This is a genomic window from Consotaella aegiceratis (assembly GCF_036541425.1).
GTDB lineage: Bacteria > Pseudomonadota > Alphaproteobacteria > Rhizobiales > Rhizobiaceae > Consotaella > Consotaella aegiceratis.
Map to the genome: position 1 here is coordinate 55,498 of NZ_JAZHFT010000012.1, position 56,514 is coordinate 112,011.

Genomic DNA, 56,514 nt, shown 5'->3' on the forward strand with positions numbered 1-56,514 from the left:
CCGGACGGCAAGTCGGGCGCAGTCGGCCGGCGCCACATTGTCATGGGCGCGTCGCAGCACCTTCATCGACAAGACTTAACGTTTGCCTGCGCCTCGCCGCCGTCCGGTCGAGCGAGGATCCATCTCAACAGGGAACATTGTCGATGACGTTCACGCGCGCAATCGCGGTCCTCGCCTTCGTCGGAAGCGCAACCGCCACTGCTCCGGCACTCGCCGGGGACGAACCGCCCCGGATGCAATCGGAGACGCTCGCAACCTATGTCATTCCCGAGGCCAACCAGGCCGTGGGGGTCGATGCCGACCACTTCTATGCGATCGACAACCGCACGATCGCCAAATACGATAAGACGACGCAAGAGCTGGTCGCCACGTTCGACCGGCCCAAGGGCGGCGAGGCCATCCATTTCGACAGCGCGGCGGTGATCGACGGCAAGATCTATATCGCCCACTCCAACTATCACGACTACCCGATGACCAGCTCCCTGGAGATCTTCGACGCAGAGACGCTGGAGCACCTCGACAGCCACTCCTTCGGCATCCAGATCGGATCCTTCACCTGGGTTGATCGCAATCCGGCCGATGGCACCTGGTGGGGCGGCTTTGCCAATTACGACCGGCTGTTCGACAAGAGCTCCGTCTCCTACGGCAACAAGTACAACACCCAGATCGTCCGCTTCGACGACAACTGGCAGCCGGTGGCGGGCTACATCATCCCCGACGCCATCGTGGAGAAGTTCGAGGACATGTCGAACTCGGGCGGCTCCTGGGGTCCCGACGGCAAGCTCTATCTGACAGGGCACGATCCCGCAGAGGCCTATGTGATGGAAATCCCGGAATTCGGCTCCATGCTGAAATGGGTCGCCACAGTGCCGCTCGCCAATCGCGGCCAAGGCATCGCCTGGGACCGCTCGCAGCCCGACGTCCTCTACGCCATCATCCGTGGCGAGGGAGACGAGGAGAACAAGGTGACGGTCAACCGGGTGGTCCTCAACGACGGAGAGAAGCGGGCGGAAGCCGACAAGGCGCAGTAACCGTTGATTTTCAGCACCATGCCGGTCGGCTCGAGAACCGACCGGCGAAGGAGTCGAACCCGCCCTCTCGACTACTCCGCCTTGCGACGCGTCATCCGTTCGACGGCCGGCATCAGATCGTTGTTATCCTCGATTCTCAACATCCGGATGTCTCGCACCGACGGCGCGAACCAATCAAACTCCACCGTCATATCCTGGATCGCCAGCACGCAGGTCACGGCATCGACAGTATCGTCGCCGAAGTATGTGCTACCTTGCTGCCAGTCGAAGCCGCGCTTCTTCAGAAAACTGCGAACGTCGTTGTAGGCGTTATTCCACGACGGGCCGCCGTAAACCTCCTTGAGGCTGTTTGTATCAAGGTCGAAGACGATGGCGAACATGGACCCTGCGCCCCTGCTGTTGTGTCCGATGGAAGGCATGGCGCACCTCCTTTTGAACAGAAGATCAGCTTGCGGGCGCCAAAGATCAATACACCCGCTTCTTCGGCTTGATGTACTCGATCTCGTTGGACATCGTGAAGTTGTGCACGGGCCGGTCCTCCAGCGTCACGGTCTTGGCGGCCGTGTCGCAGAAGGCCAGCGTGTGCTTCATCCAGTTGACGTCGTCGCGATCCGGATAGTCCTCGCGGGCATGGGCGCCACGGGATTCGGTGCGCGCCTGGGCCGAATCCATCGTCACCACCGCCTGGGCGATCAGATTGTCGTATTCCAGGCTTTCTACCAGGTCGGTGTTCCAGATGAGCGAGCGATCGGTAACGCGAATGTCGTCAGCCGCCGCCCAGGCCTCATGGATCAGCTTGTGCCCCTCGTCCAGGACTTCGCCGGTGCGAAACACTGCGCAGTTGGACTGCATGGTCTTCTGCATCTGAGAGCGCAGCTTGGCCGTCGGCGTGCCGCCCGACGCATAGCGCGTCTTGTCGAGGCGCGAGACCGCGAGTTCGCCGGCGCCGGCCGGCAAGGGCGGCTGTTCCTCGCCCGGCGTGATGATCTCGGCGCAGCGCAGGCCGGCCGCACGGCCGAACACCACCAGGTCGATCAGCGAGTTGGAGCCGAGACGGTTGGCGCCGTGCACCGACACGCAGGCTGCCTCGCCCACCGCCATCAGGCCCGGCACGACGGTGTCGGCGTTGCCGTTCTTCTTGGTCAGCACCTCGCCCAGATAGTTCGTCGGGATACCGCCCATGTTGTAATGAACGGTCGGCAGCACCGGGATCGGCTCCTTGGTGACGTCGACACCGGCGAAGATCTTGGCCGATTCGGAGATGCCCGGCAGGCGCTCGGCGAGGATCGCCGGATCAAGGTGGTCCAGATGCAGGAAGATGTGATCCTTGTCCTTGCCGACGCCGCGGCCTTCCCGGATCTCCATCGTCATCGAGCGGGACACGACGTCGCGTGAGGCGAGATCCTTTGCCGACGGCGCATAGCGCTCCATGAAGCGCTCGCCCTCGGAGTTCGTGAGGTAACCGCCCTCGCCGCGCGAGCCTTCGGTGATCAGGCATCCGGCGCCGTAGATGCCGGTCGGGTGGAACTGCACGAATTCCATGTCCTGCAGCGGCAGCCCGGCCCGAAGCACCATGGCGTTGCCGTCGCCGGTGCAGGTGTGCGCCGAGGTCGCCGAGAAATAGGCGCGGCCATAGCCGCCGGTCGCCAGGATGGTCATCTTGGAGGCGAAACGATGCAGCGTGCCGTCTTCGAGGCAGAGCGCGACGACGCCGCGGCAGGCGCCCTCTTCGTCCATGATCAGGTCGATGGCGAAATATTCGACGAAGAACTCGGTCGAATGGCGCAGCGACTGGCCATAGAGCGTGTGCAGCATGGCATGGCCGGTGCGGTCGGCGGCCGCGCAGGTGCGCTGGGCCGGCGGCCCCTCGCCGAATTCGGTGGTCATGCCGCCGAACGGGCGCTGATAGATCCGCCCGTCCTCGGTGCGCGAGAACGGCAGCCCGAAATGCTCCAATTCGTAGACCGCGGCCGGCGCATTGCGCACCAGATATTCGATCGCGTCCTGATCGCCCAGCCAGTCCGACCCCTTGACGGTGTCGTACATGTGCCAGCGCCAGTCGTCCTTGCCCATGTTGCCGAGCGAGGCGGCGATGCCGCCCTGCGCTGCGACCGTGTGCGAGCGGGTCGGAAACACCTTGGTGACGCAGGCGGTTCGCAGGCCCGCCTGGGCCGCGCCGAGCGTGGCGCGCAGACCGGCGCCGCCGGCGCCGACCACCACCACGTCGAACGTGTGGTCGACAAAGGGATAGGCCCGGCCGTTCACCGACGGCGCCGCGCCGTTCGAGGAAATCGAATCAGCCATCGGTCAGCCTCCAATGCTCATCTTGACGATGGCGAACAGGCTGACGGCAGCCACTGCGAAGCAGAACATCACGTTGGCCAGCGAGACCCCGACTTTCCACCTCTTTGGGACGTATTCCATGATGATTTCCTGAGCGCCGATATACATGTGATAGACGAAGGAGACGATGGTCAGCGCCATCCAGGCGGCGATCAAGGGATTGGCGAAGGCGGCGCGGACGTCCACGTAGGTTCCCTCGTGCAGTCCGACGAGAAGGATCAGCAGGCCGACCGCAAGGACCAGGCTGGTGACGGACGTGACTCGCTGATGCCAGAATTCGCCGACGCCGTGACCGGCTGCGCCCATGCCGCGGGCGCGCCCCATGGGAGTGCGAATGCTCATGATGATCCCCCTAGACGATGAGAACGATGATCCAAAGGAGGATCGTCAGCGCAACCGAGGCGACGATGGTGGCCAGCGCCCACTGCTGCGTGGCCTGCTTGGTCAGGCCGATCCGCAAGTCCCAGGCGAAATGGCGGATGCCGCCGATCGCATGATGGATCAGCGCCCACGATAGTCCGAACAGGACCAGAAAACCGATGAACGAGCCGAAAAACCAGGATGCCCAGGAAAAGGCCTTGGGGCCGGACGCGGCCGCAACCAGCCACCAGGCGAGAAACGCGATGCCGAAATAAAGCACGATGCCGGTGACCCGGTGGAAGCCCGACATCAGGAATGTCAATCGCATCCGATAGATGAAGAGATGCGGCGAAAGCGGCCGCTCCGTCTTGGTTTGTGACATTTCGTCTCCCGTCACTCCACTGGCCACCGATCCCGGCGAGCCGACACCGGCTAGAGAATCCGGTCTCCGTCGAAGCTCCCGTTAAGGCCTATCGCCGCCATCGGTGCAAGACTTAGAATCGATTGAAACAACACGGCGCAACACAAATACCAGACAGGCGGCCAGAAAAAAGGCGACGCAGCGTCCCACCGGCTCAGCCGGGTTCTTTCTCCAGGAAGCGAATGACGTAGGTCGACCACTCCGCCGGCTCGGCCACTCGCGAAAAGAGGTTGCGGGCGATACCGGGGTTGCGCGGCGCCCTGAGGACGAGCCGCGACCATCCGCGCCGATCCGCCTCCTCGGCGAGGAGGTCGATCATCGCCTTGGCGATTCCCATCCGGCGATGCGGCTGGTCGACGAAGATGTGCTCCGCCAGGCCAGAGCGCATGCCGGTCCAGGGATCGGGGAGGTCATAGAAGAGCAGGAAGGCGACGAGCTTGCCGTCCAGGCGGGCACCGAGAACCTCGGCCGCCTTGTCCTGAAGGAGCGTCTCGGCATAGTAGCTGTCGGGCGCCGACGGAGGCCCACGAAACAACGCCTGATTGTAGGCCGAAATCAGCGGCGCCAGTTCCCTGGCGTTTTCCAGATGCAGCTGAGCGATTTCGATATCGGGTGCCGGCGGCCGTTCCATGTCTCGCATTTCTCGCGGTTTTGCCTTCGCGTCAAGCCGTAGTGCGGCGCTTGTCGCCTGCGCCCGGTCAGCGCCCGCGACGGCAACGTGAAGGGCCGGACGATGGCACCGGAATATAGCGCCGCATCGCAGAAAGACACGGGCCGAACCCGTGTATCGGTGCGGACGGGACATGAGGCAAACGGCCGCTGGGATCGACCGGTGAGCATCGGCGCGCGCAAGAAGAGGCAGCAGCGGCGGCACTAAGCCGCAGAGTCGGATCTCGCGGGGACGACGCCCCGCCGCTCGCCCTATCCGTTGCTCGCCACGAGCTTCAACTTCGGCGCCAGCCGCCGGTCGCGGAAGGTCACGCGCACTTCGTCCTGCGAGACGTCTTCGACGGCGGCGACGTGATAGCCGAGTTTCAGTCCAAGGGTGCGAGCCTGCTCGATGGTCGAAGCGCTGATCTGGCGAGCGAACTCGGGTTGCTGCAGCGCCATCAGCGTCGCCAGCATACCGATCTCCACGCCGGTATCGAACGACGCGTCCTGACCGGGAAACCGGATCTTCAGATTGTCCTCCAGATAAATTGCCCGCACGATCGACCTCCGAATGTGTACCGCCTCACATTGGCCCAGCTTGGTAAATGAAGGGTGAAGCGGCCCCGCTCGAGGCGCATCGAAAGTGTGTTTTTCGGCAGCCGGTGCGCCCCGCCGTCCTCGCCCCTCCTGTCACCGCAAACTGTCGAATCGTGTCGATATAAGAGGAACTTACGTCTGCAACCATCGTTGAAGAGATCATCGACAGGAGGCCTTCGATGTCTTCACCGGATGGACCGTCTGATCGGCCAACGTCTGACGGCGGCACGATCCAGGTTGTCGAAGAACATGCGGTTGCCTCGAAGCGAAGATCGGTGACGGGGCGCGTTCGTGTCAGGACCGTCACCGAAGCAGTGCAGCAGCCCGTGGGCGTGACCATCGCCACGGACGAAGTGCACGTCGAGCGGGTGGCCATCGGCCGGATCGTCGATGCCATGCCAACGCCGCGCACCGAGAATGGCGTGATGATAGTGCCGGTCGTCGAAGAGAGGATCGTCGTCGAAAAACGCCTCTTCTTAAAGGAGGAGGTTCATATCCGGCGACACTCCCGCGACGAGCAGATGACCATACCAGTCCCGGTCAGGAAGCAGCGTGTCGTTGTCGAACGGCTGCCGACCGATGTTACCCATCCATCCAGGAGTGACACCATGTCCTACTCGAGCAGCACGGACACCCATATCCTCACAGCCTTCTTCGACAGTCGTTCCGACGCCGAACGGGCGGTCGAACGCATCGTCGCCGAAGGCATACCACAGGATGCCATCACCCTTGTCGAAGGCGCCGACCCTTCCGGTGCCGGCTATGACGACACCCGCGAAAAAAGCTTCTTTGAATCGCTCGGCGACTTTTTCCTGCCGGACGAAGATCGCCACATTTATGCCGAGGGGTTGCGTCGGGGCGGCTATCTTCTGACGGTCCCGACGACAGCCTACAACCGCGACCGTATTCTCGACATCCTCGACGACGAGGGAACCGTCGATATGGACGAGCGCGAAGACTCATGGCGCACGGAAGGCTGGACCGGCTACAGCGCGTCGACGGAGACCGGGACGAGCGACCGGGCGTCGACGGAGACGTGGTCCGACAGCCTGACCGACCGCGAGGCGAGCACCGAGCGGACCTTGGCGTCGGACGAATGGCAGGATAGCGCGCGGGGCCTGGGCACCGCCGACGCGCTGGACGATTCCGGCACGATCGATGTCGTCGAAGAGACGTTGCGCGTCGGCAAGCGCGACGTCAGCCATGGCCGCGTGCGCGTGCGCTCCTACGTCGTCGAAGAACAGGTCAGCGAGGACGTCAGCTTGCGCGACGAGCGCGTGACCGTCGACCGCCGCACGGTCGATCGGCCGGTTACGGATGTCGACGCAGCGTTCCGGGATCGCACCTTCGATCTCGAAGAGACCTCGGAGGAAGCCGTGGTGGCGAAGGAAGCCCGCGTCGTCGAAGAGATCAGCCTTGGCAAGGAAACCACGCACCACACCGAGACGGTCACTGATACCGTGCGCCATACGGAGGTCGACATCGAGGATGAGCGCGTCGAGCCCGACGTGCGCGACACCGGTTCGGTCTAGAAACCGACGCTCCACACCTTACGTCGGCAGCGACCAAGCCGCCGTCGACGCAAGTGCCACGGCGTTTCAGTCGCCGTCGAACCCATTGGCCTGGTGCATCGCGATTGCCGATGCGCCAGGCAGTTGCTATTTTAGTGGGCATGACAGCGTTGCGAAAATCGAAGGCGCGCCGACGCCTGCCGACCAGCGAGGGCTTCGCCCCCGTGTCGGATCATGCGCGCCTGCCCGGACGGTTCTTCTATCGGTTCTGCGCCGCCGACGGCCGATAGAACGCGTAAAGTCGCCGTCTTCCGGCGGCCCGTCTTAGCCTTAACGACCCATTCGCTTCGCCCAGCCGGTCCCGTCGGCGGGCAGGGATACCGAACATGACAGACGCCAAACCGCGCACCCTCTACGACAAGATCTGGGACGACCATCTGGTCTCCAGCGAGGAAGGCGGCCCTTCGCTGCTCTATATCGACCGCCACCTGGTGCACGAGGTGACCAGCCCGCAGGCTTTCGAGGGTCTGCGCCTGTCCGGCCGCCAAGTGCGCCAGCCCACTCGCACGCTGGCCGTCGTCGACCACAACGTGCCCACCGACCCGTCGCGCATCTTCGGCATCAAGAACGAGGAAAGCCGCATCCAGGTCGAGGCGCTGGCCAGGAACGCCGCCGATTTCGGCATCGAGTATTACAACGAAGCCGATCGCCGGCAGGGCATCGTCCACATCATCGGCCCTGAGCAAGGGTTCACCCTGCCCGGCATGACGATCGTCTGCGGCGACAGCCATACCTCCACCCACGGCGCCTTCGGCGCGTTGGCGCACGGCATCGGCACGTCGGAGGTCGAGCATGTGCTCGCCACCCAGACGCTGATCCAGGCCAAGGCCAAGAACATGCTGGTCCAGGTCGACGGCCGGTTGCCCGAGGGCGTCACCGCCAAGGACATCATCCTGGCCATCATCGGCGAGATCGGCACGGCCGGCGGCACCGGCCACGTCATCGAATACGCCGGCGAGGCGATCCGCTCGCTGTCGATGGAAGGCCGGATGACGATCTGCAACATGTCGATCGAAGGCGGTGCGCGAGCCGGGCTGATCGCGCCTGACGAGACCACCTTCGAGTACATCAAGGGGCGCCCCCGCGCCCCGCAGGGCAAGGCCTGGGACATGGCGCTGGCCTATTGGAAGACGCTGAGGAGCGACGAGGGCGCGCATTACGACAAGGTCGTCCGGCTGGAGGCCGCCAGCCTGCCGCCGATCGTCTCCTGGGGTTCGAGCCCCGAAGACGTCGTGTCGGTGACCGGCACCGTTCCCGATCCGGAAGCGATCGAGGACGAAAACAAGCGCGCCTCCAAGCGCCGCGCCCTCGACTATATGGGCCTGACGCCCGGTACCCGGATGACCGACATCGAGATCGACCGCGTGTTCATCGGCTCGTGCACGAACGGCCGTATCGAGGATCTGCGGGCGGTCGCCAAGATCGTGGACGGCCGCAAGATCGCATCCCGGGTCTCGGCGATGATCGTGCCCGGATCGGGGCTCGTGAAGGCCCAGGCGGAAGAGGAAGGCTTGGACAAGATCTTCATCGAGGCCGGCTTCGATTGGCGCGAGCCCGGTTGCTCGATGTGCCTCGGCATGAACGAGGACCGTCTCTCCCCCTATGAGCGCTGCGCTTCGACGTCCAACCGAAACTTCGAAGGTCGCCAGGGCTTCAAGGGCCGCACCCACCTCGTCTCGCCCGCCATGGCGGCGGCCGCGGCGGTCACCGGCCGCTTCGTCGACATCCGCGAATGGCGATAGAAGCTCGCTCGGCGATTTGAGACTGACGCAGAAAAAAGCCCGGAAAGCGGCGCTTTCCGGGCTTTTTTATCGGATTGCCGATGTCGGGAGGTTACGACAGGCCTTCCTTCTTGGCTTCGTCCTTGGCGGCGTCGGTCGCGGCTTTCGCTACGTCGGCGACCTTTTCGGCCACGGTGCCACCTTCGCTTGACGGTTTCAGGCCCTGCTTGTCGGCCTCGTCGCTCGCGGCCTTGTAGGCCTCTTCGGCGACATGCTGAGCGCGATGGGCCGCATCCTTGGCATAGTCGTAGGCTTCGTCACGCAGATGGTCGCGGGTTTCGCCCAGCCATTCGTCTTCCTGGCGTGTCGAAGGCAGCGCAGCACCGATGGCCGCACCCACAGCAACGGCGACGGCACCGAGCACCAACGGCTCTTCGTAGAAAGTGTCGATCACGCTGCGCCGTGCCCGGCCGCCCCAACCATAAGCCGCGTTTCCGGCTCGTTGAGCGCCCCGATAAGCGTAGTCACCGGCACGATAGGCCGCGTCCGACGCATCATGCGCCGATTGCCTGGCGGAATCGGCCATCGCCGAAGCGCTCTCTCCGACCCGATGCGCCGCATCGGAGGCCGATGACGCGACGCCGTGCGCGCCGGACGATATGGCGCTGGCAGCGCCCGATGCCGCGTCGCGAGCACCGGAAGCCGCACTCCGCGCGGAATCGGCCATCGAGGATGCAGCCTCGCCAACGGCGTGTCCGCCGCTCGCCATGCGCTGCTTCAGATCGCCGGTCGAGCTCGTATCGCGACCGCCGGGTTTGCTCGACGGCCCGGGGTATCCGACAGGATAAGGGGCCGGCCGTCCAGGGCTGCGCGGCACTGCAGGCGAAGCCACATAAGGGCCGCTGCCGGCGGTTTCGTCGTCATCGCCGCGCCAGTCGTCAAGGCGACGGCGCAGCCGATCGCCTTCGTGCCGTGCCGGTTCGCCAAAGACCAGCCAGGCGATCCCGGCCCCGATGAGGCCCAGCGCCAACGGATTCTCACGCACCTGACGCGACAGGTTGCCGACCATTTCGGCCCCCTGCCCTTCTCGGGCGTAGGTGGTCAGTTGATCGACGACCTGCCCGACCGAAAAGCGGTCGCGCAACTGGTTCAGCGTGTCGTCAACCTGAGCCCGGCGACTCTCGGCTTCCCGTTCCAGCTTGTCAGTGTCGCTCATCGAACTTGCTCCTTCGCAAGACGGGTGTCCTCGCGCAACTGCCGCGCGGTGCGGGAAGGCGTCAGGCTCGCCGGGTCGAGGTCGCGGCGGCCCTTGTAGAGAAGCGCCATGCCGATCGCCGCGATGACGAGGCCGACGATCAAGGCTGCCCAGCCCGGATGCATGAATTCCGCCAGAGCCGTGACCAGCGCCATAGCAAGCACGATCAACGCCACCAGCAGGCAGATCGCGCCCGCGACCAGAGACCCGCCGGCCAGTTCGACCTGCCGGATCTTGTCCGATATCTCGGCGCGAATGAGTTGGCCCTCTGTACGGAACAGATCCGTCGTCTCACGAAGCAATTCCGCGATCAGCTCCGGGATCGACTTGACCGCCTTCGGCCCGCCGACCGTCGTCTCGTTGGGTTCAACAGCCATGATCAATCTCCCTTTCGCGACGTGTCGCCGGGACTGGCCGGACGGCTCGTCGTCGCGGGAGCGGACGTGAAGCTGCTCGGCCCGGTCGTTCCGCCGACGCTGGACGAAGCGCTCGACGTAAAGGTGCTCGACGCACCGCCGCCAGCCGCCGGCGACATCCCGCTGCCCGCAGCAGGTGATTTCGGATAGGCACCGTAAGGCGGACCGCCTGCGGAAACCCGGCTTTCATCCGGGCGCTCATGCTCCGACGAAGCACGTGCGAAGCGCCCGAGAGCCACGCCGGCCAGGGTGGCACCGAGCAGGAAGGCGCCGGGCTGGCGCCGCGCGAATCCCGACACCGCGCGCATGATTTCGTCGACGTTGCGTCCTTTGATTTCGCGCGATGCGCTCTCGAGGCCCTGGGCGGCCTGGCGAAGCAGACCGGCGGCCATCGACTGGTCGCGCTCGCCCAGTTCGTCCGACGCCTTGCGGATAGCCGCGGCGAAATCGTCGGCATTGCTCGCCCCAAAGGCCTTGCCGGTTTCGGCACCTTCATAGGCCTGCTGCTTGGCACGCTCGCCGGCCTGGGCCGCCAGATTGGACGCTCCCGTCCGGGCCGTGGCGACACCCTCCTGCAGCTTTTCCTTGGCCGATTGCGCCTCGCGCTCGGCCGCGTCCTTGACGCGCCCAGCGTCGCGCTCTGCCTGCTCGGAAGCAGACGGCTTGAATTGGTCGGAAGTCATCGTTCCGTCCTCAGCTCAGCCCAAAGAACGACAGAATAGCCAGGACGACAACGATCAGTCCGATGAGATAAATGATGCTATTCACTGAAACACTCCTTCCGGATTCGCCGCTTGGTCGATCGCTCATCGCTCACGGGATCGCGAGCGAGCGGTTTGCCTTGTAAGCGTTCGAAGGCTTGATCAGTTCCGGCGATGATTTGCCAGGCATGTATCTTGCCCGCGCCCCCGGTCCGAAAGCGGGCAGGCCGGATGCGCAAAGCCTGTCTCACCGCCTTGCGGGCCCGCTAAGCCGTTCATATATAGCCGCCAGCCTGTCGACTCGGTTTCATGTCCGGGCAGACGGCGGATGATCTTCATCGGGAATGATTGGGGGCTACCCACGAGGAATGCCTCGACGAGGGTCCTAGGTGGCTCGCTAGAAAGGAGAAAGAATTATGGCGAAGGTGATCGGTATCGACCTTGGCACGACGAATTCCTGCGTCGCCGTTATGGACGGCAAGAACGCGAAAGTCATTGAGAATGCCGAGGGCGCGCGTACGACCCCTTCCATGGTCGCGTTCACCGACGACAGCGAGCGCCTTGTCGGCCAGCCGGCCAAGCGCCAGGCGGTGACCAACCCGGAAAACACGCTGTTCGCCGTCAAGCGCCTGATCGGCCGGCGCTACGACGATCCGACCGTGGCCAAGGACAAGGACCTCGTGTCCTACAAGATCGTTCGCGCTGAGAATGGCGACGCATGGGTTTCGGCCCATGACGAGAAATACTCGCCCTCGCAGATCTCCGCCTTCATCCTGCAGAAGATGAAGGAAACGGCCGAATCCTATCTCGGCGAGACCGTCGAAAAGGCGGTCATCACCGTTCCCGCCTACTTCAACGACGCCCAGCGCCAGGCCACCAAGGACGCCGGCAAGATCGCCGGCCTGGAAGTCCTGCGCATCATCAACGAGCCGACGGCCGCCGCTCTCGCCTACGGGCTCGACAAGAACGACGGCAAGACCATCGCGGTCTACGACCTGGGTGGCGGCACCTTCGATATCTCGATCCTGGAGATCGGCGACGGCGTGTTTGAGGTAAAGTCGACGAACGGCGACACCTTCCTCGGCGGCGAGGACTTCGACATGCGGCTCGTCGACTACCTGGCGAGCGAATTCAAGAAGGATCAGGGCATCGACCTGAAGGGCGACAAGCTGGCCCTGCAGCGCCTCAAGGAGGCCGCCGAGAAGGCCAAGATCGAGCTGTCCTCTGCCAGCCAGACCGAAATCAACCTGCCCTTCATCACCGCCGACCAGAGCGGTCCGAAGCATCTGACGATGAAGCTGACCCGCTCGAAGTTCGAGGCGCTGGTCGACGATCTCGTGCAGCGCACCGTCAACCCCTGCAAGGCGGCCCTCAAGGACGCCGGCCTGACGGCCTCCGACATCGACGAGGTCGTGCTCGTCGGCGGCATGACGCGCATGCCGAAGGTCCAGGAGACGGTGAAGATCCTGTTCGGCAAGGAGCCGCACAAGGGCGTCAACCCGGACGAGGTGGTCGCCATGGGCGCGGCCATTCAGGCCGGCGTGCTGCAGGGCGACGTCAAGGACGTCCTGCTGCTCGACGTGACCCCGCTGTCGCTGGGCATCGAGACGCTGGGCGGCGTGTTCACCCGGCTGATCGACCGCAACACCACGATCCCGACCAAGAAGAGCCAGATCTTCTCCACCGCCGAGGACAGCCAGAACGCGGTGACGATCCAGGTCTATCAGGGCGAACGCGAGATGGCGGCCGACAACAAGCTGCTCGGCCGCTTCAACCTCGAGGGCATTCCGCCGGCACCGCGCGGCATCCCGCAGATCGAGGTGACGTTCGACATCGACGCCAACGGCATCGTCAATGTCTCGGCGAAGGACAAAGGGACCAACAAGGAGCAGCGGATCACCATCCAGGCTTCCGGCGGTCTCTCCGATTCCGACATCGAGCAGATGGTGAAGGACGCCGAGAGCCACGCCGAGGAGGACAAGAAGCGCCGGGCCGCCGTCGAGGCGCGCAACCAGGCGGAGTCGCTCGTCCATTCGGCCGAGAAGTCTCTGTCCGAATACGGCGACAAGGTCTCCGAGGCCGATCGTCAGGCGATCCAGGACGCCATCGCCGCCCTCAAGGCGGAGCTGGAGAACCCCGACGCCGACGCCGACGCGATCAAGGCCAAGAGCGATGCTCTCGCCGAAGCCTCGATGAAGCTCGGCCAGGCCATGTACGAGGCCGCACAGGCCGAGGCCGGGGCTTCCGGTGAAGGCGCCTCGGCCGAAGGCTCGGCTTCGCACGACGACGTCGTCGACGCCGACTTCGAGGAAGTCGACGAGGACGAAAAGAAGAGCGCCTGACGCTCTGCCTCTTCGCAACCCAACCAAGCCCCCGGCGAGCGATCGCCGGGGGCTTTTTTGATGTGCCTTCCTACCGCCGCCATCGATATGCGGCGTCCCTCGATCGAAAGCGGGCCGGCTAGCTCGTGTCTTCCACGCGAAATTTGGCACCACCTATATTCCGGCCTTTCAAAGGTTGACACATCAACTTTCCATCAAGTATGAGTTGATACATCAACAATAGACCGATCGTGATGCCATTATCTCTCTCCAGCGCCACCGTGCTGATCACGGGCGGCAGTACCGGTATCGGACTGGCTCTCGCCCTCCACTTCCAGAAAGCCGGGGGCACCGTCATCGTTACCGGGCGGTCCCGAGCGCGTCTCAACGACGTGGTGAAAGCCCATCCCGGCCTCGTTCCCATGGTCAGCGATGTGGGCAAGCCAAAAGAGCGCGAGGCGTTGGCGGCGACCCTGCGGCACGAGCACCCGCGCTTGAACGTCGTAATCAACAATGCCGGTATCCAGCGTCGGATCGCGTTGGCCGAGGACGCGGCTCCCTGGCCCGAGCGGCAGAGGGAGATCGATGTGCTCCTGTCCGGCCCCATCCACCTGAATCATCTGCTGGTGCCTCCTCTGCTCGCGCAAGGCCAGCCTGCACTGATAGCCAACGTGACCTCCGGCGGCGCTTACGTTCCGCAGCCCTTCGCGCCGGTCTACAGCGCCTGCAAGGCCGCCCTCCACAGCTACACCGTCACCCTGCAGCATGCGCTTGAGGGGACGCCTTGCCGAGTGGTCGAAATCGTCCCGCCTGCCGTCCAGACCGGCTTGGCCGGACCGGATGCCTCCCACGGCGCTCCACTGGACGACTTTGCCGCTGCGGTGTTCCAAAAGCTGGCGCAAACCGAAGACGACACCATCGGCTTCGGCATGACCGATACGGATGCGTTTCACGTCGCTGCTGCGCCGCTCGCAGCTATGTTTGAAGCTCTCGCAAACCGCTTTCCGGTGAAGACTTATGGCTGAGCCGGGCACGACGCCGCTTTCGCCTGAGGAACGCGCGCTCTGGCACGCGCTCAAGACGCTGGGCGACGATGCCTGCCAGGCGGTGGGGCGCGACATCACTGCCAGAACGAATCTTTCAGGCGCAGATTTCGCAATCCTGTCGCGGCTTGAGGATCTGGGCGACGGACGCCTGGCCCAGCGGGATCTTCTCGCCTCGCTTGGTTGGGACAAGAGCCGCCTGTCGCATCAGCTGCGACGTATGGAGGAACGCGGTCTGATCGCCCGCGGCACCGATTCCGGAACAGCCTGCGCGGCGTCGACACAGACCGGCAGTGAGGCCCTCGCCACCGCGCGCCCCATTCATGCCGCCGCCATCCGCGAACGCGCCCTGCGGCACGTCAGCCCCGAAGAACGGGCCGCGTTGATCGCTGTTGCCGAACGCATTGCCCAAGCCACCCGAGACGGATGAAAGCCGGGTTCGATGATCCCCGTCAAAGCACCCATTGATATCGCCCAGGACGTCCTCGACGACATGACCGCCCGCATCCGCGCCACGCGGTGGCCAGACGATCCGGACAACGAGGATTGGTCCTACGGCGTCGAGGCCGGGTATCTGAAAGGCCTTGCTCGCGACTGGGCCGAGACTTTCGACTGGCGCGCGGTCGAGGCGCGGATCAATTCCTGGGACAACTGGCGTGTCGAGATCGACGGCATCCCGATCCATTTCCTGCGTGCGCCGGGCAAGGGCCCCGCGCCGAAGCCCCTGATCTTGACCCATGGCTGGCCTTGGTCTTTCTGGGACATGGAGCGGGTGATCGGCCCCTTGAGCAATCCTGCCGCCCACGGCGGCCACGCGGATGATGCCTTCGAAGTCATCGTGCCGTCCCTGCCGGGCTACGGCTTTTCGGGACCGGTGCCGCGCGCGGGTCTCTGCTTCTGGCAGGTCGCCGATCTCTGGCATCGACTGATGACCGAAAGGCTAGGGTTCGACCGCTACATGGCGAGTGGCGGCGACTGGGGTGCGTTGATCACCTCCCAGCTCGGCCACAAATACGCGGATCACCTCGCCGGCGTTCACCTCATGCATCCGATGCTGCTCGACCAGTTCGGCACCGCCATGCCCTGGAACGTCGCGGCGCGTGCCTGGGATACGGGCGCAAAAGTGTCTCCCACCGTCACCAAGTTCGCCGCGCATTTCGCCGTGCACGTGCTCGACCCGCAGACCCTGGCCTACGCGCTGACCGACTCGCCCGTCGGCCTCCTGGCTTGGCTGCTCGAACGCTGGCGGGCCTGGGGCGATAGCCGGGACGAGACCGGCCGCCCGACAGGCGACCCCGAGCGCGTGTTCGACCGAGAGCACATGCTGGCGAACGCGACGATCTATTGGGCCACGGGCACGGCCGGCTCCTCCATGCGCGCTTATGCCGATGCCGCGCGCTATCCATGGTTGCCCTCGCACGATCGAAAGCCTGTCGTCGAGGCGCCGGTCGGTATCACGTTCCTCGGCGGTGAGAACCCTCCGGGCGTTGCAACGGCGGATCGCATTGAGCTATTCGAGGGCGGTCCCCGCGCATCGTTTTTCAACATCGTCTATGCGAACGCCCATGAACGCGGCGGACACTTCGGCTATTTCGAGAACCCGGAGGCAGTGGTGCACGACCTTCGAGCCCTGGTCCGCGTGGAGACCGATCGCAAGACGCAACGCTGAGGTCGGGCGGCCATCCCTTGAACATGCCGCGCCGTTTTCGTATTTTCACACTCGTCGAACAGGTCCATCCACAAACACGGCAGACCGATGCGCATCCAGATGAACGCCACCCTCCCCCACACGGCTCATCTGGAAATCGCTCGCCATGTCTTCCGCTATTGTCTGCAAGGACCTGTCCTGGTCGACGCCTGACGGCCATCGCCTTTTCGATCATTTGAATCTCTCCGTCGGCGAGGGCCGCACCGGCCTCGTCGGACGCAACGGCGTCGGCAAATCCACCCTTTTGCGGCTGCTCGCCGGGCAATTGGCGCCGGGGTCCGGCTCCGTTGCGCGAACCGGCCGCCCCGCGATGCTGCGCCAGGCCGTGCAGATCGACGCGGATGAAACGCTGGCGGATGCCTTCGCCATCGGCGGCCAACTCGCGCTTCTGGAGCGGATCGAGCGCGGCGAGGCGTCGCCCGACGAGATCGCCGACGCTGACTGGACGCTTGAGGCCCGCTTTCAGTCCGCCTTGGCCGACGTCGGTCTGGACGGCGCTTCGCCCGAGGATCGGCTGAGCCGGTTCAGCGGCGGCCAGCAGACGCGCATCCTGCTCGCGGCGCTCGTCTTCCAGGAGCCCGACATCATTCTGCTCGACGAACCGACCAACAACATGGATCGAGCCGGGCGCCATGCGGTTGCCGATCTCCTTGCCGCCTGGCGGCGTTGCGCGGTGGTCGTCTCGCACGACCGCGAACTGCTCGGCCACATGGATGCCATCGTCGAACTGACCTCCCTCGGCGCCAGGACCTATGGCGGCAACTGGGAGCATTATCGCGAGCAGAAGACGGTCGAGCTGGCCGCCGCCGAACACCGGCTGGAAACCGCCGAACGCGCGGTCGAGGACGTCGGCCGCAAGGTGCAGGTGCAGAAGGAGCGCAAGGCGCGCAAGGACGCCGCCGGTCGCCGCAAGCGCACCAAGGGCGACCAGCCGAAGATTCTGCTCAACGCCATGAAGAACCGCGCCGAACAGACAGGCGGTTCGAGCGCGCGGCTCGCCACCCGCATGATGGAGGCGGCTGCCGCCGAGCGCGACGAGGCCCAGGCCGGGGTCGAAAGGCTCGCGACGCTGTCGGCCTCGATCGGCTCGACCGGCCTGGCACAGGGCAAGACGATCGTCGACGTCCGCGACCTGAGCGGCGGATACGATCCGGCGGCGCCGACCGTTCGCAACCTCGGCTTCGCCATGGTGGGACCGGAGCATCTGGCGGTGACGGGCGCCAACGGCTCGGGCAAGACCACACTGTTCAAACTGCTCACCGGGGTGCTGCCGCCCTTTGCCGGCGAGGCGCGCATTCTGGGGCCGCATGCCGTTCTCGATCAGGCCATGAGCCTGCTCGATCCGGCCCTGTCGATCCGCGACAATTTCAGGCGGCTCAATCCGCAGGCCGACGAAAACGCCTGCCGCGCAGCGCTGGCCCGCTTTCTCTTCCGGGCCGATGCGGCGCTGCAGACCACCGGCAGTCTCAGCGGCGGCGAAATGCTGCGCGCCGGCCTCGCGGCGGTGCTCGGCGGCAACCGCCCCCCTCAATTGCTGCTCCTCGACGAGCCGACCAACCATCTCGATCTCGTCTCGATCGAAGCGCTGGAAGCCGGCCTGCAAGCCTATGACGGCGCGCTCCTGGTGATCAGCCACGACGAGACGTTCCTGAAGGCATTGCGCATCACGCGGCGCATCCATCTGCTTGGAGACGGCGGCGCCGAGATTTCGGAGGAATAAGCGGGCCGGCGCCTCGTCACGATGCGTCGTCGGCGATGATCTCGCTGTTGGGCTCGCCGCGTCACCAGCGGCATTGAACCGTAACCGGCCTCTTTCGAGCCCATTTTTCCGGGCCGGCGAAAGCACAAGCATTAACCTTTTGTTCATGCAATGAGGCCGCGTTAACCCACGCCACGCTCCGGAGCGCTATCTTTTCGAGCATAGAAACGAAGCCTCCTTCGAGAGCGCGAACGGCTTCGCCGGTCGCAGCAACCGCCAGCAAGGGTAAAAAGTGTACTTTCGGATCTTTGACTGCTGGCGGCTCACCGCCGCCATGCTGGTCATGAGCTATCACTTTCTCTTCTATGCACCGGCCGGCGGCGAGGCGGGCATCGCCTTTCTGCACCGGCTGCTGCCGCTGCTCGACATGTTCTTCATGATCTCGGGCTTCTTCATCACGACCCTTTATCGCCACCGGCTGAAAGGCCCGGGCGACTATCTGACGTTCCTGCGCAAGCGTGTTGCACGGCTCTACCCGCTGCACCTGCTGACGCTTTCGTTTTTCGTCGCGATCGCCGTCGGCATGGTGATCACCGGGTTTTCGAGTGGCGAGCCGCGGCGCTGGGATCTGGCGCTTCTGCCCTTTCACCTGCTGGCCGTGCATGCCTGGGGCACCACCGACTACCTCGCCTTCAACTATGTCTCCTGGTCCGTCAGCGCCGAGTTCTTCTGTTACATCCTGTTTCCGCTGATCGTCGTGCTGGTCCAGCGCAAAGGTCTGGGCGCTTTGGCCGCCTTCTCGGCGCTGTGGATCGCCGGCCTGGAGATCGCCAGCGCTGCGGGCGTCTTTCCCCATGGGCATTGGACGACGGCGGACAATCTGGGCGCCTATCGCGCGTTCGCCGATTTCCAGATCGGGGCGATGGTCGCGATCCTGGTCGAGCGCCGCGTGTTCGACATCCGGTCGCATTGGCCTGGCCTCGCCTTCCTGGGGGTCGCCGGCGCCGCGATGATCCTCGAATGGAACGTCTACCTGGTACTTGCGGGATTTGCCGGTGCCATGCTCTGCACCGCCCTCGCCGAGACCGCCCGGCCGCACTCCACCGATTGGCTCGGCTTCCTGATGCCGATCACCCGCGTATCCTTCGGCATCTATCTTTGGCATCCGGTCATGGAAATGCTCTTTCTCGGCCTGCTCTGGAAGCACGTGCTGGCGCCAGCCGGCTTCACCGGTTTCTACGTCTTCTGGCTGCTGCCGATGCTGGCGACCATAGCGGTCGCCCTCGCCTCGGAACGGTTCTTCGAAAGGCGGGTGGCGCGTTGGCTGTCCGGCGGCACGCCGCGCCGCGCCTCGGTCACCTCGCTGGCGGCATAGCAGGGCTGTCGAGTGCTTTATCTGCGCTCCTTATGGTGCGACGGTATGGCGACGTGCTAGAATCGTTCCTACATTCCACCGAGTCGCGCATTCCGGCCGGCGGCTGACGTCGCCGGGCCGAGTTGCCTGTTCTTGCGAAAACCGATGGATTTTTATCGATGAAGGCCGATTACTACGAGACGCTCGGCGTCTCGCGAGGGTGTGACGAGAAAGCCCTCAAATCCGCGTTCCGCAAGCTCGCGATGCAATACCATCCGGATCGCAACCCCGACGACTCCAGCGCGGAAGTCAAGTTCAAGGAAATCAACGAGGCCTACGAGGTCCTGAAGGACCCGCAGAAGCGGGCGGCCTACGACCGGTTCGGCCATGCCGCCTTCCAGAACGGCGGCGGTGCCGGCGGCTTCCGCGCCGACTTCTCCTCTTCCATGGCCGATATCTTCGACGACATCTTCGGCGAGATGATGGGCCAGCGGCGCGGTGGCCGCGCATCCGGAACGGCGGGGCGCGAGCGCGGCTCGGATCTGCGCTACAACATGGAGATTTCGCTGGAAGAGGCCTACGCCGGCAAGACCGCTGAAATCGGCGTGCCGACGACGATCCAGTGCGACGAGTGTTCCGGCACCGGCGCCAAGCCCGGCACCTCTCCGCGCGCCTGCCCGACCTGCGGTGGTGTCGGTCGCGTGCGCGCTGCGCAAGGGTTCTTCTCGATCGAGCGCACCTGCCCCACCTGCCAGGGCCGCGGCGACGTCATCGCCGATCCCTGCACCAAGTGCGGCGGCAAGGGGCGCCTGCCGGAAGAACGAACGCTGTCGGTCAACATCCCGGCCGGCATCGAGGACGGCACGCGCATCCGTCTGGCTGGCGAGGGCGAGGCCGGCCTGCGCGGTGGCCCGGCCGGCGATCTTTACATCTTCCTGTCGGTCAAGCCGCACGAACTGTTCCAGCGCGACGGCGCCGATCTGTTCTGCAAGATCCCCATTTCGATGACGACCGCCGCCTTGGGCGGCGCCTTCGAGGTCAACACGCTCGACGGCACCACGACGCGCGTGAAGGTGCCCGAGGGCACGCAGACCGGCAAGCAGTTCCGCGTTCGCGGCAAGGGCATGCCCGTCCTGCGCTCGAACCAGACCGGCGACCTCTTCATTCAGGTCACCGTCGAAACGCCGCAGAACCTGTCACGCCGCCAGCGCGAGCTTCTCGAGGAATTCGAGGAGATTTCCTTTTCCGAAAATTCGCCCCAATCGAACGGCTTCTTCGCCCGCATGAAGGAGTTCTTCGAAGGCCTCAGCGAAGGCTGACCCCCACCGCCCGCCTCGGCCCGGACCGCATCGATCGACCGGCGGCCGATGCGGCAAATCACGGCTTTGTCGGGAACCCCTTAGGCACTGACCATATTCCAAACGTCATGAAACTATGACATTCCGCAGGCATGTGTTTTTCGAGTGCCGCGTCCCGAGTCGAGATGAGCGGGCCAAGGGGGACCCACCGCTGATGAGGCAGACCGAACCCGACCTCAAGGATCCCCTCGCGCGCATCATTCCGCGCCTGAAGAGCGAGGAGATGCGCGCCAAGATGGCGGACGAGGCCCGCTTCTTTCGCGGATGGCTGCAGAAGCCCCTGCAGATCGGCGCGGTATCGCCCTCGTCGCGAACCCTCGGCCGCGCCATGGCCGCCTATGTTCCGCTCGACAAGGTCGCCAAGGGGCATTTCGTCCTCGAGCTCGGTCCCGGCACCGGGGTCGTCACCAGTTGCCTGATCGAGCGGGGTATCTCCGAAGATCGCCTGGTCCTGATCGAATATTCGCGCGAGTTCTGCGTCCTGTTGCGGTCGCGCTTTCCGAAGGCCCACGTGATCGAGGGCGACGCCTATCGGCCGGGTCCGGCCCTCGAACGTGCCATCGGCGACGGCCAGCTGGCGGCCGTGGTCTCCAGCCTGCCGCTGTTCACGCGGCCGGAAAAACAGCGCGAGGCGCTGCTCGATGCCACCCTTCATCGGATGCAGGCCGGACTGCCCTTCATCCAGTTTTCCTATGCCTTCACCGTACCGGTCAAGCCGGCGCGGATCGACGCCAGCCTAGCCACCAGTTCCTGGATCAAGCGCAACCTGCCGCCGGCGCGGGTGCTCGTTTATCGCCGCTGATCGGGCTCCTCCGACCCTTCGACGAACCGAATTTCAAACAGGAATGACATGGCCAGCCCGCAAAAGACGACCTCGGCAGACGGTGGCGACTGGGCAAAGTTCTTCGGAACCTGGGTGCGCCATCCGCTCAAGATGGGAGCGGTCGCGCCGTCGTCCCGAAGCTACTGCTCGATGATGGTCGACAACGCCACGACCGAGGTCAACGGACCCATCCTGGAGCTGGGCCCCGGTCTCGGAGTGGTCACACGGGTGCTTCTCGACAAAGGCATCGCGCCGGAGCGGATCACCTCGATCGAGTACGACCCGGATTTTGCCGACGTGCTCAAGCGGCGCTTCCCGTCGGTCAACGTGATCCAGGGCGACGGCTTCGATCTTGGCAAGACGCTCGCCGACCGCCCGACCGAGAAGTTCGCGGCGATCCTTTTTGCCATCCCGATCCTGAACTTCCCCCAGGAACGACGGCAGGCGCTGTTCAAGGCCTATTTCTCCCGACTTGTGCCGGGCGGAAACCTGACTCAGCTCTCCTATTCGTGGACGCCGCCGGTCAAGCCTGTTCCCGGCGTTTTTTCCGTCTCGTCCTCGCCCATCGTGTGGGATAACATTCCGCCGGCGCGGGTCTGGATCTATTCACAGGATCCGCCACAACGCGCCGCTATTGCTGGAACGGCTTGAGGCGAACCCACGGTGAGCGCCAGGATCCTCGTCCTTCCCGGATCGAACCGCCTGGACTCCAACAGCAGGAAACTGGCGGCGGAGGCCGCTCGTCTGCTCTCCCTCACCGAGGCCACCATCACCTTCGTCAATCTCTCCGACTATCCGCTGCCGATCTATGACGGGGATCTCGACGAGCACGGCACCCTCCCGGAAAACGCCGCCCTGTTGGCCCATAGGATCGCCGCACAGGACGGTCTTCTCGTGGTCAGCCCGGAATACAACGCCTCGATGCCAGCGCTTCTGAAGAACGTGCTCGATTGGGTGAGCCGGGTGAGAAAGGTGCACGGCCGGCCGGTGCAGCCGTTTGCCAGGCTCGTGGTGGGGCTCGCCTCCACCTCGTCGGGGCCTTACGGGGGCATGCGCGCACTGGCCGCGCTGAGGCCGGTCATGATGACGCTCGGCGCCGAGGTGCTGACCACCCAGTGCATGGTGGCCAACGCCCGCGAGGGCTTCGACGACGCCGGCCGCCTCGTCGATGACGGAGCGCGCATGGCCCTCGACGGCCTGATCGCCTCACTTCTCGACCATACCCGCGCCGTCGGCCGTCACGATTGATCGTTGCGTCCGGCACGCCCCGGACCGCTCGATTCCATTTCTCTACCGGCCGGTGGAACCGTGGCTCGCAGCCTCCGTTTGCGCGAGAGAACATGATGCGAGTCTGGAGTATCTCATGTCCCTGTCCGCCTCACCCGACGAGGTCGCTACTGCCTCGATCCTGAGCCGTCATCTCGGCGCACACCGAAAATTCTATATTTTTCAGGGCGCCCTGTTGGCCGTGGTTGGCTTTCTGGCGCTACTGGCGCCTTTTGCCGCGACGCTTGCCTCCACCATCTTCTTCGGCTGGCTGCTGATCGTCGGCGGCGCGATCGGCATCGTCAGCGCATTCCGCGCCCGCAAGGCGCCGGGCTTCTGGGCCAACCTGCTGCTGGCCGTCCTGGCGGCAATCCTCGGCCTGGTGATGATCGTCGATCCGCTGGCGGGCAGCATCACGCTCACCTGGCTGCTTGCGGTGTTTCTGCTGTTGTCCGGCCTCTTCAACATCGCCGTGGCGCGCGCGGTGCGCGGCTACACCACCCGGTTCTGGCTGCTTGTTGCTTCCGGCATCATCGACATCGTCTTGGCAATGGTGCTCATTCTCGGCCTGCCAGGCACCGCCATCTGGGCCGTGGGGCTGTTCCTCGGCCTGTCGTTCCTCACCTCCGGGCTGGCGCTTCTGTTCGCGGCGATCGAGGCGCCCAAACCCGCCTCCAGCCTCTAGAAGGAAACGATGTCGAAAAGGGACAAGGCCGCCGAGCTTCTGGAGCGTTTCGGCACCCCGTTCAGCTGGGATCTGGGCATCGATCTGGCCCAGAACACGCCGGAGCCGTTGTTCCGCTGGCTGAACGCCTGCGTGTTGTTTTCCGCACGAATCTCCGCCGACCTGGCCTTGCAGGCCGCCAAGGCGCTCGGCGATGCCGGCTTGACGGGCGCCGACAAGATCGCCGCGTCGAGCTGGGAAGATCGCGTTCGCGTGCTGAACAGGAACGGCTATGCCCGATACGACGAATCGACATCGCGCTACCTGGGCGAGGATGCGGCCCTGTGCCTCGAGCGCTACGATGGCGACCTTCGCAAGCTGCGCGACGCCGCGGACCGCGATCCGGACGAAGAGCGCAAGCTCCTGAAGGAATTCAAGGGCATCGGCGACGTCGGTGTCGACATCTTCTTCCGCGAGGCGCAGGTCGCCTGGGACGAGCTTTACCCCTTTGCCGACAAGCGGTCGCTGCAAGCCGCGGCTAAGCTTGGCCTGGGCGAGGACGCGAAGACACTCGCCGGCCTAGTGAATAGGGATGAATTGCCGGCACTGCTGACCGCGCTGGTCAAGGCTGATCTCGCCAAGGAACTGGACGAGATTAGCAAAACCTGACAGCGCACGTTCTAGACGTGCTGGCCGCCGTTGATGTGGATCTCGGCCCCGTTGAGATAGGATGCCTGCTCCGAGCAGAGGAAAAAGATCGTGTTGGCGACCTCGTCGGTCTTGCCGAGCCGGCGTAAAGGAATGTCGACGATCATGTCCTCGGTGCCGGGCGACAGGATGGCGGTCTCGATCTCGCCCGGCGCGATGGCGTTGACGCGAATGCCGGCGGGGCCGAAATCGTGCGCCATCTCGCGAGTTAGCGAGTTGAGAGCCGCCTTGGACGTCGCATAGGCCGTGCCGGCGAAGGGATGCACCCGCCCGCCTGCGATCGACGTGACGTTGACGATCGATCCGCCGGCGTTGGCGAGTTCGCGAAACAGGCCCCGCGCGAGAATGATCGGCGCGAAGAAGTTCACCTGAAAGACGTCGCGCCAGGTGTGCATCGGCGTCTTGATCGAATCGATGCGGGCGCCGTTATCGCCCTTGGGCGAAATGGCGGCATTGTTGACCAGCGCATGAAGCCGCGAGCCGTTGGCCTCCAGCCGCCGGCGGATTTCGGAGACAGCGTAGCCGACGTCCTCCTGGTCCGACAGGTCGACGCGGATGTGGTCCTCCTCGCCGGCCGGCCAGGGGCAATCCGCCGTGAACTCGCGCCGCGAGCAGGTGATCACCCGCCATCCTTCGTGCGAGAAACGCTTGACGGTGGCATGTCCGATACCCCGCGAGGCGCCCGTCAGCACCAACGTCTTGCGCGAGTCGGTCGCGTCTTCCGCCATGATCGATGTTTCCCTGAAATCAGCCGACACTTCGGCAACGGCCTATAGGATACGATAGCGCGTTCGTCACGGACGGTCACGGAATCCTCACAATCCGTCAAGCCGCGGAGTGAGCGTCTTGCACTCGCGGGCCACGATGGCTCAAGACGGTGTCGCCGGACAATGCGGTCCGGCACGCAGGCGTTCCACCCTTCCTCGGCTATTCGGATATGACAGTGTTTTCCTGTTTCGCTCTTTCCGCCATCGCCCTTCTGTCGCTTGGCTTTCCGGCCGTTGCGGCCGATCCCGATCCAGCCGACTGGCCGGCGGTGCTCGCCGAGGCGAAGGGACAGACGGTCTATTTCGACGCCTGGGGCGGGTCCCAGACCATCAACGACTACCTGCGCTGGGCCGGCCAAAGAGTCGCAGAGGATTACGGCGTCGAGTTGAAGCATGTGAAGCTGGACGACACGGCCAATGCCGTCTCCCAGGTGCTCGCCGAAAAAACCGCCGGCGTCGATGAGGGCGGCGCCATCGATCTCATCTGGATCAATGGAGAAAACTTCGCATCGATGAAGGAGCATGGCCTGCTGGCGCCCGGCTTCGCCGACACGCTGCCGAATTGGCGCTATGTCGACATCGAGAACCAGCCGACCATCCTCACCGATTTCACCATCCCGACGGATGGCCAGGAATCCCCCTGGGGCGGGGCCAAGCTCGTCTTCTTTACCGATACGGCGCGCGCGGGGCCGGTCTCGGACATGCCGAAATCCGCCGAGGAGCTGCTGGCCTGGGCCAAGCAGCATCCCGGCCGGTTTTCCTATCCGGCGCCGCCCGATTTTATCGGTACGAGCTTTCTCAAGCAGATCCTGTCGGAAACGATCGCCGACCCCGACAAGCTTCAGGAAGCCGTCGACGATGCGACGTTCGATGAGATGACGGCGCCGCTCTGGGCCTATCTCGACCAGTTGCAGCCAGTGCTCTGGCGCAAGGGGAAAACCTATCCGCAGAACTATCCGGCGATGAAGCAGCTTCTCGCGGACGGCGAACTCAACATCATCTTCGCCTTCAATCCCTCGGAGGCGTCCGCTGCGGTCGAAGCCGGCGAGTTGCCCGATACGGTCCGCTCCTTCACCTTCCCTGGCGGCACGCTCGGCAACACCCATTTCGTGGCGATCCCTTACAACGCCAGCGCCAAGGCCGGCGCGATGGTCGTCGCGAACTTCCTGATCTCGCCCGAGGCACAGGCCCGCAAGGCCGATCCGCACTATTGGGGCGATCCGACCGTTCTGGCCATGGACAAACTCTCCGAAAACGATCGCGCGACCTTCGAAGCGATCGATCGCGGCGTCGCCACCCTTGCCCCTGATGAACTCGGCCCCGTGCTGCCGGAGCCGCATCCGTCCTGGGTCGCGCGGATCGAAGAGGAATGGAAGCGCCGCTACGGGAGCTAGACCTCTTGCTTCCGTCTCAGCCAAAGTCGGTTCGCCCTCGTGTCGGCAAAAACCGGCAACCTCGCTCGTTCTTTGGTCTGGGGAGCGCTGCACGTCTTCCCCATCTCATCGCCCTGCTGCTGGCTGCGCCGGTGGCCGTCGGGCTCATGGGCATTCTGGCGCCCGCCTTCGGCTATCTGCCGGCGCTGGGCGGCACGGATCTGTCGCTCGCCCCGTTTCGCCACCTCCTTGCCATGCCGGGGCTCTGGCAATCGGCGGCGCTCAGCTTCGCCGTGGGGCTGGCGACGACGCTGATTGCACTTCTTTCGGTGCTGGGTTTCGTCGCCGCCTTTTCAGGCACCGCCTTCTTTCGATTCGCCCGACAGGTGCTCGGTCCCATGCTGGCCGTGCCGCATGCCGCCGCCGCCTTCGGATTTGCCCTGATCGTCGCTCCCTCCGGCCTTTTGTTTCGTCTCGCGGCCCTTCCCTTCGGCTGGTCCCGCCCGCCCGATCTCCTGATCGTGGGAGACCCGCTCGGTCTCGCCATGATGGCCGGGCTGATCGTCAAGGAAGTGCCGTTCCTGCTGCTCGTCGTCTTCGCCGCCCTGCCGCAGGCCGATCCGGTCCGCCGGCTGCGCCTGGCGCGTTCGCTCGGCTACGGCCGGATGGCCGGCTTCATCCTCGGAGTATGGCCTGAGGTCTACCGCCAGATTCGCCTGCCGGTCCTGGCGGTGGCGGCCTTTGCCTCCTCCGTCGTCGACGTGGCGCTGATCCTCGGGCCGACGACGCCCGCGCCGCTGGCCGTGCGCCTGCTGAAGTGGATGGGCGACCCCGATCTCGCCATGCGCTTCATGGCGTCCGCCGGCGCACTGCTGCAGCTCGGCATCACGCTCGCCGTCCTGGCTACCTGGATGCTCTTGGAACGGCTGGGCAACCGCGTCTGCCGGCTTGCCGTCCACCGGGGAGCCCGCATGGTCGAGGATCGCGTCGCCCGGGGCGCTGCCGGCGTGCCGATCACCTTGGCGACGCTGGCGCTCTGCCTTGGCCTGCTGGGGCTTGCGCTATGGTCGGTGGCCGGCTTCTGGGCGTTTCCGGCCCTGTGGCCGCCGAGCCTGTCACCCCGTGCATGGATGCACGCGCTGGATGCCGCGGCCGGCCCCCTCCGAACGACGGCCGTCGTCGGCCTGTGCGCCGCCGGATTGGCGCTCGTCTTGGTGGTCGCTCTCCTGGAATCGCTGCGGCATTCTGCGTCTTCGGCTGCATCCGAGCGCCGACAGCTGCCCCGCTTCATCGCCGGGCTGCTCTATCTGCCGCTCATCGTGCCGCAGATCGCCTTCGTCTTCGGCCTTCAGATCACCGCATTGGCATTGGGCCTCAAGCCGAGCCTTGCGCTGCTCGTGGTTGTCCATCTGGTCTTCGTGGCGCCCTATGTCGCCCTGGCACTGGCCGATCCCTGGTTTTCGCTCGATCCGCGCTTCGAACGAATGGGCGCCAGTCTCGGCCGGTCGAAGCCGGCCGTTTTCCTGCACATCCGTCTGCCGCTTCTTCTGGCTCCGGCGCTCACCGCCGCGGCCATCGGCTTCGCCGTTTCGGTCGGCCAATATCTGCCCACGGTCCTGATCGGCGCCGGTCGGCTGCCGACCATCACAACCGAGGCGGTGGCATCGGCCTCCGGCGGCGACCGACGTATCATCGGCGCCTACGGACTTCTGCAGACGGCCTTGCCGTTTCTCGCCTTTGCCTTGGCGACGGCCGCCCCCGCCTTGCTTTACCGGCATCGGCGCGGCATGAGGCCGGGATGAGCGAGCAACCGGGGCTGCAATTCGTCGACGTCGCGATCCGCCTCGCCGGGCGGCCGTTGCTGGCGCTCGACCGCACCGTCGCCCCCGGCAAGACGCTGACGGTGATGGGTCCGTCGGGATCGGGCAAGTCGAGCCTGCTGGCCTTCATCGGCGGCTTCCTCGACTCCGCCTTCGAAGCCGAGGGCGACGTGCGGCTCGACGGCCGGGACCTGTCGTCGCTCGCGCCGGAGCAGCGCAGTGTCGGCCTGCTCTTTCAGGACGCGCTGCTGTTCCCGCACATGTCGGTCGGCGCCAATCTGCTGTTCGGTCTCAGCCCTCGCATTCGCGGCCGTGCCCGCCGGCGCGAGGCGGCCATGGTCATGCTCGCGGAAGTGGACCTGCCCGGCCTCTTCGACCGCGATCCGGCAACGCTGTCCGGCGGCCAGCAGGCGCGCGTGGCGCTCGCCCGCACGCTGCTCGCCGAGCCGCGTGCGCTGCTTCTGGACGAGCCGTTCTCGCGGCTCGACGCCGCCCTCCGGGCCTCGATGCGCGATCTCGTCTTCGGCCTGGTCGAAGCGCGAAAGATCCCTGCCGTTCTGGTGACGCACGACCGCGAGGATGCCGAAGCCGCCGGCGGCCCGATCGTCGAAGTCGGAGGCACCGCGTGAGCCGCCCTCTGCCCGTGTTGCCGGTGAGCGAAGCCCTGCCGGAGCTGCTTGCGACGCTGGAGACGGGCACGGCCGCCGTTCTGGTTGCGCCTCCCGGTGCCGGCAAGACGACCCTGGTTCCGCTCGCTCTGCTCGATTCCACCTTCGTCGGCAACGGCAAGATCCTTCTGGTCGAGCCGCGCCGCCTTGCCGCGCGGGCCGCCGCCCGGCGCATGGCCGAACTCGTCGGCGAGGACGTGGGCGAGACGGTCGGCTGGCGCATGCGGCTCGACACCAGGATATCGAGAAGAACCCGCGTTGAGGTCGTCACCGAGGGCGTATTCACCAGAATGGTCCTCGCCGATCCCGAGCTGGCCGGCGTCTCGGCGGTGATCTTCGACGAGTTTCACGAGCGCTCGCTCGATGCCGATTTCGGTCTGGCTCTGGCGCTCGACGTGCGCTCCGGCCTGCGCGAGGACCTCCGTCTCGTCGTCATGTCGGCGACCCTCGACGGCGCGCGTATCGCGACACTTGTCGGCGACGCTCCCGTGATCGAAAGCCGGGGCCGCAGCTTTCCCGTCGCCATCCGCTATCGGGACACGCCGGGGACGATCCCCACCGAGGACGCCGTCGTCGCGGCCGTGCGGTCCGCGCTCACCGAGGAAACCGGATCGATCCTCGTCTTTCTGCCCGGCCAGCGCGAGATCGAGCGGGTCGCCGAGCGGTTGGCGCCGCTCGCCCCGGACAACGTGCTGGTCGCGCCGCTCTATGGCGCCCTGGATGGCGCGGCCCAGGACCGCGCCATCCGGCCGACGGTGGAAGGCCGGCGCAAGATCGTGCTGGCGACGTCGATCGCCGAGACCTCGATCACCATCGACGGCGTCACCATCGTGATCGATTCCGGCCTTCGGCGCCGACCGGTCTTCGAGCCCGCCACAGGGCTCACGCGGCTGGAGACGGCGCGCATCAGCCAGGCTGCGGCCGACCAGCGCGCCGGCCGCGCGGGGCGCACGGCGCCGGGAACCGCGATCCGCCTGTGGCGCGAGGAGCAGACGGCGGCGTTCGACCGCTTCGACCGGCCGGAAATCCTGGCGAGCGATCTCTCTGGGCTGGTCCTCGACTGTGCCGCCTGGGGTGTCGCCGACCCGCGCAGCCTCGCCTTTCTCGACCCGCCGCCCACGCCCGCCCTCGCCGAGGCGCGCAATCTTTTGGCCGATCTCCGCGCCCTCGACGAGGACGGCCGTCTGACGCCAGTGGGTGAATCGATGCGCGCCCTGCCGCTGCCGCCGCGCCTCGCGCATATGGTGGCCGCCGTCGCCCCCGCCGACCGCCGCCAGGCGGCAGAGCTCACATTGCTGTTGACCGAGCCGGGACTCGGCGGCAACGACATCGATCTCAGCGAACGACGGCGCCGATTCCGCTCCGACAGGAGCCCGCGCGCGAAGGCCGCCGCCGGGCTCGCCGCGCGCATCGCGACGGCGGCAGGCTCGGCCTCCGAATCGTCCCCCGAACTCGGCGACGATGGCGCGCTGCTCGCCCTCGCCTACCCCGACCGGGTGGCGGTAGCCCGCGGCGCACGCGGCCATTTCGTTCTGGCGAACGGACGCGGCGGCATGGTCGACGAGGTTTCGCCTCTGGCCGACGCACCGTTCCTGGTGGTCGCCGACCTGCAAGGCCAAGCCCGCGCGGGCCGCATACGCGCCGCCGCACGGATCACGGGGGAGGCGATCGAAGCGCTGTTCGCCGACCGGATCGTCACCGAGGACCAGCTGCTTTTCGGCGCGCCGAGCGGCGAGGTGCGCGCGCGCCGGATTCGGCGATTGGGCCGCGCCAAGCTGGAGGAAATGCAGCAGCCCGTGCCGAAGGACGAGGCGGCGACCAGGGCCTTGATGGACGGCATCCGCAAGTACGGCTTGCCTGCCCTCCCGCTCGGCAAGGACGGCGAACGCCTGCTCCGCCGCTTGCGCTTTCTCGCGGCCGCCTATGGCGACCCGTGGCCGGACCTCTCGGACCAGACACTCGCAGCCAGGCTGGACGATTGGCTGCTGCCCTTCCTGCCCGGCGTCACACGCCTTGCAGACATAACCCCGGCCACGGTGCGCGACGCCCTCCTCGCCCTCGTCCCGCACCATCTGGCCTCAAGGATCGACGCCCTGGCGCCGTCGCATTTCGAGGCACCTTCGGGTTCGCGGGTGCCGATCCGCTACGAAGAGGATCAGCCAGTCCTGTCGATCCGGGTGCAGGAGCTGTTCGGACTGACCGAGCATCCGGCCATCGCCGATGGGCGCTTGCCGCTGACGCTCGAACTTCTGTCGCCGGCGCATCGGCCGATCCAGATCACCCGCGATCTGCCCGGTTTCTGGCGGGGATCGTGGGCGGATGTGCGGGCCGAAATGCGCGGCCGCTATCCGAAGCATCCATGGCCGGACGACCCGGCCGCCGCCGTGCCGACAAGTCGTGCCAAGCCGAGGTCCTAGCGTCCTTAAAGTTGACCGAGCCGTTCACAGAATAAATGGTCTGTCAATGAGCTGTTCCGTTGACCGATCGTCGCAGCGGCAGCAAAACGCGGCTTATGGACCAGTCCGTCACATCCGACCCCGCCTTCGGGCTGACTTTGACCACGCGCGAGAGCCAGCGCATCCGTCTTGCGACGCTGGTGCGGTTGCGGTGGCTCGCCGTCGCCGGCCAGACCGCGGCCTGCCTGTTCGTCGCGTGGGGGCTCGGCTATGAGTTCCCGCTGGCGCTGTGCCTCGTCCTCATCGCCGCGTCGGCCGCCCTGACGCTGCTCCTGTGGACTTCCAATTCGGCCAGCTGGCGCCTGCCCTTGCGAGCCACGACGGCGGTCATGGCCTTTGACATCGTTCAGCTGTCGGGGCTTCTCTACCTGACCGGCGGCCTGGAAAACCCGTTTGCGGTGTTGCTGATGGTCCCGGCAGTCATCGCCTCGGCCACACAGCCGACCACGGCCACCGTGGCGCTCGGCGCTTTGGCGGTGATCTTCGCCACCATCCTCGCCTTCTTCCACCTGCCGCTTCCCTGGGCCAGCGGGATCGGGCTCAACCTTCCCGCGTTCTATCTGGCGGGGCTCTGGTTCGCGATCGTCGTCTCGCTCGTCTTTGCGGCCATCTTCATTCATTGGCAAGCCCGCGAGGCCCGCGCTCTGTCGCAGGCCTTGAGTGCCACGGAACTGGTGCTCCAGCGCGAGCAGCATCTGTCGGCGCTCGACGGGTTGGCGGCCGCCGCCGCCCACGAACTCGGCACGCCGCTGGCCACCATCAACCTCGTCGCCAAGGAAATGGGCATCGTCGTTCCGGCCGACGATCCGCGGCGGGACGACGTCGACCTCCTGATCACCCAGTCGCAGCGCTGCCGGGATATCCTGCGCCGGCTCGCCAGCCTCGCCAGCGACAGCGAGGTGCATCTGGCCCGGCTGCCGCTTCTGTCGCTGGTCGAAGAGGTCAGCGCGCCGCACCGCGACTTCGGCATCGCCCTCCGGGTCGAGGGCGCGGAGCGGGTCGGACCCGAGCCGGTGATGCGCCGCAATGCCGGGGTCGTCTACGGGATCGGCAACCTCGTCGAAAACGCGGTGGACTTCGCCAAGAGCGAGGTCCTGATCTGGGTCGAGTGGTCGGCGGAGACGGTGCGCATCATCATCAGCGACGACGGCCCCGGCTTCAGCACGGAGGCCCTGACGCGGATCGGCGATCCCTTCCTGGCCAATCGCGGTCACACGGCGCGCAACGCCGGCGGCGGGCTGGGCCTCGGGCTGTTCATCGCCAAGGTGCTGCTGGAACGCTCCGGCGCATCGATCACGTTCGGCAATCGCCGCGACAAGGACGCCACCGGCGCCGTCGTCGAGATTGCCTGGCCTTGCGAGAATTTTGTCAGCAATCTGGCGTACGGGTCCGAAGACCCGGCCTTGTCGGTTGAAAGGGCATAGTCTTCGTGGTTGAAATTAAGGACACCATGACGCTGCGCCAATTTGAACCATGCCGAAGGAGTGAAATCATGCTGGTGGATGAAGGCGTCTCAACCGCGGCGCAAGCCCAGAACGCGGAGGACCGGTCGATCCTGCTTGTGGATGACGACCGTCCCTTTCTCAATCGTCTTGGCCGGGCGCTGGAGCAGCGCGGCTTCGCCGTGACCACGGCGGCGAGCGTGGCCGAAGGGCTGGCGACGGCGGCCAACGGGGCTCCGGCCTACGCGGTCGTGGACATGCGGCTCGGCGATGGCAACGGGCTCGAGGTGGTGGAAGCACTGCAGCGGGCGCGCGAGGACGTGCGCATCGTGGTCCTGACGGGCTATGGCAACATCGCCACGGCGGTCACCGCGGTAAAGCTCGGCGCCATCGACTATCTCGCCAAGCCGGCCGACGCCGACGAGGTGATCGGCGCGCTGATGCACGGCCCGAACGACAAGGCCGAGCCGCCGGAAAATCCGATGTCGGCCGACCGGGTTCGCTGGGAACATATCCAGCGCGTCTATGAACTGTGCGACCGCAACGTCTCGGAGACGGCGCGGCGGCTGTCGATGCACCGGCGTACGCTCCAGCGTATCCTGGCCAAGCGCGCGCCTCGCTGATCCTGCCGCCGGCGGGCTGAGGCGCCGCCCTGGCATCGGGGCAGCGGCGGTTCGATCCTGTTTCTCGGAACGCTCTGGCATCCGGCGACAACCGCCGGAACGGGTTCCGTTTGGCCCGAACAGCGCTGAACGCGGGAACCTTCCCTGCCGACGGGCGGCAGCCGTCAATGATCTTCGTCTGAAGAGGCTCAGGCGCCATCCGAGAACAGCGGATTGGCAGCCCATTCCGCCTGCATCAGACGGTCGGCGGCAAGCCGCGAGAACCGCAGGGTCAGAGCCCGGCGCGTTGCCGGTGCCATTTTGTGCTCCGGTGCTTCCCGCAGGATCTCTGCGCCATAGCCATCCGAAAGGATCAGGCCGCAGACGCTGGGAAATATCTCCACGGGCACGCCTGGATGGGTAGCGAAGTACAGCCGGTCGCAGTGCAGCCGGTAGTCCGGCCATTTGCGGTCGACGCGAAAATCCTCGATCGAGGTCTTGATCTCGATGATCGAGAAATCGCCCTTTTCCGAAAGGCATAGGAGATCCGCCCGTCGTCCGGAAGCCAGCGGCACTTCGGGCAGCAGCGAGATGCGCCGCTCCATCATCAGCCGTTGCACGCCGCGCCGGACCATCAGCGCCCGCTCCGATTGGCGGCCGTCGATCAACGGGTCGACACGGTGAGGAAAAACCAGCGGCATGGAATCCTGTTATCGGCAGAGCGCGGCCGCGGCAAGGCAGGCAGAGCCCCGCGAACAAAACGGCATCGGCGAGGAAGGCGAGCGTACCCCGCCGATCTGCCGCTTACGCGCCGGCGGCCCGTTGCGTGGCGCACTCGCCGGCGATCTCGTCCAGAATCGGACAGTCCGGGCTATCCCCGCCATGACACCGTTCGGTCAGGGTCGTCAGCGCCCGCTTCAGCGACTTCAGCTCCTCGATCTTGCGGTCGATCTCGGCCATACGCCGATGGGCCAGCCGCCGGACGTCCTCCGAATGCCGGTTGTCGTCCTTATAAAGCGCCAGAAGCTTGCGCGCTTCGTCGATGGAGAAGCCGAGGGAACGCGATCGCTGCAGAAAGCGCAGCAGATGCACATCGCGCTCCTGGTAGTCGCGATATCCGTTGTCCGCCCGGGCCGGCGTGACGAGGCCTACCTCTTCGTAGTAGCGGATGGTCTTCGGTGGCAGCCCTGACCGCCGAGACGCCTCCCCGATATTCATCGACAGCCCTTACCCCGTGTTCGCGGATGAACGTTCGATGTCACATGTCGCGGCGACAGGCGCCGTCAACTGTGACCATGCGGCAACAAGCTTTCGTTAACCATCTTCGGCTTTATTGGAGTGCGTTGTCAGGCATGGTGGCAAGCCGTACGTAATTCTCAATCGTTGCAGGCCTTGCCTTGGCCTCTCGACGCCGTCGAGCCTTTGCAGCTGCGGACCAGGGTGTTCATGACCAAATTTTCGATGTTTTTGCGGGCCGGCGCCGTCCTGGCCGTTTCAATCGCGATGGCAGGCTGCGCGACGTCGCCGCAACAGAGCGCCCAAGAGGCCTCGCAGGCGCTCGCCCGCGTGTCCGCCTACGCCCAACAGTCGTGGGGCGACAACGGCGCCATGGGTGCCGTTCCGGTCTCCGCCTACGCCGCGACCGTGGACGAAGGGATCTCCCTGCCGGCGATCCCGGTGGAAAAGATCGATCCGCAATATCTGCGCCAGCGCGTGATCTACGCGACGGAATACCAGCCCGGCACGGTGGTCGTCGATACGGCTCACCGCTTCCTCTACGTGGTCGAACCCGGCGGCACCGCCATGCGCTACGGCATCGGCGTCGGCAAAGACGGCTTCTCGTGGGCCGGAGAGGCGCATATCGGCGATAAGCAGCATTGGCCGAAATGGTTTCCGCCGAACGAGATGATCGATCGGCGGCCCGATCTGGAGCCATATCGCGGCGTCGGCATGGAGCCTGGCCTGAACAACCCGCTCGGCGCGCGTGCCCTTTATCTCTATCAGGGCAACAAGGACACGCTCTACCGCCTGCACGGCTCGCCGGAATGGTGGTCGGTCGGCAAGGCCGTCTCCTCGGGCTGCATCCGCCTCATCAATCAGGACATCATCGACCTCTACGAGCGCGTCCCGATGGATGCCAACGTCGTGGTGCTGCAGGGCAACGAGCGGATGGTGAACAACGGCAAGCCCCAGAAAAAGGCTGCGCTCTGATCGCCCCGACACAATAAAGACAAAGAGCGCCACAACAGCTGGTTGTCGGCGGCCTTTGAGAGGCCGAGTTGCTTTTCGGGCGGGGGATCGCCATGGGCCGGATACTTCGGGGGAAGTGTCCGGCCTTCGTTTTGGTGTAACGCTAGCACGGCCGCGGCCGACAGATCAGGGCCAGGCCGTGAGCCAGCCGCAAGCGTGACTAGATCGCCATCCCGCCCGAAACCTCGATGCGCTGGGCGTTGACCCAACGATTGTCCTCGGCAAGCAGGGCCGCGATCATCGGGCCGATGTCCTCGGGCACGCCGGCGCGGCCGAGCGCGGTTACCTCGGCGATGCGCTTGTTCACCTCCGGATTGTCGCGAACCATGCCGCCGCTGAAATCCGTGGCGACAGCGCCCGGCGCAACGACGTTGACGGCGATCCGCCGCGGACCGAATTCCTTGGCCATGTATTTCGTCAGCACCTCCACGGCGCCCTTCATGGAAGCGTAGGCGGCGCTGCCAGGGTAGATGATGCGAGTCAGTCCGGACGAGATGTTCACGATCCGGCCGCCATCGTTGATCAGCGGCAGCAGCGCCTGCGTCAGGAAGAAAACACCCTTGAAATGGATGGTATAGAGGGTGTCCAGCTCGGCCGCGGTGGTCTTTTCGATCTCGGCGTGATGGGAGGTCCCCGCGTTGTTGACGAGATAGTCGAAGCGCTCGGCTCCCCACTGCGTCAGGGTCGATCGAACCGTCTCGCCGAACGCGGCGAACGATTCGGCGTCGCTTGTATCGAGTTGCAAGGCCACGGCCTTGGTCCCGATCTCGGTCGCCGCCGAAACCACTCGCTCGGCTTCGGCGAGATTGGACTTGTAGGTAAAGATCGAGTCGATGCCGCGCTTGGCCAGGTTCAGGACGGTGCTGCGTCCGAGACCGCGGCTTCCGCCGGTGACGATGGCGATCTTGTTGGTCGAAATGTTTGGCGTTTCAGATGGCATTGCCGGAGATCCTCTGCATCGATTGGGTCGAGCGGAAGGTAGTCAGCGGGCGATCTCCTCTGAATGCCGAAACTTTCCGGCTTCTTGCCTATTCCTGCTCGCCCTCCCATCTCAGGAGGCACGATCGATCGGAGGGATGGCAGGCATGTGGAACACGCTTCTCGAGGCGGTCACCCGCTATACGGACGCCCAGCCCGGCAAAAGCCCGCTCCTGACGGCGATCGATGGGCTCGTGATCCTGCGGTCCAATCACGAGAAACCGCCCTCCCACGTAATCCATAGGCCCGCCCTCTGCTCCGTCATCCAGGGCACCAAATGGACGGCGTTCGGCGCCAAGCGCTTCGACTGCCACGCGGGCCAGGCGCTGGTGGTGAACGTCGAGATGCCCGCCTCCGGGCGCGTCGTCGAAGCCAGTCCCAGCAAACCGTATCTGGGCGTCATCATCGAGTTCGATCTCGGCATCATGCAGGAGGTCATGGAAACGCTCGACACGCCGCAGGAGCAGGCGAACGCCACGAGCCACAGCGCTTTCATAACCGACATAGACGGCCCGCTGGCCGAATGCATGTTGCGCGCGATGCGCCTTCTCGACACGCCGCAGGCGATCCCCGTGCTTTATCCGGCCATCATGCGAGAGATCTGCTACTGGCTGCTCACCGGACCACACGGCGCCGGCATCGCGCGCATGACGCTTGCGAACGATCACGCCCGGCGCGTCGTCAGCGCCATCCACGTGCTGCGCAATCGCTTTGCCGAGCCCATTCGCATCGACGAGCTCGCCGCCGTGGCCCAATTGAGCCCGTCGGCCTTCCATCGCCAGTTCAAGACCCTGACGTCGATGACGCCGCTGCAGTACCAAAAGCAGCTGCGGCTGCTCGAGGCGCGGCGGCTGTTGATCTCGAACGCCCTCAACGTGGAAACGGCGGCCTACCGGGTGGGCTATGAAAGCCCGTCACAGTTCAGCCGGGAATATTCGCGGATGTTCGGCGCCTCTCCCGCCAAGGACATCGCCGCCCTACGCCAACTGGCCGCCTGATCCCTGGGTGGTCCGGCTCGGTTCGCCTCGACGAGGAGCGTCGCGGATCGCGGCGACCAGGAGCAGGCCGAGCGTCGTCGCGTTCAGGATGTGCCAGCCGAAGTGGGTGCCCCAGGGCCAGCGCTGACACAGCGGGTCGTCGGCCAGCCGCAGGGCCAGCGACAGCGCAAAGACGCAACCGGCGGCCAGGATCGTGCGGCCAGGCCCTCGGCCTTTCGCCACGAGCAGCATGCCGACGCCCAGCATCGCTGCCAGGGCGGGGATGTAGCTGGCGGAAGAGCCGAACAGCGGTCGCAACAGCGCCGCGGCCGGAATGGAGGCGACGGCGAACAGCACCGTCCCGAGCACGGTCATGCCGACGCCGCAACGCCAGAATCGCGCCAGCGCCAGCGCGAAATAGGCATGGACGAAGACTGCGATCGGAAGGACGTCGGCAAGACCGGCCCAGGCCTGCGCCACCGTGTGGAAGAGAAACGAGCCGACGCCGATCATCGCCACGAGGACGATGAAGCCGAGCGTGAGCCGGTCGCGCCGTCCGCCGCCCCACCAGAGGAACAAGCCAAGTCCGGCGGCCACGAGGAACGCAGCGTTCGACGCCGCATTCAGCGGCTCTGCCCAGAATTCGGGGCCCAAGCGCTCGCAATAGGCGTCGACGGGTGCAGTCCAATCCATGCTCCGTTCCTTCGAAAAGCGGCCGGGACAAGGGCATTTACAGTAGAAGGGCAGGTCAATTCTCGCCTCCCGCGCCGATCATTTCGCTTTTAGAGGTCTGTCTTACCAATCGGCAATTTGTCTGCCTTACGGTATCCCCTGGCTCACTTTCATCCAGGGGGCGAAGACAAGGATGTTCGATCGGTTCGCGGGCAATGCTCGCGGCAATTTCGCCGTCATTACCGCGCTCCTGGCGGTCCCGCTCATCTTTGCGATTGGCGCAGCCATCGATCTGGCGCGCATCCAGAACGCGCAATCGGCTTTGCAGGACGCCGTCGACGGCGCGGCGCTGGCCGTGCTCAAGGATGCCGATTTCGATGAGGCCACCGCCTACGACATCGCCAATCGAATGATCCAGGCGAACTATTCCGGCGGCTATCAGAATCTGAAGATCGAATTCACCACCTTCGGGGCCGTCGTCTCGGCCGATACGGAGATGCCGGCGGCTCTGGTTTCGATCGTCGGCATCGACGATCTGATCTCGCACACCAGCGCCACGGTCGAATATCCTCCGACCAAGTTCGAGATCGCCCTGGTGCTGGATACCACCGGCTCGATGCGTGGGCAGAAGATCACCGAATTGAAGAAGGCCGCGAAGGCCATGATCGCGGATCTGACCACCACCGAGATGCTGCGCCGAAGGATGCGCTTTGCCGTGGTGCCGTTCTCGGCCTTCGTCAACGTGGGCGCGTCCAACGCCGACGCCGACTGGCTGGATACCGACGGCCTGAATGCGGTTCCCTACAGCGTGTTTCCGGTGGGCATCGATCGTCTGAAGGTGTTCCAGAGCCTGGGCGCGAGCTGGAAAGGCTGCGTCGAAGCGCGCACCGAACACGGCGCCGAGAGCTATTCCACGGACGACACCGAGCCCACAAGCGCGAAGCCGCGAACCCTGTTCGTGCCGCTGCTCGCCCCCGACGAGCCCGACGAGAATTCCGGCAAGCGGTATTCGAACAGCTATCTCGCCGACGGCGCGGGCGGCCTTGAAACCTACGGCATCACCAAGGATCAATATGGCGCCTTCCATTACAACGAAGGCAACACCGCCCAGGTCGACGACGCGAACGGCCTGAACAGTGGCTGCCTGGCGCCGGCGATCACCCCGCTGACCGAACGATATGACGATGTCACCACCGCCATCGACCATCTCGTCGCCGACGGCAACACCAACATCACCGAAGGGGTGGCGTGGGGCCAGCGCGTGCTTTCGCCGGAAGAACCGTTCACGGAAGGTCTGTCGCCCAAGGAGGACGTGCAGAAGATCATCATTCTGCTGACCGATGGCGACAACCACGTCACGCTGGGCAACAACGAGCTGCTGTCCGACTACACCGCTTACGGCTATATCGCCGATGGCCGCTGGGACAAATCCTACAAGAGTGCCGACACGATCTGCGCCGATGGGGAGACCGGCCCCGAGTGCCGTCCGACCCCGTCCCAGCCCACCTTGGCCGAAGTGATCGCCGAGATGAACGAGGACACGCAGGCCGCCTGCACCGCCGCGAAATCATCCAAGACGGAAATCTACGCCATCCGTTTGGAGGTCGACACCAAGACCAGTTCCGACCTTCTTCAAGGCTGCGCCACGCAGACGCCGGACAGTCCGCACTATTACGACGCGCGCGAGGCCGAAGACCTCGAATGGATTTTCGACGACATCGCCAACCGTATCAAGCAATTGAGGATCACCTCGTAGCGCGCTCGTCGTCCTTGATCCGACGGGCCAGCCGCTTGCATCGCAGACAGGTCCGCAACGCCGAACCCGGCGGCCCGGATGATCACCCGCGTGTTTGCATTCAGTCCCGATCCGGCGCGCCGAGCGGAAAATAGGGACGATAAGGGCGCGCCTCGTCGACGACGCGACGCACCGAAGGACGGGCCAGCAGCCGTTCGCGATAGGTCCACAGCGACGGGTGATGCTGGGGGATCGGATGCGCCCAGTCGGCATAGAACAGGGCGGGGGCTGCGGCGCATTCCGCCAGACCGAACCGGTCGTTCGCCGCCCACTCACGCTCTCTCATCCAGCGGTCCAGCCAGGCATAGCTCTTGTCCAGCGTGGCGCGCGCAACATCGACGCCATGGGGATCGCGCGCGTCTTCGGGACGCAGGGCGTTGCCGACGATTGCCTGCATCGGCAGAGCCACATAGTCATCGAAGATCGAATCCATCTGCCGCGCCTCGATCGCGGCGCGCGGATCGCTCGGCGTCATCGGCGCCGCCGTGCCGTGATGGAGATCGATATATTCGATGATGGCGGCCGACTCGACCACCGTCCGGGCACCGTCGACCAGCACCGGGAACTGTCCGGTGGGCGAACGCTCCGCGAGGTCGCGGCCGTGCTCCGGATGCTCGGCGTCGACCGTCAGCATCTCGAACGGCACGTCCCGCTCGTAGAGCGCGATCAGCACCTTCCAGACGAAGGACGCGAAGGGATGGCCGTAGAGCTGGAGTGTCATGTCGTCTCGCCGGTCTCCCTCGCCGCCCAGGCCATCGTCAGATCGTTTCGTCGATGATCGGCCGGAAGCCGCCGAAGATCATGCGTTTTCCGTCGAAGGGCATGTCGCCCATCTCTTTCATCCGGGGATCGGCTATCATCTTCGCCATGCCAGCGTCGCGGACCTCCTTGGACGGCCATTCGAGCCAGCTGAAGAGCACCGCCTCGCCCTCCTCGGCCTTCACAGCGCGGTAGAAGTCGGTGACCTCGCCCGCTGGAACGTCGTCCTGCCAGCACTCGACCAGCCGCACCACGCCGAATTCCTTGAAAAGCGGTAGCGCCTTGCGGGCAAACTCCGTGTAGGCTTGCTTGTTGGCCGCCGGCACCGCGATTACGAACCCGTCGACATAGGACATCGCATTTCCTCCCTGTCTCGTCCAAAACGATATTATGTTGATATCAACTTATACGGCGTGCGTCAAATGGCCGATATGAGTTTCATGGAGTCAGCGGGCGAGAGCGATCACCATCCAGATTGCGATCAGGCCGGCATGGGCGGCGATGGACGCCACGCCGACGCGATCGTCGATGCGCCGCACCATCCGAAGGCTCTGGGTGCGCAGATTGTGCGACGAAACGATCGAGATCACGAGCGTAGTGACGATCAGGCTGAAGGTCGCCAAGGTGATCTGGTCGATCTCCTCCCCCGCCGCATCGCCTTGCAGCCGTTCCCGAGCACTAAACGCCAGGACAATCAGCCCGATTGAGGCTGCTGCTGGACGGTCCCTGGCGGGCCGCCCAGCCATTCGAAAACCTCGACTCTTTACGGCCCTGGCCTATTCGGCCTCGGTGATCCGTCCGTCCGTCTTCGGCTGGTAGGGCTCGTTGGTACTGGCGATGTACTCCGTCACCACGTCGGCAAGGTCGGGGCCGTAATCATAGGCATTTTCGCCTTTTTCAGCAAAGACCGAATAGCCGTCGCCGCCGGCGCGCATGAAGTTGTTGGAGACCACCAGATAAGTCTTGTCGGGGTCGATCGGCGTCCATGCGCCATCCTCCTCGACCTGGACGTCCTGGACGCGGTTTTCCCCAGCGGTACCCGACTTCGACCAGGTGAACTTCAGACCGGCCACCTGCGGAAAGCGCCCGGCCCCCTCCTCGACCTGACTGACGCCGTTTTCCAGCGCGGCCACCACGTCGGCGCCCTTGAGCTGGAAAGTCGAAAGCGTGTTCTGGAACGGCAGCACCGTCAGCACCTCGCCCATCGTGACCTCGCCGGCGTCGATCGAAGCGCGCAGACCGCCGCCATTGGTGATGGCGATCTGCGTTCCCTGATCCTTGACGTGGTCGAGCATGGCGTCGGTGACGAGGTCGCCCATGGCGCATTCGGCGGCGCGGCAGACCTCGCGCGAGCCGTCGATCGCCTCCGCCGTGTTGCCGACGACTTTCTGGCGGATCTCCTCCAGCGGCTTGGCCAGCTCGGCGACGCGCGCCTTCACCGCCTCGTCCTCGGGATGCGAGGCATCGAGCAGGATCGGATCGCCTTTGGCCTCCGTCACCTTGCCATCGTCATCGAAGGTGACTTCGATCTCTCCCAGAAACTTGCCGTAGGAATAGGCCTGGACGATCGGCACTTCGGTTCCGTCGGGCGATTTGACCAGGGTGGGATAGGGGCCGGCCGCGCTGTCGTCGGTGTTGGAGAGCAGCGTGTGGGAATGGCCTCCGACGATGATATCGATGCCGTCCACGGCCGCCGCGATGCGCTTGTCGACCTCGTATCCCGAATGGCTGAGGAGAATGATCTTGTCGATGCCCTGACCGGTCAGCCTCTCGACCTCGGCCTGGACGGCCGGGATCGGATCGGAAAAGTCGATCGTCTTGCCGGCGCTCGTCAGATCGGCGTTGTCCTGCGGCGTCAGGCCGATGATGCCGATCTTCTCGCCGGCCTTGTCGATCACGGCCGACGGCTTCACCAGGTCCTGGAGTTCCGCCTCCCGGCTGGTGTCGGCGTTCGCCATCAGCACCGGAAAGGGCAGTTCCTTGACGAAGGCGACCAGCGTCTCCGGCCCGTTGTCGAATTCGTGGTTGCCGACGGCCATCGCCTCGTAGCCGGCATCCTTCATGAACTCCGCTGCGGCCTTGCCGTGGTAATAGGTATAGAATAGCGAGCCCTGGAACTGATCGCCCGCATCCAGGACGAGGACGTTGTCAAATTTGGCCGTCTCGTCGGCGATAGCCTGGACGATCCGCGCCACACCACCGAAGCAGGCGTCGGCGGCCAGATCCTCTTCTCCGCAGGTCGAATCGTATTTGTTGATCGGCTCGATGCGGCTGTGGACATCGTTCGTATGCAGGATCGTCAGGTGATAGTCGGCCCACGCCGATCCGGCGAAGCCGACGCTCAGCGCCAGAACGGCTGCGGTGGAAAGAAGGGTCTTCATGCGGCGGCCCTCATGAGGAAGGATTGAAACGGGTCTGTCCGGTCCGGTATCTGCGCGGCCGGGAGCCCATGAACTATAGGCCGGATATTCGACAGTTTCATAGATGCTTCGACCGGTTGAACTCAGCCGGGTCATCGTTAGACTGAAACCCTCTTTCCCGGACCAGATGATCCGCCATGTCCCGCGCCAACTCCATTTCGCTGATCGGCTTCGACGCCGACGACACGCTCTGGCAGAACGAGCGGGTCTTCCGTCTGACCGAGGAGCGGTTCGCCGAGCTGGTCGGCCCCCACGCGCCGGCCGAGGACCTCCTGGAGCGGCTGCTCGCCGCGGAACGGCGCAACCTCGAGCACTACGGCTTCGGCATCAAGGGCTTCATGCTTTCGATGATCGAGACCGCGATCGAGGTCTCGCAGGGCCGGATTCCCGCCGCCGTCATCTCCGAGATCCTTGATGCCGGGCGGCAGATGCTGTCCCATCCTGTCGAGACGCTGCCGCATGCGCAGGAGACGCTGGCCGGACTTGCCGGCACCTATCGACTGGTGATGATCACCAAGGGCGATCTTTTCGATCAGGAGCGCAAGCTCGCCGCCTCCGGGCTCGGCGACTTTTTCGATGCGGTCGAGATCGTCAGCGACAAGTCCGCCGATGTCTACCGGCGTCTGTTCGACCGCCATGGCGACGGCCCCGGGCGTGCCGTGATGGTCGGCAATTCGCTCAAGTCCGATATCGTCCCGGCACTCGCATCCGGAGCCTGGGCCGTGCACGTGCCGCACGAGCTGACCTGGGCGCTGGAGCACGCCGAAACCCCGGAAACCGAGCCGCGCTTCCGCCAGATCGCGCATCTGGGCGAATTGACAGGTCTTCTCGATGACCTCGCGCGAGCCGCGCGATCGCCTGACTAGGCCGCCTGATCGAAGCGATCGGTTGACTCGCATGAGGTTCTGGCCAATCTCCCCGCCAACGGGCTGCAAGGGGAGAAGACGATGCCGGACCGGGTCGAGATCGCAGGATTGAAGGTCGCCACGGAACTCAAGCGGTTCATCGACGAGGAGGCGCTGCCGGGGACCGGCGTCGATGCCGAGCGGCTGTGGTCCGGCCTGGCCGATATCTTTCGCGATCTGGCGCCGAAGAACCGCGAACTCCTCAAGGTCCGCGACGGGATGCAGGAAAGGATCGACGCCTGGTGCCGCGAGCACAAGGGCGGCGCGATCGACGGCGCCGAATACGAGGCGTTTCTGCGCGAGATCGGCTATCTGCTGCCAGAGGGGCCAGACTTTGAAGTCACGACCGCGACGGTCGATCCCGAGATCGCGGCGATTGCCGGACCGCAGCTCGTGGTGCCGGTGATGAACGCACGCTATGCGCTGAACGCCGCGAACGCGCGCTGGGGCTCGCTTTACGACGCCCTTTACGGCACCGACGCGATTTCGGAGGAGGATGGCGCGGAGAAGGGCAAGAGCTTCAATGCTGTGCGCGGCGCCAAGGTGATCGCCTGGGCGCGGGACCTTCTCGACCGTTCCGTGCCGCTCGCCGCCGGATCCTGGGCGGATGTGTCCGCTCTCGCTGTATCCGATGGCGCTCTGAGTGTGGTGACCCAGGAGGGGCAGACCGGCTTGGCCGATCCGGCCCAGTTCGCGGGCTATCGCGGCGAGCCCGCCAATCCGGACGCCATTCTCCTGAAGCACAACGGTCTGCACGCCGAGATCGTCGTTGACCGGGAGAACTTCATCGGCAGGGACGATCCGGCCGGCATCGCCGACGTCGTCCTGGAGAGCGCGGTGACGACGATCCAGGACTGCGAGGATTCAGTGGCCGCCGTCGACGCCGAGGACAAGGTGCTGGCCTATCGCAACTGGCTGGGCCTGATGAACGGCGATCTCAAGGATACCTTCGAGAAGGGCAGCAGGACGATGACCCGCCGCCTCAACCCGGACCGCACATACACCGCGCCCGACGGTTCGTCGCTGACGCTGCAGGGCCGGGCGCTGCTGCTGGTGCGCAATGTCGGGCATCTGATGACCAACCCGGCGATCCTGCTCGACGACGGCTCCGAAGCGCCGGAAGGCATCATGGACGCGATGTTCACCTCGCTCATCGCCATCCACGACCTGAAGAAGACCGATGGTCCCAGGAACTCCCGCGCCGGCTCGATCTACATCGTCAAGCCGAAGATGCACGGCCCCGACGAGGTCGCCTTCGCCAACGAGCTGTTTTCCCGCGTCGAGGCGGTGCTGGGACTGCCGGCGAACACCATCAAGATGGGCATCATGGACGAGGAGCGCCGCACCACGGTGAACCTCAAGGAGGCGATCCGCCAGGCCAAGGACCGGGTGGTCTTCATCAACACCGGCTTCCTTGACCGCACCGGCGACGAGATCCACACCTCGATGGAGCTCGGGCCGATGATCCGCAAGGGCGACATGAAGGCCTCGACCTGGATCAAGGCCTATGAGGACTGGAACGTCGATGTCGGCCTCGCCTGCGGCCTCCGGGGCCATGCCCAGATCGGCAAGGGCATGTGGGCGATGCCCGACCTGATGGCGGCGATGCTGGAGCAGAAGATCGGCCATCCGCTGGCCGGCGCCAACTGCGCCTGGGTGCCCTCGCCCACCGCAGCCACGCTCCACGCCACGCACTATCACGCCGTCTCGGTCGCCGATCGGCAGAAGCAGCTGGCCGGTCAGCGCCGCGCCACGCTCTCCGACATTCTGACGATCCCGATCGCCGTGCGCCCGAACTGGAGCCCGGAAGATATCCAGGCCGAGCTCGACAACAACGCGCAAGGCATCCTCGGCTACGTGGTGCGCTGGATCAACGCCGGCGTCGGCTGCTCCAAGGTGCCCGACATCAACAATGTGGGGCTGATGGAAGACCGCGCCACCTGCCGCATCTCCTCCCAGCACATCGCCAACTGGCTGCATCACGGGGTGGCCACGCGCGAGCAGGTGGTGGAGACCATGAAACGGATGGCCGTGGTGGTCGACAGGCAGAATGCCGACGACCCGAGCTACGAGCCGATGGCGCCCGACTTCGACGGCTCGGTAGCGTTCCAGGCCGCGCTCGACCTGGTGCTGAAGGGTCGCCAGCAGCCCTCGGGCTATACCGAGCCCGTCCTGCACCGACGGCGGCTCGAAAAGAAGGCGCGCGCTTGAGCGGAACAGCCGACGAGTTGGGCGCGCGTTCCCCTTCCGAAGCCGCGCGCTAGATCGATCTCGTCGGAAGAGGTCGGCGATGGCTGAAATAAGCGTAGGACAAGGCGTATCGAAAAGCGGGATCGCCAGACCCATCGTCTTTCCCATCGCCGCTTTCGTCCTCGTCGTGCTCGTCTTCGGGATTCTGGTCGGACCGCGTCTGTTCAGCGCCATGACGCTGGCCACCGCCCTGCCCCACGCCTCTGTCGTCGCCATCATCGCTTTCGCCGAGATGCTCGTGCTGCTCACCGCCGGCATTGACGTTTCGCTCGGAGCCATCACGGTGCTGGCGTCGGTGATCATGGCGCAATTGTCGAACGACTACGGCATGCCTGCGCCCTTGGCGCTCGGCGCCGGTCTGTCGATCGGCGCGGCGTGCGGCGCCGTCAACGGCGCCCTGGTCGGCCTCGTGCGCCTGCCGTCCTTCATCGCGACGTTCGGCACCTGGTTCGCCTTCGACGCCCTGGCGTTTCTCTATTCCGCAGGAGGTCCGACCGACAGCCGAGTGCTGGAAACCGAGGCGCCGCTGCTGTCTTCGGTCGGCCGGCCCTTTGCCCTGGGCGAGGCCGTCTTTTCGTACTCGTTGGTGCTGGCGGTGCTGATGGCGGCCCTCCTCTGGTATCTTCTCCATCTCACCGCCTGGGGCCGGCACGCCCGCGCCGTTGGCGAAAGGCCCGAAGCGGCATGGCTCTGCGGTCTGCGGCCGACGCCGATCCGCATCGCCACCTTCGTGGCGGCGGGCCTGATCTGCAGCCTGGCCGCCTGGGCGCTGATCGGCGGCGCGAAGCAGGTCGAGCCGACGGCGAGCCTGGAAGCCAGCCTTCAGGCCCTCGCCGCCGTGCTGATCGGACGCACCTCGTTCGCCGGCGGCCGCGCATCCGTTACCGGAACCCTGATCGGCGCCGCGACGGTCACGGTGTTCGTGGTCGGCCTGCAGCTGCTCGAAACCGATCCCCATTGGGCCCGCTTCGGGCTCGCCCTCTTCATCCTGTCGGCCGCAGCGCTCGATCGCACCGTGCGGAGCGCCGGCCAATGATAATCGAGCCCGTGCTCTGCGCGCGCCAACTGGTGAAACGGTTCGGAGGGATCGTGGCGCTCGATCGTGCCGATTTCGACTTGGCGCCAGGCCAGATCGTCGCCGTGGTTGGTGAGACCGGCTCAGGTCGGACCGCCTTGCTTCAGAGCCTGGCAGGGGCGTTGGCGCCAGAGGCTGGCGAAATCAAGCTGGATGGGCATCCCCTCGTCTTCCACGACCCGGCCGAGGCCTGGGCCGTGGGGATCGAGATGGCGCAGCAGCGTCCGGCGCTGGTGCCGGGCCTCTCCTTCGCCGAAAACCTGTTCCTGGGACGCGAGGTCCGGCGCGCCGGCATGCTCGGCCAGATCGGCCGCATGCTCGACCGCCGCCACATGCGCGACATGGCGATAGCCACCGCCGAAAGCCTGGGGATTGCGGGAACCATCGACATCGATCAGCCCGTCGAGCGTCTCTCGCGGGTCGAGCGGCGGCTTCTGTCGCTGGCCCGAGCAGCGGCCTTCGCTTCGCGCGTCGTCATCGCCGACGAGCCGACCGAGGGACTCGATGCCGCCGGCACCTCCCGCGTGCTCGACGTCATTCTGGAGGTGCGGGCTCGAGGCCTGTCGATCGTGTTGGCGGCACAAAACCTGCCGCACGTGTTCGAACTGGTCGACCGCATTCATATCCAGCGCCTGGGCCGCCGGCTCTGCGTCGTCGATCCGGCGTATGCCACTCCGTCCGACGTCGCGGCGATGATCTCGGGCACGGCGGGTCCGAGGCCGGACATGCTGGTGCCCATGCACCGGGCAGCCGCTCCGGCATAGCGCCCGTCGGCGGCGCCCCTGCCCGCTCCGCCGCCGTCAGCCGGCGCGCCGCATTGGCACCGGTGCTCGGACCGCGCCGTCCTGCGGCAGGCAGATCGCGGCCATCAGCTGCAGCAGCGTCGACGCTTCTTCGCGAAGGGTCGTGGCAACGGCCGTCGTCTGTTCGACCATGGCGGCGTTCTGCTGTGTCGTCTGATCGATCTGTCCGATCGCCGCATTCACCTCCCCGACCGAATTCGCCTGGGTGTCCGCCGTATCGGCGATGGACTTCACCTTGCCCTTCACCTCGGACGAGCGCACGACGATCTTGTGGAGCGCATCGCCCGTTTCGGTGACGAGGCGCACGCCGGTATCGATCTGCGAGGTGCTGCGCGAAATCAGATTCTTGATCTCCTTGGCGGCTTCGGCCGAGCGCTGCGCCAGCGCACGCACTTCCTGCGCGACGACGGCGAAGCCTTTGCCCGCCTCGCCGGCGCGGGCCGCCTCGACGCCGGCGTTCAGCGCCAGGAGATTGGTCTGGAAGGCGATCTCGTCGATGACGCCGATAATCTTGCCGATCTCCTCGGACGATTTCTCGATCTCGCCCATCGCCGAGACGGCGCGTCGCATCACGGTCTCCGCCGCTTCGGCCTCACTGGTCGAGGCGTCGACGGTGACCGCCGTCTGATGAGCGCTTTTCGAGGCGCCCCTCACGCCGTCGGTGAGCTGGTGCAGCGCCGCGGCACTTTCCTCGAGGTTCGCCGCCTGCCGTTCGGTCCGACGCGCCAGATCGTCGGAAGCCGAGGCGATCTCCTTGGCGCTCTGCTCCAAGGTGTGCGCCGACGTCTTCACCGAGGCGAACATGCCGGCGAAAGTGCGCATCGCGTTGTTGAAGTCGTCGCGCAATTGCATGAACTCGGGCGCGAACTCGGCCGTGATGCTGGTTGCGAGATCGCCATCGGCCAGCCGATGAAGGCCTTTGGCGATCTCGCCCATGGCGAAGGTTCGTGCCTCGCCGGCCCGCTGCTTCTCTTCGTTGACGCTGCGCTCCGCGGCCTCGCGCGCCAGCGTGTCCAGATAGTTCGAAACCGCCAGCTCCATGTCGATCATGGCGACGCGGACCAGGGCTTCGAGCGAGGTCGCGACGTCTTCCGCCCGTCCGCGCTTGAACGGCGAGCGCGGCCACAGCGTCTCGACCGTCCGCCGAACCATGGAGCCCAACAGGCGCCCATAGCCGGAAATGTAGTATTTGGGCTCCAGGCCGATCCGCGCGTGAGCCCGGCCGATCGCCTCGGCGCGCGCCAGATATTGTGGCCCGAGATCGCCGGCTGCAACGCCGAGCCAATGATCCCTCTGCTTGGCGCGCGCGCCCGCCATTTGCGCGTCGTTCGAAAAGAACCGCTTCATCTGCGGATGAGCGCCGACGATGGTGTAGAACTCCGCGAGGGCGGGCTCGATGATGGCCTCGACCGTCGGCTGGATCCGCTTCAGGGCAGCGCTCGCCTCCGTGTCGAGATTGCCGACGAGGCCGCTTCCTCCGCTCGCTGTCTTGTTGTCGATATGATTGCCCACGCCCGCACCTGCCGTGAATTGCCGCCGCCCGTCGCGCCTGCGGCGCAGAAAGCCGCTTTTTGACCCGCACAAACACCATGAATATTAGCGATTAAATATTAATTACAACTCTCTTCAAATGCAGAAAATACACAAAACTACTATAATTGAACTTCAGAAGCACCGAAGGTATGCAAAGCTTACGATCGATGCCCGCCCCCCGGTGAGCGAAGTCGAATTCCGGGCCTCGTTCGCGGCGGGCACCTCGGTCTGGATGAAACCATGCAACCGCACGCGAGGACGCGGCACGGCATTTCACCGTTCCGACCTCCGCCCTAGAATCCTTCGACAGCCCTTCGATTTCGCCCCCCCTGAAAGGGCAATGCAATGGAACGCCAACGCCGGAATTGGTCCGCCTGGAGGTGACCACCATGTTCGAACTTTACTATTGGCCCGGGATTCCCGGACGAGGCGAATATCCGCGTCTGGTCCTCGAGGCCGCAGAGGCACCCTATCGGGAAATGGTGCAACTCTCCTCGAAGGAGGGCGGCGGCATGTCGGCCATGTCGGCGTTTCTCGATGGCGGGGCGGGAGACTATGTTCCGTTTGCGCCGCCGTTTCTGAAGGACGGCGACGTCGTCGTCTCGCAAAGTGGCGTGATCGCAGCCTATCTCGGCGAAAAGCTCGGCCCCGCGCCGCAGTCCGAACCGGACCGCGTGTTCGCGCGGTCGGTGGCCGTCACCACGGCCGATCTGGCGACGGAAGCGCATGACGTCCATCACCCGGTCGGGTCCGGGCGATACTACGAGGAGCAGAAGCCCGAAGCTCTGCGTCAGGCCGAAGAATTCCGCAGCGAGCGGATGCCCAAGTTTCTCGGCTGGTACGAAACGCTGATAGGCCACAACTCGACCGGATCGGGCTTTCTCGTCGGCGACCGGATGACCTATGCCGACCTTGGGCTGTTCCACAGCGTCGAAGGCCTTCGCTACGCCTTTCCCCGCCGCATGGCGACGCTCGAAGGCCATTATCCGAAGGTCCTCGCGCTATGCGCAAAGGTCGCCGCCCAGCCGGCTGTCAAACACTATCTGGACAGCGACCGTCGACAGCCGTTCAACGAGAACGGCATCTTCCGGCACTATCCGGAACTCGACGGCGAATGATCCCGCGTCAGCGCTCGGGCGGCGGTCAGCTCGCCAGCCGCCCGGCGAACACGGCCAGGGCCTTTTGATAGATGGCCGCCTTGTTCCATTGCTGCAGCACGCCGAAATTCGGCTGGCCGGGCTGGTAGTCTGCACCCGGCCGCCAGCCATGCGCATGCAGAAAATTGGCGGTCGAGGCCAGCACGTCGGCGCGCGACCGGATCAGGTCACGGCGGCCGTCGCCGTCGCCATCCACGGCGAAGCGGAGATAGTTTTTCGCGAGAAACTGCGTCTGGCCGATCTCGCCGGCCCATGCTCCACGCATCTGCGATGCGCTCATGTCGCCCCGATCGACGATCGCCAGGGCTGCCATCAATTCTTCTGCGAAAAACGCCGAACGGCGGCAGTCATAGGCCAGCGTCGCCAGGGACTGGAAGACGTTCATGCTGCCGGAATTGGCTCCGAACCCCGTCTCCATGCCCCAGATCGCGACCAGGATCTCCTTCTGAACGCCGTAGCGCCGTTCGATCGAATTCAGCATCGACGCGTTCTGCTGGATAATCTTCTTGCCCTTGGTGACGAAGTAGGCCGGCGCCCGCAGGTTCATGAACTCGTCGAACGACATGTTGAACGCTTTTTGATTGCGGTCGAGCGAGATAACCTTCCGGCTGTAGCCGATATTGCCCAGCGCCGTGTCGAGGGTCCGGCGGGAGATGCCGGCACCGGCCGCCTGCGCCTTGAAGTCGGCCAGCCAGGGACCGAAGCCCGAGCCGTCATTGCCACAGGACGCCGCGGCCGCCTGTCCCGGCAGGGCGGCCAGCATCATGATGGACAGAATGAAACCAACGACCGACTTGAATGGACTGATCACGTTCATGAGGCCTCTTCCCCTCGGCGGCGCGGGCGCCCGGCCGCCATCCTGATTTCCGTTCGGCTGCATCTTCGGTCTCAACCGTTATCGAACCGGCTGGCGCGAGCGTAGCGCAGACCTGCAACAGTATCGCTCTTTATCGAATAGGACGGTGGCTGGCGGTCCGAAGCCCGACATCTATGACCCCGTCGGCCGCCTCTCAGGTAAATGTCGAAGCCGACGACCGCCTTTGATTTTGCTGGAGCCTTCGGTTTCTGACATTTGACACGATGTTCGGTGCGGATTGGCACTCAAATATCAAATTCGCATCGAGAGCAAAGCCGTGCCCGCGCGGCGTGGTAAATGGAAGACTGCTCTGAGAAGGACGACGCCGATGACAAGACACCCCATCCTCGCCCTCGTGACGGCCTTCGTCGTTCTCGTTTCGGCAGGCGTGGCGCCCGTCCTGGCGGCTGCCGACCGCGCCGGGATCGACAGCGGTTTCCGCACTTTCCTGGAATCCGACATCTGGCCTGCGGCCCGCGCCCGCGGGGTGCCGCGCGCCGTCTTCGACGCGGCGTTCGCCGGTGTTCGCCCCAATCTCGATCTGCCCGATCTCGTTTTGCCGGGCGAGACGGCTCCCGTCGAGGAGACCAACTTCCAGGCCGAATTCCAGAGCCCGTCCGCCTATTTCGCCGAGAGCAAGATCGGCCCGGTCGTCACTCGCGGCCGCCAGATGCTGGCCCGCCACCGCGCCGTTCTGGAGCAAATCGAGGCGAAGACCGGCGTGCCGGCTTCCGTCATCGTGGCGATCTGGGGCCGTGAATCCGGTTTCGGCTCCGCCAAGATTCCCTACAACGCCTTCGAGGTGCTCGGCACCAAGGCCTATCTGTCCCGCCGCAAGGAGACCTTTCGAGAGGAGCTGCTGGCAGCCCTGACCATCGTCGCTGATGGTCATCTGAAGGTCTCCGAGATGCGCTCGTCCTGGGCCGGCGCGTTGGGACAGCCGCAATTCATGCCCACTAAATTCCTCAAGCTGGCCGTCGATTTCGACGGCGACGGCCGTCGCGACATCTGGCAGTCGGTCCCCGACACGCTGGCCTCGATCGGCCAGTACCTCGCGCAATCCGGTTGGGTTCGCGGCCGCGACTGGGGCTTCGAGGCCAACGTGCCGGACCGCATCTCCTGCGCCCAGGAAGGGCCGGACCGGCGCCAATCGATCCGCGAATTCGTCGATGCCGGCGTGACGCGCGTGTCCCGTCGAGCTTTCCCTGCTCACGAGGCCGACCAACCCGGCAATCTGCTGATGCCGGCGGGCCGCTTCGGCCCTGCTTTCGTCGCAACGCCGAATTTCTATGTCATCAAGGCCTACAACAATTCCGACCTCTACGCGCTCTTCGTCGGCCATGCCGCCGATCGCATCCGGGGAGCCGATGCCGGGTTTCACGGTGGCTGGGTCGCCAACAAAGGCCTGACTCGAGGCGACGTCGCCCGCATGCAGAAAATTCTCCAGGGCAAGGGCTACGATGTCGGAGGGGCCGATGGTCTGGCCGGCTATAAGACGCGGCGCTCGATCGGTGCCTGGCAGGAAGAAAACGGGCAAGCCGCGACTTGCTGGCCGACCCGAGATCTATTTAAAAAAATATCGCAGGCCGGCTGAATATTAACCTATTATTTACGGTTAATTCTAGAAGGCACTTCAAATACGACGCATTCAAGTGTAAAACAGAATCGATCCTGAAGTTTAGCGTCGATGAGAGACGCGCCGGGATCCGCCGGGAGGCGTCTTTGACGTTCCGGCACCATGATGGTGTCCGGGACGTCTTCGCTTTATACAATCCGATGGTCTTCGAATTTTCCCAAGTTTCGCCTGGCAGCGACGCGACGCGTTTCTATTAACGCGCCTTCGCCTACGGCACGGCGTCTACTGCTCAATTCTGAGCGGTCTGCTCGGAAGCCAGGCAAACGACGGGCAGGATGGAGTCCTTCACCTTGGCGGTGGCGTCCGGAACCGAACCGAATTCCGCTTCGGGATCGGCGGAGGCATAGGCAATGCCCTCCTCCTTCAGGAAGGCGACGGCCGCCTCGGGACGAATGGCGAAATTGATCGCCTGCGGAATGTCGCCCGTCAGATCGGCCACGGCCACGGCGTTGAGTTTGGCGGTCACCACACCGACGACCCGGCCGGACAGGTCGACGAGAGGCCCGCCGGAATTGCCGGGCTGGATCGGCGCCGAGATCTGCAGATAGCGCGAATCGTTCATCAGGCCCATCAGCGACGAGACGTTGCCGCGGGTGACATTGAGACTGTCGGCCAGAATGCTGCGCAGCGGGAAGCCCAGAGCCAGGATGTCCTCGCCGAGCCGCGGCGCGTCCGCGGCCATCCGCAGCGGCTCGCCCAGCGTCTCACCGGAGACATGGAGCAACGCGAGATCGGCGGCCTCATCGAGGATCTGGCCGTCCGCAACGCCGTGATTGCCGACCAGGATGGTCTTGCAGGAGCGCGCCACATGGGCGTTGGTAAGCAGCCACCCGTCGGCGACCACGAAGCCGGTGCCCGACGAATCCGCCGGCTTGTCCGCCGGCGCCGACCGATCGGAGCCGAAATCGCCAAGGCGCCCACCACGCGCATCAGCGAACGGATCGGCATAGGCCACCATGTCGGTGCTGTGTCCGGAAACGTCGACCATCGGCCCGAAACCAAGGCCCCGGTTCTGGGCCACCCGCGCGGCGGCCGGCTCGCCGGCAAAAGGCTCGAACAGGTTTGCCGAGACCCTGGCAAACGGCTCCATCACGTCGGCATTGGCAGCGTCGTAGGACAGGGAATATCCGCGCAATTCGCCATCGCGTGTCGCGAACCGAATGAGATAGGACCGCTCTGATTCCTTTCCGGCGATGGAGAACCACGTGCCGCCGAAGGTCTTGGCGGTCACGCTGCGTTCGCTGCTGGGGGTGGACAGAACGGCGAACAAGTCGTCGAGCGTGCGACCGCCATCGGTGAAGCGCGCCGTCTCAATCTCGATCCCGTCGTCGGAGGAGCGCCACAAATGGCCGATTTCGGTCTGACCCAGATCGCGGACCAGCGACAGCGGAAGCCCGACCCGCACGCCGGTCACCGCGTCGTCGACCAGAGCAAAGCCGGTGCCGGTTTCCGCTCGATCGCTCTCGACCAGCAACAGCCGAAGAAACGGCTGGTCCATGATGCCGGTGGCTTCCAGCCCATGGCGCGCCTGGAAGTCGCGGATCGCCCGCAGCGTCTCCGGCCCGACATCGCCGTCGAAGCGGCCGGCATAGTCCCCCGTCCAGGCCAGCCGCATCTGCAGGCCCTGGCGGAAATCGTGCTCGGTCTGGCTGTTGTAGGCGTCGGCGAGCACATTCAGCTGCGCCACAGCCGGCGCCGCCGAAGCAGCCGGTGCAACAAGTAGAGCAAAACTGGTTAGGATCGCTTTGACGCCACTGCGCATACCGGTCCCCTCGTCTAACGTCGGTCGCATCAACAACGCAGAAGACGTCCAAATCGATCCCAACCTGGTTTACGGTTTCTTCACAAATTCTTGCGCGAGAGATGAGAATGCCGGATTCACCGGTAATACGCGGTTGAAACAATCGGCCGGTTCGGCCTTCGGCGAGACTAGATCCCCGCCAATCTGTCGGCTGACTTAGCTGGCCCGGGGGCGTCTTCGCCGAGATCGACGGCTTCGATCCGCTCACCTCGGCGGATCAGCTTCTCGGTCGATGTCAGGATCTGATCGATGTCGCGCTCTGTCTGGCCAAAATGGCCCTTGAGCGCCACCACGCGCGCATCCAGCCGGCCGAGATCCTCCATCAGAAGACGCACCTCGCGCTGGATGCGGCCGGCCTCTTCCTTCATCCGCGCGTCCTTCAGGATCGCCTGCACCACCTGGATCGACAGCATCAGCAGCGAGGGCGAAACGATCACCACCCGCGCCTTGTGCGCCCGCTGGACGATTTCGGCGTGGTCCTCGTAAAGTGCTGCGAAGATCGATTCCGACGGCACGAACAGAAACGCCGTATCCTGGGTTTCTCCGGGAATGAGGTATTTCTCGGCAATCGCCTTGATATGGGTATCCATGTCGCGCTTGAGCCGCCTGACGGCGAAGTTCCGCGCCTCGTCGCCCGCCGCCTCGCCCAGCGCCGTCCATGCTTCCAGCGGAAACTTGGCGTCGATCGCCAACGCCGGCGCGCCGTTCGGCATCGGGATCAGGCAATCCGGCCGCTTGCCGTTGGACAGCGTTGCCTGGAAGGAGTAGGCGCCCGGCGGCAAGGCGTCCATGACGATCGCCTCCATCCGCGCCTGCCCGAACGCGCCGCGCGTCTGCTTGTTGGCCAGGATATCCTGCAGGCGAACGACTTCGCCCGCCAGGTTGGCGATCTGCCCCTGCGCCCGGTCGATGACCGCCAGCCGCTCGCTGAGCGCGCCCAGCGACGCCTTGGTCTCCCTGGTCGTCTCCATAATCGACTGGCCGACACGCGAGGTCAGCCCGTCCATGCGTTCCGACAAGGCCCGCGTCAGATCGGCCTGACGCGAGCCGAAGATCTCCGCCATCGTCTGCATCCGGCCCGTCATCTCCGTCTGCGCCCTGAGAATGTCCCGCAATCGCTCGTCGCTCTCGGCGCGCTGCGCCTCGGCCTCCTGCCGCGCCGCCTCCGCCGCCCGACGCGCACGGACCAGCGCCACGGCGATCCAAGACAGCGCCAGAATCAGAAAGGCGACGAGCGCGGCGCCGCCCGTGACGGTCGTATCACCGAGCGAAACCAGCGGCCGATCGAGCAGGCCTGGGAGAAAATCGGAGTTCATGGGCTCGATCCTAGCGGACTTCTCTGCCGAAGACCAGATCAAAACAAGAACATTTTATGGCAATGCGCGAGCGGACACATCTTCAGATTGACCGCGATTGAGCCAGCGATTACCTGCACCCCATGACGATCAAGCCCCTCATCATCCTTCCCGATCCGGTGCTGCGCCTGCATTCCAAACCGGTCGAGCGGG

53 protein-coding genes (1 of these 53 only partly in view) are annotated in these 56,514 nt (G+C 65.2%); 31 read left to right on the top strand and 22 right to left on the bottom strand.

The window, feature by feature from the left end; all coding sequences use genetic code 11:
* Nucleotides 1-143 precede the first annotated feature (143 nt).
* Nucleotides 144-1,031 carry a cycloisomerase gene (locus tag SMD10_RS10600; protein ID WP_331685659.1) on the top strand — a complete coding sequence of 296 codons (888 nt, stop codon included), beginning with the start codon at nt 144-146 and terminating at the stop codon, nt 1,029-1,031.
* Between the two features lie 71 nt (nt 1,032-1,102).
* Here the strand turns inward: SMD10_RS10600 and SMD10_RS10605 are convergent, their stop codons facing one another.
* From SMD10_RS10605 to SMD10_RS10630, 6 genes are all read right to left on the bottom strand, one after another.
* On the bottom strand, nt 1,103-1,450 hold the full coding sequence (locus SMD10_RS10605; RefSeq protein WP_331685660.1) for a virulence factor: 348 nt from the start codon (nt 1,448-1,450) through the stop codon (nt 1,103-1,105).
* 46 nt (nt 1,451-1,496) lie between these two features.
* The gene (sdhA, locus tag SMD10_RS10610; protein ID WP_331685661.1) at nt 1,497-3,335 is read right to left on the bottom strand and encodes a succinate dehydrogenase flavoprotein subunit; all 1,839 of its coding nucleotides are present in this window, start codon (nt 3,333-3,335) and stop codon (nt 1,497-1,499) included.
* Between the two features lie 3 nt (nt 3,336-3,338).
* Complete coding sequence (gene sdhD / locus SMD10_RS10615) at nt 3,339-3,716, bottom strand: succinate dehydrogenase, hydrophobic membrane anchor protein (protein ID WP_331685662.1); 378 nt, start codon at nt 3,714-3,716, stop codon at nt 3,339-3,341.
* Between the two features lie 10 nt (nt 3,717-3,726).
* The gene (gene sdhC, locus SMD10_RS10620) at nt 3,727-4,116 is read right to left on the bottom strand and encodes a succinate dehydrogenase, cytochrome b556 subunit (protein WP_331685663.1); all 390 of its coding nucleotides are present in this window, start codon (nt 4,114-4,116) and stop codon (nt 3,727-3,729) included.
* Between the two features lie 193 nt (nt 4,117-4,309).
* The gene (locus tag SMD10_RS10625) at nt 4,310-4,786 is read right to left on the bottom strand and encodes a GNAT family N-acetyltransferase (RefSeq protein WP_331685664.1); all 477 of its coding nucleotides are present in this window, start codon (nt 4,784-4,786) and stop codon (nt 4,310-4,312) included.
* A 290-nt stretch (nt 4,787-5,076) separates the two neighbouring features.
* Entirely contained in the window at nt 5,077-5,364 is a 288-nt protein-coding gene (locus SMD10_RS10630) for a hypothetical protein (RefSeq protein WP_331685665.1), read from the bottom strand.
* A 218-nt stretch (nt 5,365-5,582) separates the two neighbouring features.
* On the opposite strand from SMD10_RS10630, the gene SMD10_RS10635 reads away from it, so the two are divergent.
* Both SMD10_RS10635 and leuC read left to right on the top strand, forming a co-directional pair.
* Nucleotides 5,583-6,935, top strand: a complete 1,353-nt coding sequence (locus tag SMD10_RS10635; RefSeq protein WP_331685666.1) for a YsnF/AvaK domain-containing protein — start codon at nt 5,583-5,585, stop codon at nt 6,933-6,935.
* 365 nt (nt 6,936-7,300) lie between these two features.
* Nucleotides 7,301-8,716 (top strand): 3-isopropylmalate dehydratase large subunit, encoded by a 1,416-nt coding sequence (gene leuC, locus SMD10_RS10640; RefSeq protein ID WP_331685667.1) that lies wholly within the window; start codon nt 7,301-7,303, stop codon nt 8,714-8,716.
* A 91-nt stretch (nt 8,717-8,807) separates the two neighbouring features.
* Here the strand turns inward: leuC and SMD10_RS10645 are convergent, their stop codons facing one another.
* Genes SMD10_RS10645 through SMD10_RS10655 form a run of 3 tightly spaced genes read right to left on the bottom strand, consistent with a single transcriptional unit; the run spans nt 8,808 to nt 11,049 of the window.
* On the bottom strand, nt 8,808-9,911 hold the full coding sequence (locus SMD10_RS10645) for a DUF3618 domain-containing protein (RefSeq protein WP_331685668.1): 1,104 nt from the start codon (nt 9,909-9,911) through the stop codon (nt 8,808-8,810).
* Entirely contained in the window at nt 9,908-10,327 is a 420-nt protein-coding gene (locus SMD10_RS10650) for a phage holin family protein (RefSeq protein WP_331685669.1), read from the bottom strand. The genes SMD10_RS10645 and SMD10_RS10650 overlap by 4 nt, the downstream gene beginning before the upstream one ends.
* Nucleotides 10,328-10,329: 2 nt before the next feature.
* A complete protein-coding gene (locus SMD10_RS10655; RefSeq protein ID WP_331685670.1) occupies nt 10,330-11,049 on the bottom strand; it encodes a hypothetical protein in 720 nt (239 codons plus the stop codon).
* Between the two features lie 434 nt (nt 11,050-11,483).
* Between SMD10_RS10655 and dnaK the strand changes: the two genes are divergently transcribed.
* From dnaK to SMD10_RS10715, 12 genes are all read left to right on the top strand, one after another.
* Nucleotides 11,484-13,409, top strand: a complete 1,926-nt coding sequence (dnaK, locus tag SMD10_RS10660) for a molecular chaperone DnaK (RefSeq protein WP_331685671.1) — start codon at nt 11,484-11,486, stop codon at nt 13,407-13,409.
* Between the two features lie 233 nt (nt 13,410-13,642).
* Nucleotides 13,643-14,413, top strand: a complete 771-nt coding sequence (locus SMD10_RS10665) for an SDR family oxidoreductase (protein ID WP_331685672.1) — start codon at nt 13,643-13,645, stop codon at nt 14,411-14,413.
* Nucleotides 14,406-14,861: a MarR family winged helix-turn-helix transcriptional regulator gene (locus SMD10_RS10670; RefSeq protein WP_331685673.1), complete on the top strand. Its 456-nt coding sequence runs from the start codon at nt 14,406-14,408 to the stop codon at nt 14,859-14,861. Before SMD10_RS10665 ends, SMD10_RS10670 begins: the two co-directional genes overlap by 8 nt.
* Nucleotides 14,862-14,873: 12 nt before the next feature.
* Nucleotides 14,874-16,100, top strand: a complete 1,227-nt coding sequence (locus tag SMD10_RS10675; protein ID WP_331685674.1) for an epoxide hydrolase family protein — start codon at nt 14,874-14,876, stop codon at nt 16,098-16,100.
* Nucleotides 16,101-16,245: 145 nt separating this feature from the next.
* Nucleotides 16,246-17,859, top strand: coding sequence for an ABC-F family ATP-binding cassette domain-containing protein (locus SMD10_RS10680; protein ID WP_331685675.1), 1,614 nt, complete (start codon nt 16,246-16,248; stop codon nt 17,857-17,859).
* A 271-nt stretch (nt 17,860-18,130) separates the two neighbouring features.
* Nucleotides 18,131-19,213, top strand: coding sequence for an acyltransferase family protein (locus SMD10_RS10685; protein ID WP_331685676.1), 1,083 nt, complete (start codon nt 18,131-18,133; stop codon nt 19,211-19,213).
* 158 nt (nt 19,214-19,371) lie between these two features.
* A complete protein-coding gene (gene dnaJ, locus SMD10_RS10690; RefSeq protein ID WP_331685677.1) occupies nt 19,372-20,511 on the top strand; it encodes a molecular chaperone DnaJ in 1,140 nt (379 codons plus the stop codon).
* A 193-nt stretch (nt 20,512-20,704) separates the two neighbouring features.
* Nucleotides 20,705-21,352, top strand: coding sequence for a class I SAM-dependent methyltransferase (locus tag SMD10_RS10695; RefSeq protein WP_331685678.1), 648 nt, complete (start codon nt 20,705-20,707; stop codon nt 21,350-21,352).
* A 48-nt stretch (nt 21,353-21,400) separates the two neighbouring features.
* Nucleotides 21,401-22,024 carry a class I SAM-dependent methyltransferase gene (locus SMD10_RS10700; RefSeq protein ID WP_331685679.1) on the top strand — a complete coding sequence of 208 codons (624 nt, stop codon included), beginning with the start codon at nt 21,401-21,403 and terminating at the stop codon, nt 22,022-22,024.
* Nucleotides 22,025-22,036: 12 nt separating this feature from the next.
* A complete protein-coding gene (locus SMD10_RS10705) occupies nt 22,037-22,621 on the top strand; it encodes an NADPH-dependent FMN reductase (RefSeq protein ID WP_331685680.1) in 585 nt (194 codons plus the stop codon).
* Nucleotides 22,622-22,736: 115 nt separating this feature from the next.
* Nucleotides 22,737-23,324 (top strand): HdeD family acid-resistance protein, encoded by a 588-nt coding sequence (locus tag SMD10_RS10710; protein ID WP_331685681.1) that lies wholly within the window; start codon nt 22,737-22,739, stop codon nt 23,322-23,324.
* A gap of 9 nt (nt 23,325-23,333) precedes the next feature.
* The gene (locus tag SMD10_RS10715; protein ID WP_331685682.1) at nt 23,334-23,972 is read left to right on the top strand and encodes a hypothetical protein; all 639 of its coding nucleotides are present in this window, start codon (nt 23,334-23,336) and stop codon (nt 23,970-23,972) included.
* An 11-nt stretch (nt 23,973-23,983) separates the two neighbouring features.
* Here the strand turns inward: SMD10_RS10715 and SMD10_RS10720 are convergent, their stop codons facing one another.
* Nucleotides 23,984-24,739: an SDR family NAD(P)-dependent oxidoreductase gene (locus tag SMD10_RS10720; RefSeq protein ID WP_331685683.1), complete on the bottom strand. Its 756-nt coding sequence runs from the start codon at nt 24,737-24,739 to the stop codon at nt 23,984-23,986.
* 209 nt (nt 24,740-24,948) lie between these two features.
* On the opposite strand from SMD10_RS10720, the gene SMD10_RS10725 reads away from it, so the two are divergent.
* From SMD10_RS10725 to SMD10_RS10750, 6 genes are all read left to right on the top strand, one after another.
* Nucleotides 24,949-26,172 (top strand): ABC transporter substrate-binding protein, encoded by a 1,224-nt coding sequence (locus SMD10_RS10725; protein WP_331685684.1) that lies wholly within the window; start codon nt 24,949-24,951, stop codon nt 26,170-26,172.
* 131 nt (nt 26,173-26,303) lie between these two features.
* Nucleotides 26,304-27,953 (top strand): ABC transporter permease, encoded by a 1,650-nt coding sequence (locus SMD10_RS10730; protein WP_331685685.1) that lies wholly within the window; start codon nt 26,304-26,306, stop codon nt 27,951-27,953.
* Nucleotides 27,950-28,600 (top strand): ATP-binding cassette domain-containing protein, encoded by a 651-nt coding sequence (locus SMD10_RS10735; RefSeq protein WP_331685686.1) that lies wholly within the window; start codon nt 27,950-27,952, stop codon nt 28,598-28,600. Before SMD10_RS10730 ends, SMD10_RS10735 begins: the two co-directional genes overlap by 4 nt.
* Nucleotides 28,597-31,056 carry an ATP-dependent helicase HrpB gene (hrpB, locus tag SMD10_RS10740; RefSeq protein ID WP_331685687.1) on the top strand — a complete coding sequence of 820 codons (2,460 nt, stop codon included), beginning with the start codon at nt 28,597-28,599 and terminating at the stop codon, nt 31,054-31,056. Before SMD10_RS10735 ends, hrpB begins: the two co-directional genes overlap by 4 nt.
* Nucleotides 31,057-31,151: 95 nt before the next feature.
* Nucleotides 31,152-32,519 (top strand): ActS/PrrB/RegB family redox-sensitive histidine kinase, encoded by a 1,368-nt coding sequence (locus SMD10_RS10745; RefSeq protein WP_331685688.1) that lies wholly within the window; start codon nt 31,152-31,154, stop codon nt 32,517-32,519.
* A 68-nt stretch (nt 32,520-32,587) separates the two neighbouring features.
* On the top strand, nt 32,588-33,160 hold the full coding sequence (locus SMD10_RS10750; RefSeq protein WP_331685689.1) for an ActR/PrrA/RegA family redox response regulator transcription factor: 573 nt from the start codon (nt 32,588-32,590) through the stop codon (nt 33,158-33,160).
* 188 nt (nt 33,161-33,348) lie between these two features.
* On the opposite strand, the gene SMD10_RS10755 is transcribed toward SMD10_RS10750, so the two are convergent.
* Both SMD10_RS10755 and cueR read right to left on the bottom strand, forming a co-directional pair.
* A complete protein-coding gene (locus tag SMD10_RS10755; RefSeq protein WP_331685690.1) occupies nt 33,349-33,840 on the bottom strand; it encodes an MmcB family DNA repair protein in 492 nt (163 codons plus the stop codon).
* Nucleotides 33,841-33,943: 103 nt separating this feature from the next.
* Entirely contained in the window at nt 33,944-34,357 is a 414-nt protein-coding gene (gene cueR, locus SMD10_RS10760; RefSeq protein WP_331685691.1) for a Cu(I)-responsive transcriptional regulator, read from the bottom strand.
* A gap of 228 nt (nt 34,358-34,585) precedes the next feature.
* Between cueR and SMD10_RS10765 the strand changes: the two genes are divergently transcribed.
* Nucleotides 34,586-35,350, top strand: a complete 765-nt coding sequence (locus SMD10_RS10765; protein WP_331685692.1) for a L,D-transpeptidase family protein — start codon at nt 34,586-34,588, stop codon at nt 35,348-35,350.
* Nucleotides 35,351-35,549: 199 nt separating this feature from the next.
* Here SMD10_RS10765 and SMD10_RS10770 read toward each other — a convergent pair whose 3' ends face one another.
* Nucleotides 35,550-36,329, bottom strand: a complete 780-nt coding sequence (locus SMD10_RS10770) for an SDR family NAD(P)-dependent oxidoreductase (RefSeq protein ID WP_331685693.1) — start codon at nt 36,327-36,329, stop codon at nt 35,550-35,552.
* 145 nt (nt 36,330-36,474) lie between these two features.
* Between SMD10_RS10770 and SMD10_RS10775 the strand changes: the two genes are divergently transcribed.
* Nucleotides 36,475-37,365 (top strand): AraC family transcriptional regulator, encoded by an 891-nt coding sequence (locus SMD10_RS10775; RefSeq protein ID WP_331685694.1) that lies wholly within the window; start codon nt 36,475-36,477, stop codon nt 37,363-37,365.
* On the opposite strand, the gene SMD10_RS10780 is transcribed toward SMD10_RS10775, so the two are convergent.
* Nucleotides 37,345-38,037 (bottom strand): ceramidase domain-containing protein, encoded by a 693-nt coding sequence (locus SMD10_RS10780; RefSeq protein WP_331685695.1) that lies wholly within the window; start codon nt 38,035-38,037, stop codon nt 37,345-37,347. The genes SMD10_RS10775 and SMD10_RS10780 overlap by 21 nt on opposite strands.
* Before the next feature lie 172 nt (nt 38,038-38,209).
* Between SMD10_RS10780 and SMD10_RS10785 the strand changes: the two genes are divergently transcribed.
* Nucleotides 38,210-39,772, top strand: coding sequence for a TadE/TadG family type IV pilus assembly protein (locus SMD10_RS10785; protein WP_331685696.1), 1,563 nt, complete (start codon nt 38,210-38,212; stop codon nt 39,770-39,772).
* 100 nt (nt 39,773-39,872) lie between these two features.
* On the opposite strand, the gene SMD10_RS10790 is transcribed toward SMD10_RS10785, so the two are convergent.
* The 4 genes from SMD10_RS10790 to SMD10_RS10805 all read right to left on the bottom strand — a co-directional run bounded on the left by SMD10_RS10790 (nt 39,873) and on the right by SMD10_RS10805 (nt 42,951).
* Nucleotides 39,873-40,532 carry a glutathione S-transferase family protein gene (locus tag SMD10_RS10790; RefSeq protein ID WP_331685697.1) on the bottom strand — a complete coding sequence of 220 codons (660 nt, stop codon included), beginning with the start codon at nt 40,530-40,532 and terminating at the stop codon, nt 39,873-39,875.
* A 37-nt stretch (nt 40,533-40,569) separates the two neighbouring features.
* Nucleotides 40,570-40,926, bottom strand: coding sequence for a DUF1428 domain-containing protein (locus SMD10_RS10795; RefSeq protein WP_331685698.1), 357 nt, complete (start codon nt 40,924-40,926; stop codon nt 40,570-40,572).
* Between the two features lie 90 nt (nt 40,927-41,016).
* Nucleotides 41,017-41,316, bottom strand: coding sequence for a hypothetical protein (locus SMD10_RS10800; RefSeq protein WP_331685699.1), 300 nt, complete (start codon nt 41,314-41,316; stop codon nt 41,017-41,019).
* A gap of 30 nt (nt 41,317-41,346) precedes the next feature.
* Nucleotides 41,347-42,951 (bottom strand): bifunctional metallophosphatase/5'-nucleotidase, encoded by a 1,605-nt coding sequence (locus tag SMD10_RS10805; RefSeq protein WP_331685700.1) that lies wholly within the window; start codon nt 42,949-42,951, stop codon nt 41,347-41,349.
* A 176-nt stretch (nt 42,952-43,127) separates the two neighbouring features.
* Between SMD10_RS10805 and SMD10_RS10810 the strand changes: the two genes are divergently transcribed.
* The 4 genes from SMD10_RS10810 (at nt 43,128) to SMD10_RS10825 (ending at nt 47,984) form a co-directional block, all read left to right on the top strand.
* Nucleotides 43,128-43,856, top strand: a complete 729-nt coding sequence (locus tag SMD10_RS10810) for an HAD family hydrolase (protein WP_331685701.1) — start codon at nt 43,128-43,130, stop codon at nt 43,854-43,856.
* A gap of 81 nt (nt 43,857-43,937) precedes the next feature.
* On the top strand, nt 43,938-46,106 hold the full coding sequence (locus SMD10_RS10815) for a malate synthase G (protein WP_331685702.1): 2,169 nt from the start codon (nt 43,938-43,940) through the stop codon (nt 46,104-46,106).
* 79 nt (nt 46,107-46,185) lie between these two features.
* Complete coding sequence (locus tag SMD10_RS10820; RefSeq protein ID WP_331685703.1) at nt 46,186-47,181, top strand: ABC transporter permease; 996 nt, start codon at nt 46,186-46,188, stop codon at nt 47,179-47,181.
* Nucleotides 47,178-47,984 carry an ATP-binding cassette domain-containing protein gene (locus SMD10_RS10825; RefSeq protein WP_331685704.1) on the top strand — a complete coding sequence of 269 codons (807 nt, stop codon included), beginning with the start codon at nt 47,178-47,180 and terminating at the stop codon, nt 47,982-47,984. Before SMD10_RS10820 ends, SMD10_RS10825 begins: the two co-directional genes overlap by 4 nt.
* Before the next feature lie 36 nt (nt 47,985-48,020).
* Here SMD10_RS10825 and SMD10_RS10830 read toward each other — a convergent pair whose 3' ends face one another.
* On the bottom strand, nt 48,021-49,535 hold the full coding sequence (locus tag SMD10_RS10830) for a globin-coupled sensor protein (protein WP_331685705.1): 1,515 nt from the start codon (nt 49,533-49,535) through the stop codon (nt 48,021-48,023).
* 410 nt (nt 49,536-49,945) lie between these two features.
* On the opposite strand from SMD10_RS10830, the gene SMD10_RS10835 reads away from it, so the two are divergent.
* A complete protein-coding gene (locus tag SMD10_RS10835; protein WP_331685706.1) occupies nt 49,946-50,674 on the top strand; it encodes a glutathione S-transferase in 729 nt (242 codons plus the stop codon).
* Nucleotides 50,675-50,699: 25 nt separating this feature from the next.
* Here SMD10_RS10835 and SMD10_RS10840 read toward each other — a convergent pair whose 3' ends face one another.
* Nucleotides 50,700-51,521, bottom strand: a complete 822-nt coding sequence (locus SMD10_RS10840) for a lytic murein transglycosylase (protein WP_432757224.1) — start codon at nt 51,519-51,521, stop codon at nt 50,700-50,702.
* Nucleotides 51,522-51,897: 376 nt separating this feature from the next.
* On the opposite strand from SMD10_RS10840, the gene SMD10_RS10845 reads away from it, so the two are divergent.
* Nucleotides 51,898-53,163 (top strand): lytic murein transglycosylase, encoded by a 1,266-nt coding sequence (locus SMD10_RS10845; protein WP_331685707.1) that lies wholly within the window; start codon nt 51,898-51,900, stop codon nt 53,161-53,163.
* 271 nt (nt 53,164-53,434) lie between these two features.
* On the opposite strand, the gene SMD10_RS10850 is transcribed toward SMD10_RS10845, so the two are convergent.
* Together SMD10_RS10850 and SMD10_RS10855 are read right to left on the bottom strand one after the other, a co-directional pair.
* Complete coding sequence (locus SMD10_RS10850; protein WP_331685708.1) at nt 53,435-54,892, bottom strand: serine protease; 1,458 nt, start codon at nt 54,890-54,892, stop codon at nt 53,435-53,437.
* Between the two features lie 242 nt (nt 54,893-55,134).
* Complete coding sequence (locus SMD10_RS10855; RefSeq protein WP_331685709.1) at nt 55,135-56,322, bottom strand: DNA recombination protein RmuC; 1,188 nt, start codon at nt 56,320-56,322, stop codon at nt 55,135-55,137.
* Nucleotides 56,323-56,444: 122 nt separating this feature from the next.
* On the opposite strand from SMD10_RS10855, the gene def reads away from it, so the two are divergent.
* Nucleotides 56,445-56,514, top strand: the 5' portion of a protein-coding gene (gene def / locus SMD10_RS10860; protein ID WP_331685710.1) for a peptide deformylase. 443 nt of this gene lie beyond the right edge of the window; the window shows 70 of its 513 coding nt (coding positions 1-70); the start codon lies at nt 56,445-56,447; its stop codon lies off the right edge, out of view.

Bases quoted from the DNA above. Each gene is read 5' to 3' on its own strand.
- dnaK (WP_331685671.1), top strand. From the start codon at position 11,484: ATGGCGAAGGTGATCGGTATCGACCTTGGCACGACGAATTCCTGCGTC.
- cueR (WP_331685691.1), bottom strand. From the start codon at position 34,357: ATGAATATCGGGGAGGCGTCTCGGCGGTCAGGGCTGCCACCGAAGACC.
- SMD10_RS10810 (WP_331685701.1), top strand. From the start codon at position 43,128: ATGTCCCGCGCCAACTCCATTTCGCTGATCGGCTTCGACGCCGACGAC.
- SMD10_RS10805 (WP_331685700.1), bottom strand. From the start codon at position 42,951: ATGAAGACCCTTCTTTCCACCGCAGCCGTTCTGGCGCTGAGCGTCGGC.
- SMD10_RS10715 (WP_331685682.1), top strand. From the start codon at position 23,334: ATGTCGAAAAGGGACAAGGCCGCCGAGCTTCTGGAGCGTTTCGGCACC.
- SMD10_RS10820 (WP_331685703.1), top strand. From the start codon at position 46,186: ATGGCTGAAATAAGCGTAGGACAAGGCGTATCGAAAAGCGGGATCGCC.
- SMD10_RS10665 (WP_331685672.1), top strand. From the start codon at position 13,643: ATGCCATTATCTCTCTCCAGCGCCACCGTGCTGATCACGGGCGGCAGT.
- SMD10_RS10790 (WP_331685697.1), bottom strand. From the start codon at position 40,532: ATGACACTCCAGCTCTACGGCCATCCCTTCGCGTCCTTCGTCTGGAAG.
- sdhA (WP_331685661.1), bottom strand. From the start codon at position 3,335: ATGGCTGATTCGATTTCCTCGAACGGCGCGGCGCCGTCGGTGAACGGC.
- SMD10_RS10825 (WP_331685704.1), top strand. From the start codon at position 47,178: ATGATAATCGAGCCCGTGCTCTGCGCGCGCCAACTGGTGAAACGGTTC.
- SMD10_RS10780 (WP_331685695.1), bottom strand. From the start codon at position 38,037: ATGGATTGGACTGCACCCGTCGACGCCTATTGCGAGCGCTTGGGCCCC.
- SMD10_RS10650 (WP_331685669.1), bottom strand. From the start codon at position 10,327: ATGGCTGTTGAACCCAACGAGACGACGGTCGGCGGGCCGAAGGCGGTC.
- dnaJ (WP_331685677.1), top strand. From the start codon at position 19,372: ATGAAGGCCGATTACTACGAGACGCTCGGCGTCTCGCGAGGGTGTGAC.
- SMD10_RS10625 (WP_331685664.1), bottom strand. From the start codon at position 4,786: ATGGAACGGCCGCCGGCACCCGATATCGAAATCGCTCAGCTGCATCTG.
- SMD10_RS10645 (WP_331685668.1), bottom strand. From the start codon at position 9,911: ATGAGCGACACTGACAAGCTGGAACGGGAAGCCGAGAGTCGCCGGGCT.
- SMD10_RS10765 (WP_331685692.1), top strand. From the start codon at position 34,586: ATGACCAAATTTTCGATGTTTTTGCGGGCCGGCGCCGTCCTGGCCGTT.
- sdhC (WP_331685663.1), bottom strand. From the start codon at position 4,116: ATGTCACAAACCAAGACGGAGCGGCCGCTTTCGCCGCATCTCTTCATC.
- SMD10_RS10605 (WP_331685660.1), bottom strand. From the start codon at position 1,450: ATGCCTTCCATCGGACACAACAGCAGGGGCGCAGGGTCCATGTTCGCC.
- SMD10_RS10800 (WP_331685699.1), bottom strand. From the start codon at position 41,316: ATGGCTGGGCGGCCCGCCAGGGACCGTCCAGCAGCAGCCTCAATCGGG.
- SMD10_RS10755 (WP_331685690.1), bottom strand. From the start codon at position 33,840: ATGCCGCTGGTTTTTCCTCACCGTGTCGACCCGTTGATCGACGGCCGC.
- SMD10_RS10845 (WP_331685707.1), top strand. From the start codon at position 51,898: ATGACAAGACACCCCATCCTCGCCCTCGTGACGGCCTTCGTCGTTCTC.
- SMD10_RS10680 (WP_331685675.1), top strand. From the start codon at position 16,246: ATGTCTTCCGCTATTGTCTGCAAGGACCTGTCCTGGTCGACGCCTGAC.
- SMD10_RS10770 (WP_331685693.1), bottom strand. From the start codon at position 36,329: ATGCCATCTGAAACGCCAAACATTTCGACCAACAAGATCGCCATCGTC.
- SMD10_RS10670 (WP_331685673.1), top strand. From the start codon at position 14,406: ATGGCTGAGCCGGGCACGACGCCGCTTTCGCCTGAGGAACGCGCGCTC.
- SMD10_RS10710 (WP_331685681.1), top strand. From the start codon at position 22,737: ATGTCCCTGTCCGCCTCACCCGACGAGGTCGCTACTGCCTCGATCCTG.
- SMD10_RS10655 (WP_331685670.1), bottom strand. From the start codon at position 11,049: ATGACTTCCGACCAATTCAAGCCGTCTGCTTCCGAGCAGGCAGAGCGC.
- SMD10_RS10735 (WP_331685686.1), top strand. From the start codon at position 27,950: ATGAGCGAGCAACCGGGGCTGCAATTCGTCGACGTCGCGATCCGCCTC.
- SMD10_RS10745 (WP_331685688.1), top strand. From the start codon at position 31,152: ATGGACCAGTCCGTCACATCCGACCCCGCCTTCGGGCTGACTTTGACC.
- SMD10_RS10775 (WP_331685694.1), top strand. From the start codon at position 36,475: ATGTGGAACACGCTTCTCGAGGCGGTCACCCGCTATACGGACGCCCAG.
- SMD10_RS10600 (WP_331685659.1), top strand. From the start codon at position 144: ATGACGTTCACGCGCGCAATCGCGGTCCTCGCCTTCGTCGGAAGCGCA.
- SMD10_RS10725 (WP_331685684.1), top strand. From the start codon at position 24,949: ATGACAGTGTTTTCCTGTTTCGCTCTTTCCGCCATCGCCCTTCTGTCG.
- SMD10_RS10700 (WP_331685679.1), top strand. From the start codon at position 21,401: ATGGCCAGCCCGCAAAAGACGACCTCGGCAGACGGTGGCGACTGGGCA.
- SMD10_RS10835 (WP_331685706.1), top strand. From the start codon at position 49,946: ATGTTCGAACTTTACTATTGGCCCGGGATTCCCGGACGAGGCGAATAT.
- SMD10_RS10635 (WP_331685666.1), top strand. From the start codon at position 5,583: ATGTCTTCACCGGATGGACCGTCTGATCGGCCAACGTCTGACGGCGGC.
- SMD10_RS10795 (WP_331685698.1), bottom strand. From the start codon at position 40,926: ATGTCCTATGTCGACGGGTTCGTAATCGCGGTGCCGGCGGCCAACAAG.
- SMD10_RS10695 (WP_331685678.1), top strand. From the start codon at position 20,705: ATGAGGCAGACCGAACCCGACCTCAAGGATCCCCTCGCGCGCATCATT.
- sdhD (WP_331685662.1), bottom strand. From the start codon at position 3,716: ATGAGCATTCGCACTCCCATGGGGCGCGCCCGCGGCATGGGCGCAGCC.
- leuC (WP_331685667.1), top strand. From the start codon at position 7,301: ATGACAGACGCCAAACCGCGCACCCTCTACGACAAGATCTGGGACGAC.
- SMD10_RS10815 (WP_331685702.1), top strand. From the start codon at position 43,938: ATGCCGGACCGGGTCGAGATCGCAGGATTGAAGGTCGCCACGGAACTC.
- SMD10_RS10855 (WP_331685709.1), bottom strand. From the start codon at position 56,322: ATGAACTCCGATTTTCTCCCAGGCCTGCTCGATCGGCCGCTGGTTTCG.
- SMD10_RS10720 (WP_331685683.1), bottom strand. From the start codon at position 24,739: ATGGCGGAAGACGCGACCGACTCGCGCAAGACGTTGGTGCTGACGGGC.
- SMD10_RS10785 (WP_331685696.1), top strand. From the start codon at position 38,210: ATGTTCGATCGGTTCGCGGGCAATGCTCGCGGCAATTTCGCCGTCATT.
- SMD10_RS10750 (WP_331685689.1), top strand. From the start codon at position 32,588: ATGCTGGTGGATGAAGGCGTCTCAACCGCGGCGCAAGCCCAGAACGCG.
- SMD10_RS10675 (WP_331685674.1), top strand. From the start codon at position 14,874: ATGATCCCCGTCAAAGCACCCATTGATATCGCCCAGGACGTCCTCGAC.